This window comes from Weizmannia acidilactici (assembly GCF_008974225.1).
Classification (GTDB): Bacteria; Bacillota; Bacilli; order Bacillales; family Bacillaceae_C; genus Weizmannia; species Weizmannia acidilactici.
In genome coordinates this window covers 1-55485 of sequence record NZ_BKZR01000015.1, presented here as the reverse complement: position 1 = coordinate 55485, position 55485 = coordinate 1, and the positions used below count along the sequence as shown (strand labels likewise).

The 55485-nt window shown below is 42.8% G+C and carries 71 protein-coding genes, 1 tRNA gene and 1 pseudogene (1 of these 73 only partly in view); 11 read left to right on the top strand and 62 right to left on the bottom strand.

Going from position 1 to position 55485, the window contains the following annotated elements; translation table 11 throughout:
* The 58 genes and pseudogenes from GBH70_RS07595 to GBH70_RS07325 form a co-directional block, all read right to left on the bottom strand.
* Window positions 1-322, bottom strand: the beginning of a protein-coding gene (locus tag GBH70_RS07595; RefSeq protein ID WP_151680478.1) for a GH25 family lysozyme. 686 nt of this gene lie to the left of the window's left edge; 322 of the gene's 1008 nt are visible here — the first part of the coding sequence; its start codon is at window positions 320-322; its stop codon lies beyond the left edge, outside the window.
* Entirely contained in the window at window positions 319-603 is a 285-nt protein-coding gene (locus tag GBH70_RS07590) for a hypothetical protein (protein ID WP_151680477.1), read from the bottom strand. The genes GBH70_RS07595 and GBH70_RS07590 overlap by 4 nt, the downstream gene beginning before the upstream one ends.
* Before the next feature lie 51 nt (window positions 604-654).
* Window positions 655-900 carry a hypothetical protein gene (locus GBH70_RS07585; protein ID WP_151680476.1) on the bottom strand — a complete coding sequence of 82 codons (246 nt, stop codon included), beginning with the start codon at window positions 898-900 and terminating at the stop codon, window positions 655-657.
* The gene (locus GBH70_RS07580) at window positions 897-1319 is read right to left on the bottom strand and encodes a DUF1617 family protein (RefSeq protein ID WP_151680475.1); all 423 of its coding nucleotides are present in this window, start codon (window positions 1317-1319) and stop codon (window positions 897-899) included. Before GBH70_RS07580 ends, GBH70_RS07585 begins: the two co-directional genes overlap by 4 nt.
* A 1-nt stretch (window position 1320) precedes the next feature.
* A complete protein-coding gene (locus tag GBH70_RS07575) occupies window positions 1321-6774 on the bottom strand; it encodes a phage tail spike protein (RefSeq protein WP_151680474.1) in 5454 nt (1817 codons plus the stop codon).
* Window positions 6775-6797: 23 nt separating this feature from the next.
* On the bottom strand, window positions 6798-8462 hold the full coding sequence (locus GBH70_RS07570; protein WP_151680473.1) for a distal tail protein Dit: 1665 nt from the start codon (window positions 8460-8462) through the stop codon (window positions 6798-6800).
* Between the two features lies 1 nt (window position 8463).
* Entirely contained in the window at window positions 8464-12588 is a 4125-nt protein-coding gene (locus tag GBH70_RS07565) for a tape measure protein (protein ID WP_151680472.1), read from the bottom strand.
* Window positions 12589-12606: 18 nt separating this feature from the next.
* On the bottom strand, window positions 12607-13224 hold the full coding sequence (locus GBH70_RS07560) for a Gp15 family bacteriophage protein (RefSeq protein ID WP_151680471.1): 618 nt from the start codon (window positions 13222-13224) through the stop codon (window positions 12607-12609).
* 6 nt (window positions 13225-13230) lie between these two features.
* Window positions 13231-13659, bottom strand: coding sequence for a hypothetical protein (locus GBH70_RS07555; protein ID WP_151680470.1), 429 nt, complete (start codon window positions 13657-13659; stop codon window positions 13231-13233).
* A gap of 75 nt (window positions 13660-13734) precedes the next feature.
* Window positions 13735-14214: a phage tail tube protein gene (locus tag GBH70_RS07550; RefSeq protein WP_151680469.1), complete on the bottom strand. Its 480-nt coding sequence runs from the start codon at window positions 14212-14214 to the stop codon at window positions 13735-13737.
* 5 nt (window positions 14215-14219) lie between these two features.
* Complete coding sequence (locus GBH70_RS07545; protein ID WP_046721453.1) at window positions 14220-14648, bottom strand: hypothetical protein; 429 nt, start codon at window positions 14646-14648, stop codon at window positions 14220-14222.
* Complete coding sequence (locus tag GBH70_RS07540; RefSeq protein WP_046721454.1) at window positions 14635-14988, bottom strand: minor capsid protein; 354 nt, start codon at window positions 14986-14988, stop codon at window positions 14635-14637. The genes GBH70_RS07545 and GBH70_RS07540 overlap by 14 nt, the downstream gene beginning before the upstream one ends.
* A gap of 5 nt (window positions 14989-14993) precedes the next feature.
* Window positions 14994-15329: a putative minor capsid protein gene (locus GBH70_RS07535; protein ID WP_172968290.1), complete on the bottom strand. Its 336-nt coding sequence runs from the start codon at window positions 15327-15329 to the stop codon at window positions 14994-14996.
* Between the two features lie 19 nt (window positions 15330-15348).
* On the bottom strand, window positions 15349-15786 hold the full coding sequence (locus GBH70_RS07530; RefSeq protein ID WP_151680467.1) for a head-tail connector protein: 438 nt from the start codon (window positions 15784-15786) through the stop codon (window positions 15349-15351).
* A 2-nt stretch (window positions 15787-15788) separates the two neighbouring features.
* Window positions 15789-16016 carry a hypothetical protein gene (locus GBH70_RS07525; RefSeq protein ID WP_151680466.1) on the bottom strand — a complete coding sequence of 76 codons (228 nt, stop codon included), beginning with the start codon at window positions 16014-16016 and terminating at the stop codon, window positions 15789-15791.
* 53 nt (window positions 16017-16069) lie between these two features.
* A complete protein-coding gene (locus tag GBH70_RS07520; RefSeq protein ID WP_151680465.1) occupies window positions 16070-16978 on the bottom strand; it encodes a capsid protein in 909 nt (302 codons plus the stop codon).
* A gap of 22 nt (window positions 16979-17000) precedes the next feature.
* Window positions 17001-17666 carry a hypothetical protein gene (locus GBH70_RS07515; RefSeq protein WP_151680464.1) on the bottom strand — a complete coding sequence of 222 codons (666 nt, stop codon included), beginning with the start codon at window positions 17664-17666 and terminating at the stop codon, window positions 17001-17003.
* A 50-nt stretch (window positions 17667-17716) separates the two neighbouring features.
* Window positions 17717-17974, bottom strand: coding sequence for a hypothetical protein (locus GBH70_RS07510; RefSeq protein ID WP_151680463.1), 258 nt, complete (start codon window positions 17972-17974; stop codon window positions 17717-17719).
* Window positions 17975-18039: 65 nt separating this feature from the next.
* Window positions 18040-18288, bottom strand: coding sequence for a hypothetical protein (locus tag GBH70_RS07505; protein ID WP_151680462.1), 249 nt, complete (start codon window positions 18286-18288; stop codon window positions 18040-18042).
* Between the two features lie 6 nt (window positions 18289-18294).
* Complete coding sequence (locus GBH70_RS07500; RefSeq protein WP_151680461.1) at window positions 18295-19404, bottom strand: phage minor capsid protein; 1110 nt, start codon at window positions 19402-19404, stop codon at window positions 18295-18297.
* Between the two features lie 3 nt (window positions 19405-19407).
* Entirely contained in the window at window positions 19408-20949 is a 1542-nt protein-coding gene (locus GBH70_RS07495) for a phage portal protein (protein WP_151680460.1), read from the bottom strand.
* 19 nt (window positions 20950-20968) lie between these two features.
* Window positions 20969-22240 (bottom strand): PBSX family phage terminase large subunit, encoded by a 1272-nt coding sequence (locus GBH70_RS07490; RefSeq protein ID WP_151680459.1) that lies wholly within the window; start codon window positions 22238-22240, stop codon window positions 20969-20971.
* Window positions 22230-22985: a phage terminase small subunit gene (gene terS, locus GBH70_RS07485; protein WP_151680458.1), complete on the bottom strand. Its 756-nt coding sequence runs from the start codon at window positions 22983-22985 to the stop codon at window positions 22230-22232. Before terS ends, GBH70_RS07490 begins: the two co-directional genes overlap by 11 nt.
* A gap of 73 nt (window positions 22986-23058) precedes the next feature.
* Window positions 23059-23262, bottom strand: a complete 204-nt coding sequence (locus tag GBH70_RS07480) for a hypothetical protein (protein ID WP_046721464.1) — start codon at window positions 23260-23262, stop codon at window positions 23059-23061.
* A 262-nt stretch (window positions 23263-23524) separates the two neighbouring features.
* Window positions 23525-23968 carry a LuxR C-terminal-related transcriptional regulator gene (locus tag GBH70_RS07475; protein ID WP_151680457.1) on the bottom strand — a complete coding sequence of 148 codons (444 nt, stop codon included), beginning with the start codon at window positions 23966-23968 and terminating at the stop codon, window positions 23525-23527.
* Between the two features lie 579 nt (window positions 23969-24547).
* On the bottom strand, window positions 24548-25321 hold the full coding sequence (locus GBH70_RS07470) for a phosphoadenosine phosphosulfate reductase family protein (protein WP_253693604.1): 774 nt from the start codon (window positions 25319-25321) through the stop codon (window positions 24548-24550).
* On the bottom strand, window positions 25266-25982 hold the full coding sequence (gene cas6, locus GBH70_RS07465) for a CRISPR system precrRNA processing endoribonuclease RAMP protein Cas6 (protein ID WP_151680455.1): 717 nt from the start codon (window positions 25980-25982) through the stop codon (window positions 25266-25268). The genes GBH70_RS07470 and cas6 overlap by 56 nt, the downstream gene beginning before the upstream one ends.
* Window positions 25975-26658 carry a Csf3-related protein gene (locus GBH70_RS07460; RefSeq protein ID WP_151680454.1) on the bottom strand — a complete coding sequence of 228 codons (684 nt, stop codon included), beginning with the start codon at window positions 26656-26658 and terminating at the stop codon, window positions 25975-25977. Before GBH70_RS07460 ends, cas6 begins: the two co-directional genes overlap by 8 nt.
* Window positions 26655-27608, bottom strand: coding sequence for a hypothetical protein (locus GBH70_RS07455; RefSeq protein WP_151680453.1), 954 nt, complete (start codon window positions 27606-27608; stop codon window positions 26655-26657). The genes GBH70_RS07460 and GBH70_RS07455 overlap by 4 nt, the downstream gene beginning before the upstream one ends.
* A 1-nt stretch (window position 27609) precedes the next feature.
* Window positions 27610-27843, bottom strand: a complete 234-nt coding sequence (locus GBH70_RS07450) for a hypothetical protein (RefSeq protein WP_151680452.1) — start codon at window positions 27841-27843, stop codon at window positions 27610-27612.
* A 68-nt stretch (window positions 27844-27911) separates the two neighbouring features.
* Complete coding sequence (locus tag GBH70_RS07445; protein ID WP_151680451.1) at window positions 27912-28835, bottom strand: hypothetical protein; 924 nt, start codon at window positions 28833-28835, stop codon at window positions 27912-27914.
* A gap of 116 nt (window positions 28836-28951) precedes the next feature.
* A complete protein-coding gene (locus GBH70_RS07440; RefSeq protein WP_151680450.1) occupies window positions 28952-29350 on the bottom strand; it encodes a hypothetical protein in 399 nt (132 codons plus the stop codon).
* Between the two features lie 70 nt (window positions 29351-29420).
* A complete protein-coding gene (locus tag GBH70_RS07435) occupies window positions 29421-29666 on the bottom strand; it encodes a hypothetical protein (protein WP_151680449.1) in 246 nt (81 codons plus the stop codon).
* 49 nt (window positions 29667-29715) lie between these two features.
* Complete coding sequence (locus GBH70_RS07430) at window positions 29716-29991, bottom strand: hypothetical protein (protein ID WP_151680448.1); 276 nt, start codon at window positions 29989-29991, stop codon at window positions 29716-29718.
* Window positions 29992-30307: 316 nt separating this feature from the next.
* Window positions 30308-30496, bottom strand: a complete 189-nt coding sequence (locus GBH70_RS07425) for a DUF3954 domain-containing protein (RefSeq protein WP_253693595.1) — start codon at window positions 30494-30496, stop codon at window positions 30308-30310.
* 66 nt (window positions 30497-30562) lie between these two features.
* The gene (locus tag GBH70_RS07420; RefSeq protein ID WP_151680447.1) at window positions 30563-30934 is read right to left on the bottom strand and encodes a YopX family phage-derived protein; all 372 of its coding nucleotides are present in this window, start codon (window positions 30932-30934) and stop codon (window positions 30563-30565) included.
* 25 nt (window positions 30935-30959) lie between these two features.
* Window positions 30960-31268, bottom strand: a complete 309-nt coding sequence (locus tag GBH70_RS07415; RefSeq protein ID WP_151680446.1) for a hypothetical protein — start codon at window positions 31266-31268, stop codon at window positions 30960-30962.
* A complete protein-coding gene (locus tag GBH70_RS07410) occupies window positions 31265-31447 on the bottom strand; it encodes a DUF3954 domain-containing protein (protein ID WP_151680445.1) in 183 nt (60 codons plus the stop codon). The genes GBH70_RS07415 and GBH70_RS07410 overlap by 4 nt, the downstream gene beginning before the upstream one ends.
* A gap of 65 nt (window positions 31448-31512) precedes the next feature.
* Window positions 31513-31644 carry a BH0509 family protein gene (locus GBH70_RS07405; RefSeq protein WP_151680444.1) on the bottom strand — a complete coding sequence of 44 codons (132 nt, stop codon included), beginning with the start codon at window positions 31642-31644 and terminating at the stop codon, window positions 31513-31515.
* A gap of 386 nt (window positions 31645-32030) precedes the next feature.
* On the bottom strand, window positions 32031-32519 hold the full coding sequence (locus GBH70_RS07400; RefSeq protein WP_151680443.1) for a hypothetical protein: 489 nt from the start codon (window positions 32517-32519) through the stop codon (window positions 32031-32033).
* A gap of 7 nt (window positions 32520-32526) precedes the next feature.
* A pseudogene (locus GBH70_RS07395) lies at window positions 32527-32931 on the bottom strand (DUF1064 domain-containing protein); the annotation flags it as partial.
* On the bottom strand, window positions 32891-33337 hold the full coding sequence (locus GBH70_RS07390; RefSeq protein ID WP_151680442.1) for a hypothetical protein: 447 nt from the start codon (window positions 33335-33337) through the stop codon (window positions 32891-32893). The pseudogene GBH70_RS07395 and the gene GBH70_RS07390, both read right to left, overlap by 41 nt.
* 11 nt (window positions 33338-33348) lie before the next feature.
* A complete protein-coding gene (locus GBH70_RS07385) occupies window positions 33349-33957 on the bottom strand; it encodes a dUTP diphosphatase (protein WP_151680496.1) in 609 nt (202 codons plus the stop codon).
* Between the two features lie 431 nt (window positions 33958-34388).
* Window positions 34389-34544 carry a hypothetical protein gene (locus GBH70_RS16710; protein WP_172968287.1) on the bottom strand — a complete coding sequence of 52 codons (156 nt, stop codon included), beginning with the start codon at window positions 34542-34544 and terminating at the stop codon, window positions 34389-34391.
* A complete protein-coding gene (gene dnaB / locus GBH70_RS07380) occupies window positions 34541-35872 on the bottom strand; it encodes a replicative DNA helicase (protein WP_308696979.1) in 1332 nt (443 codons plus the stop codon). The genes GBH70_RS16710 and dnaB overlap by 4 nt, the downstream gene beginning before the upstream one ends.
* Window positions 35814-36131 carry a replicative helicase loader/inhibitor gene (locus tag GBH70_RS07375; protein ID WP_151680441.1) on the bottom strand — a complete coding sequence of 106 codons (318 nt, stop codon included), beginning with the start codon at window positions 36129-36131 and terminating at the stop codon, window positions 35814-35816. The genes dnaB and GBH70_RS07375 overlap by 59 nt, the downstream gene beginning before the upstream one ends.
* Window positions 36131-36964, bottom strand: coding sequence for a DUF4373 domain-containing protein (locus GBH70_RS07370; RefSeq protein WP_151680440.1), 834 nt, complete (start codon window positions 36962-36964; stop codon window positions 36131-36133). The genes GBH70_RS07375 and GBH70_RS07370 overlap by 1 nt, the downstream gene beginning before the upstream one ends.
* Before the next feature lie 60 nt (window positions 36965-37024).
* The gene (locus GBH70_RS07365; RefSeq protein WP_151680439.1) at window positions 37025-37861 is read right to left on the bottom strand and encodes an exodeoxyribonuclease X C-terminal domain-containing protein; all 837 of its coding nucleotides are present in this window, start codon (window positions 37859-37861) and stop codon (window positions 37025-37027) included.
* Window position 37862: 1 nt separating this feature from the next.
* Window positions 37863-38417: a host-nuclease inhibitor Gam family protein gene (locus GBH70_RS07360; RefSeq protein WP_151680438.1), complete on the bottom strand. Its 555-nt coding sequence runs from the start codon at window positions 38415-38417 to the stop codon at window positions 37863-37865.
* 93 nt (window positions 38418-38510) lie between these two features.
* Window positions 38511-38732, bottom strand: coding sequence for a YqaI family protein (locus tag GBH70_RS07355; protein ID WP_151680494.1), 222 nt, complete (start codon window positions 38730-38732; stop codon window positions 38511-38513).
* Entirely contained in the window at window positions 38732-39055 is a 324-nt protein-coding gene (locus GBH70_RS07350; protein WP_151680437.1) for a hypothetical protein, read from the bottom strand. The genes GBH70_RS07355 and GBH70_RS07350 overlap by 1 nt, the downstream gene beginning before the upstream one ends.
* Window positions 39056-39223: 168 nt before the next feature.
* Window positions 39224-39367, bottom strand: coding sequence for a hypothetical protein (locus GBH70_RS16705; protein WP_172968286.1), 144 nt, complete (start codon window positions 39365-39367; stop codon window positions 39224-39226).
* A gap of 76 nt (window positions 39368-39443) precedes the next feature.
* Entirely contained in the window at window positions 39444-39725 is a 282-nt protein-coding gene (locus GBH70_RS07345) for a hypothetical protein (RefSeq protein ID WP_151680436.1), read from the bottom strand.
* Window positions 39725-40243, bottom strand: a complete 519-nt coding sequence (locus tag GBH70_RS07340; protein ID WP_151680435.1) for a hypothetical protein — start codon at window positions 40241-40243, stop codon at window positions 39725-39727. The genes GBH70_RS07345 and GBH70_RS07340 overlap by 1 nt, the downstream gene beginning before the upstream one ends.
* Window positions 40244-40304: 61 nt before the next feature.
* Window positions 40305-40490, bottom strand: a complete 186-nt coding sequence (locus GBH70_RS07335; protein ID WP_046721488.1) for a helix-turn-helix domain-containing protein — start codon at window positions 40488-40490, stop codon at window positions 40305-40307.
* Complete coding sequence (locus GBH70_RS07330) at window positions 40491-41282, bottom strand: phage antirepressor KilAC domain-containing protein (protein ID WP_151680434.1); 792 nt, start codon at window positions 41280-41282, stop codon at window positions 40491-40493.
* The gene (locus GBH70_RS16700; RefSeq protein ID WP_172968285.1) at window positions 41282-41440 is read right to left on the bottom strand and encodes a hypothetical protein; all 159 of its coding nucleotides are present in this window, start codon (window positions 41438-41440) and stop codon (window positions 41282-41284) included. Before GBH70_RS16700 ends, GBH70_RS07330 begins: the two co-directional genes overlap by 1 nt.
* A gap of 193 nt (window positions 41441-41633) precedes the next feature.
* Window positions 41634-41864, bottom strand: coding sequence for a helix-turn-helix transcriptional regulator (locus tag GBH70_RS07325; RefSeq protein ID WP_151680433.1), 231 nt, complete (start codon window positions 41862-41864; stop codon window positions 41634-41636).
* Window positions 41865-42049: 185 nt separating this feature from the next.
* On the opposite strand from GBH70_RS07325, the gene GBH70_RS07320 reads away from it, so the two are divergent.
* The 5 genes from GBH70_RS07320 to GBH70_RS07300 all read left to right on the top strand — a co-directional run bounded on the left by GBH70_RS07320 (window position 42050) and on the right by GBH70_RS07300 (window position 46455).
* Window positions 42050-42502: a helix-turn-helix domain-containing protein gene (locus tag GBH70_RS07320; protein WP_308696990.1), complete on the top strand. Its 453-nt coding sequence runs from the start codon at window positions 42050-42052 to the stop codon at window positions 42500-42502.
* Window positions 42503-42520: 18 nt separating this feature from the next.
* Entirely contained in the window at window positions 42521-42937 is a 417-nt protein-coding gene (locus tag GBH70_RS07315) for an ImmA/IrrE family metallo-endopeptidase (protein WP_151680432.1), read from the top strand.
* Window positions 42938-42953: 16 nt separating this feature from the next.
* Window positions 42954-43892 (top strand): outer membrane protein assembly factor BamE, encoded by a 939-nt coding sequence (locus GBH70_RS07310; RefSeq protein ID WP_151680431.1) that lies wholly within the window; start codon window positions 42954-42956, stop codon window positions 43890-43892.
* Window positions 43893-44339: 447 nt separating this feature from the next.
* Window positions 44340-45119, top strand: a complete 780-nt coding sequence (locus GBH70_RS17585; RefSeq protein ID WP_443098251.1) for a thermonuclease family protein — start codon at window positions 44340-44342, stop codon at window positions 45117-45119.
* 103 nt (window positions 45120-45222) lie between these two features.
* The gene (locus GBH70_RS07300) at window positions 45223-46455 is read left to right on the top strand and encodes a tyrosine-type recombinase/integrase (protein ID WP_151680429.1); all 1233 of its coding nucleotides are present in this window, start codon (window positions 45223-45225) and stop codon (window positions 46453-46455) included.
* A 55-nt stretch (window positions 46456-46510) separates the two neighbouring features.
* Here GBH70_RS07300 and GBH70_RS07295 read toward each other — a convergent pair.
* A tRNA-Ala gene (locus GBH70_RS07295) sits at window positions 46511-46583 on the bottom strand.
* A 186-nt stretch (window positions 46584-46769) separates the two neighbouring features.
* Between GBH70_RS07295 and GBH70_RS07290 the strand changes: the two genes are divergently transcribed.
* A complete protein-coding gene (locus GBH70_RS07290; RefSeq protein WP_151680428.1) occupies window positions 46770-47771 on the top strand; it encodes a potassium channel family protein in 1002 nt (333 codons plus the stop codon).
* 338 nt (window positions 47772-48109) lie between these two features.
* On the opposite strand, the gene GBH70_RS07285 is transcribed toward GBH70_RS07290, so the two are convergent.
* The gene (locus tag GBH70_RS07285) at window positions 48110-49459 is read right to left on the bottom strand and encodes a glucose-6-phosphate isomerase (protein WP_151680427.1); all 1350 of its coding nucleotides are present in this window, start codon (window positions 49457-49459) and stop codon (window positions 48110-48112) included.
* A gap of 156 nt (window positions 49460-49615) precedes the next feature.
* Between GBH70_RS07285 and GBH70_RS07280 the strand changes: the two genes are divergently transcribed.
* Complete coding sequence (locus GBH70_RS07280; RefSeq protein ID WP_151680426.1) at window positions 49616-49846, top strand: DUF378 domain-containing protein; 231 nt, start codon at window positions 49616-49618, stop codon at window positions 49844-49846.
* A 151-nt stretch (window positions 49847-49997) separates the two neighbouring features.
* Entirely contained in the window at window positions 49998-50459 is a 462-nt protein-coding gene (locus GBH70_RS07275) for a GyrI-like domain-containing protein (RefSeq protein ID WP_253693599.1), read from the top strand.
* A 113-nt stretch (window positions 50460-50572) separates the two neighbouring features.
* On the opposite strand, the gene yugI is transcribed toward GBH70_RS07275, so the two are convergent.
* Window positions 50573-50959: a S1 domain-containing post-transcriptional regulator GSP13 gene (gene yugI, locus GBH70_RS07270; RefSeq protein WP_151680424.1), complete on the bottom strand. Its 387-nt coding sequence runs from the start codon at window positions 50957-50959 to the stop codon at window positions 50573-50575.
* Window positions 50960-51199: 240 nt separating this feature from the next.
* Here yugI and GBH70_RS07265 point away from each other — a divergent pair, with 240 nt between their 5' ends.
* Entirely contained in the window at window positions 51200-51409 is a 210-nt protein-coding gene (locus tag GBH70_RS07265) for a helix-turn-helix domain-containing protein (RefSeq protein ID WP_151680423.1), read from the top strand.
* A 231-nt stretch (window positions 51410-51640) separates the two neighbouring features.
* On the opposite strand, the gene GBH70_RS07260 is transcribed toward GBH70_RS07265, so the two are convergent.
* Window positions 51641-52672: an NADH:flavin oxidoreductase/NADH oxidase gene (locus tag GBH70_RS07260; RefSeq protein ID WP_151680422.1), complete on the bottom strand. Its 1032-nt coding sequence runs from the start codon at window positions 52670-52672 to the stop codon at window positions 51641-51643.
* A 207-nt stretch (window positions 52673-52879) separates the two neighbouring features.
* On the opposite strand from GBH70_RS07260, the gene GBH70_RS07255 reads away from it, so the two are divergent.
* Together GBH70_RS07255 and GBH70_RS07250 are read left to right on the top strand one after the other, a co-directional pair.
* Entirely contained in the window at window positions 52880-53737 is an 858-nt protein-coding gene (locus GBH70_RS07255; protein ID WP_151680421.1) for an aldo/keto reductase, read from the top strand.
* A 539-nt stretch (window positions 53738-54276) separates the two neighbouring features.
* Window positions 54277-55119: an aldo/keto reductase gene (locus GBH70_RS07250; protein ID WP_151680420.1), complete on the top strand. Its 843-nt coding sequence runs from the start codon at window positions 54277-54279 to the stop codon at window positions 55117-55119.
* Window positions 55120-55485 lie beyond the last annotated feature (366 nt).

The following is a 55485-nucleotide window of genomic DNA, read 5'->3' as shown; positions in this document are numbered from 1 at the left end:
TGCTGGCGACAAGCTGCTTCCCAGCGTGGTTAACTTCCAGGTCTAAGGCAATTCGTTCGTCCATATATTTTAGGTAACTCTTAATTACACTATAAAAATGCCTAGCTTCTGCCCGGGCAACCGCCGGGCTTGTAAACCGGGCGAAATGATAGGCGCCAACCTTAAAACCGGCTTTTTTGGCTGCCTTCACATTGCTTGTAAATTTCGGGTCTTTAAATGTCGTGCCCTCTGTCGCTTTTACCATCACAATCCGGTAGCCGGCAGCATATGCCTTTTTAAAATCGACATTGCCGTTACCGTGGTAAATGTCAAACCCTATCATGCATGTTCACCTCCTTCCAGCGAGTCGATGCGCTTGTGAGCCTGTTTAGCCGACTCTTCCACACGTGTAATGCGTTCACCGAGCGCCTGCATCTGTTTTTCATTTGACTTGATGTCGATTCGGATATCGTCCACACCCTTGCTGATGTATTCCAGTTTTGTTTTCAGTTCGGCGTTCTGCTGCCCGTCCTGTTTGATCTCTTTAGTTGAGTTAAGGCGGTACATCATAAAGCTGATAAGTAAACCGCCGGCTGCGATGAGTACCCCGATTTCTACTGTCAAATTTTGTCACTTCCTTTGATGGAATTAAAAAAGGCACTCGATTGAGTGCCATCATCCAGCTGCTTGTTCTGTTGTTTCTGGTTTCTCTGCGATTTTTTCCTGTACTTTGGACTTGATTAGGTCCGTGAGTTTGGACACATCGCCAGCCGCTGCCGTGTACTCGTCTTTTGTTACTGCCACATATCCAGAAATATTAAACGTTTCTCCTGACGTAGCAAAAGAAAGGTTAACTCCCGTGTAATCTGCGTTATACCCATTTGCATAAGTGAAATTGATTCCTGTTAGTGTAATTTTCATTCTTCATCGTCTCCTTTTTCAAATTGATCGCACAAGTAATCATAGATTTCAGCTTCTGCTCCGGCAAATTCTTTATCGCAATTAAGCAACACCTCCTTAACGGTTTTGAGCATTTCCTGAGCATCACCTCCATCAAAAACGCGTTCTTCCTCGAAAAGTTCATTCTTTGCCGTAGTAAAGGCGTCAAGGTCTTTTACGTCCCATTTTGTTCCGTTCTCGATGGTTTTCGGCTCCCCGTTTTCATCAAGGTTGCAATGTTCTTTCAACAATTCTCTTTCATCTTGGGCAAATTCCTGGTACTTTTCGCGCAGGGCGTTGATAAATTTTGTGCGGTGCCGGGACTGTTTCCCTTTTAAAGATAGGTTATACAAAAGATTAATAGATTGTGCGAGTTTTTGATTTTCGATTTTTACTTGCATGTTAATCAACCTCCAATTTTTGTTTTAAGTTTGCAATTTCTAGTTCCAAATTTGCTACTTTTAAAATTAAGTTTTGGTTTTGCTCTAGCAACGTAGACATTTTATCATTGTGATCTTTTACTATCGGGATTAATAATGTCCAAAGTCGATCATATTGGAGACCTTCTGTTTCTTTAATTCCATTTTCATCATAAGCATATGTGACATACTCACTAAGTCCGACCTGTTCAACATCTTCTGCTATCAATCCGTAAATTCTATCTAAATGAATATCTTCTCCTGAGTTATACCTCTCTAATTGTGCTTTGTCGTGCCATGATTTTGGTTTTAATTGTAATATTCTCTCTGCATAACCATTTGATAGGTCTACTTCTTCAACATCAGTTTTATATTTTAAAGCTGATGTGACACGTCCAAAATACCCGTTTGATGTCACATACATATTCGCAGAATATGAGTAGGTTCTGTTATACGTTGGGCGAGAATTAAGAGAGCCATCTGTACCGATTGTGAATAATCTATTTCCCCCACAAACAAATTGCATGTTACCTTCATCATTGCTTAAATCATTTGGAGATTCATAGATTTCCCATCCATTTCCACCATTCCATACCAGACCTTCATGGACACCTGGGTCATTAAATATGAGTTTGTTCACATTTTCAAGATTGTGATTTTGAAAATCAACATCTCCACTAAATTTTGGAGAACCAATAATGGTTGTTGCCGCTAATGAATTAGCGATTAAAGTATCATCAACAATGACATTTAAGCCATTTAAATGCACCTCATTATTTCCGACTTTAATAAAAAAAGAGTCTCCCCATTGATAGACTCCATCAGATACACGAACAGGATTTTTAAATTCGACTGCATTTACTCCATCTTCATACCAACCAAAGTTTGGAGAATCCTGCCCTATTATTAGATAACCCGTTGTTAAATCACCACTAAATGAACCTGTTGCACCACTTAACTCACCTTTAAATGTTACATTTCCGGAAGAATCTACAACGAATTTTCCATTTGCTAGATTCATGGTTACACCCGTGATCGTCCCCGCCGTCACGTTACCCAAGTTCGCACTAATTGCACTCAAACTTGACACGTTAAGTTTACTTGCATCAATTGACCCAGCCGCGATTATTGCGGCATTAAGTGTACCTGTGTTGATGTTGCTTGCGTCGATATTTGTAACAGTGGCTTTGCTTGCATCCAGCGTCCCCGTCACAATATTGCTGGCGTTTATGTTTTTTACTGTGATCACGTTTGCATCTATCGTGCCGGCTGTAAGTTTGTTGGCGGTCAGGCTCTCGATCATGCCGTCTTTTATAACGGCATTATCAATCGTGGTTTGACCTGTAATGTGTACCTTTTTACCATCAATCAGTATGCCTTCGGTACTAAGGTTAATCTGATTGATGATGTCGTCTTTAGACACACGTAAATTAATGTCATCTGCCAATTGAGTGATTTGTGATTGAGTAGCCAAATCCTCAGGTGCTGGCGTCCAGTCTGTAGCCTTAGTTCCCTTTTCTAATTTAATTTGTGAGAAATACACGCTTGAATTGCTTCCATTAGAACTTGCATTATTATCAATTCTTACATATCCACATATTTCATCATAATTGGTAGTAAATTCTGTAATATATTCTTGCCAATCATATTTATTTGTTGTTCCAGACGCCAATAAATGAATATAATCATAACTACCACCGATACCAGTTTTAGCAGTTTTTGAACCCAAAAAGTATACGTCCATTGTAGTAGAATTTGTACTGCCTTTTATTTTTGCTCTAAAAATATATGTCGTATTAGGTTCTACATTAAATACCGTACCCGAGCACATACTTTCTGATGTTCCTGAATTTATAACCTCTAATGAAGTCGTTCCATTTGCATTTTTATGAGATATTGTACCATCTTGCCAAAATTGTGCGGTTCTCCCGTCTGGATTAAGCAATAATCCTGTGCTATTTGGTACTAAATTCCTGCCACCAATTTGCAAGTTATCGAGATTTGTTTGTACAGCTGAAATATTGCTCGTAAGGCTGTTTGCCGTTTGCGTCAAGCTTGACTGTGTTGCGTATGTGCTGGCAGCATCTTGCACTGATAACTTGCTTTGTAACGCCGTGTTTGTTTGCGTGACAAAACTATTGTATGTTGTTGTATCTACTTTTCCAGATACAGCCGTTTGTAGTCCATTTGCTGTTTGTGTAAGTGTGCTAATATTGCCTTCTGCATTCGACATTCGACTTGCTAAGCTATTTGTCGTCTGTTGAATTGTAGATATATTCCCTTCCGCATCACTAATACGACTGGTTAAACTGTTAGTTGTTTGCGTTAGTGTGCTTATATCACCTGTATTAGTATCAACTTTTTGACTAAGAATATTTGTTGCATCAAGAGCACTGTTTGCTGTACTTAAAGCACTTTGTGCCTTATCGAAACTAACTTGGGCTGTATCAATAGCGCTTTGTGCGTTTTGAGTTGCCTGGTTGGCTATATTGACAGCATTGTTAGCCTGTGTAACGGCATCCGCCGCGTCAGTCTGTGCTGCATTTGCTGCCTGTTGCGCTGCCGCAGCTGTCTGTGCTGCGGAATCTCCGACTTGTGCCGCTTGTTGCGCTGCTTGCTGCGCAGCCTGCCCGACTGCGGCTGCATTATCTGCGGCTGCTTGTGCGGCACTAATCTGTTGCGCAAGTGCGGTGTTGTCAACGTCCGTTACCCACTGTGTGCCATCATAATGCTTAATTGCTGTCACATTGCCGCTACTATCCTCCACAAACCAAATATCACCGGATTGGGGACTGGTTGGCGTTGTTGCGCCATAATATGCTTTGTTTTTGCCATTGGCAGTCGTAATTGCTGTCTGTGCTGCTTGTGCCGCATCTGCAGCTGTAGCCGCCGCCTGCGTGGCCGTCTGGGATGCAGTCTGTGCCGTGGCTTGGGCTTGCCCGGCTGCATCTGCAGCTTGTGTGGCAGTTTGCTGTGCTTGTCCTGCGGTTTCTGCAGCTCCTGCAGCTGTGGCCGCTGCCTGCGTAGCTGTGCCCTGTGCATCGGTTGCAACTTGTGTAGCGTTTGTAAACACCACATCAGGGCTTGTCGCAACAATGGATCCGCTGTCTGTACCTGCGCTGTTGTTTTGCGTCTCTCTTATGCGGAACAGCTGGTTTGTTCGTTGGCTGTCCTCGGCGTCCTCGTTTCCCCACGAAAATCCTTGTACCAGCCATTTTGTGCCGTCTGTGTCGTAGTAAACGCTTATAGCTTCCGGCTCGTTGTAGGCGCCAATCTGGTTAACCGTGCCCTTATCAAACGTGTAAACAATTTTGTAAACAAGGCTCCGGCTCCGGATGTCTGCGCAATACATAACGCGCTGGTCGTGCCCGTCCATGTCGCCAGCGCAAAAATAGACGTACGGAAAATCCAAACATGACGATTGAAACGTTTGGTCGGAACCGTTAAATCCTGCCTCGCTTGCGTCCATGGTGTACAAAGGTTTGAAAACGCCGTTTTTAATGTCCGTTGTTTTGCAGACGTAAAAAGTCGCTTCTCCTTTAGACAGGTGGACGTAGTTGTTTTTCTCATCAAAGTTAACCCGGTAGTAGGTCGTGCTGCCGAACGAATAAAAACTTACCCCGGATGCGCCGTATTTTACGATTGCCCCCGGCGTATATTTAAACCGGGCGACGCCCCAATATGTCGTGCCGTTTAGCGTGGATTTGCTGGTGTTAATCATGGCCGACCATATGTAAACATCGGATCCGCTGTGCTCAATCCCAAAGTTGGATCCGTGCCCGCCGCCGATCACCCACATTTGGTCAACGAACTCCCCATCTAACGTGGTTCTTGTAATGCTGAATGATTGCCAACCTCCATTAGATGACTTTTTGCTACCGAAATACTCCTGCGACCAATAAATATAGCCATTCTTAGCATCTACTTGAGCATATTGGGCAACATGTGTATTTACATCATCGCTAGGATTGTCCATCGGTAACGTTGCAAAATAGGCTGCATCAGATTCCTCTGCAAACAGGACGGGCGCGCTTGTGGCGTCCCCGATGCTGCACCTGATAGTTGAGCCTGCCACTTCTATTCCGACGGTAATGATGTTCCCTATTCCGACATGTGCGGCTTCCCAATCTGTATCGTGCGTGCCATCCGCGTTTATTTTTTGCCAAACAAATGCCGCTTTGTCGAGGCTGTATGTCACATTTTCCGTGCCTTCGTAAACCCGGATGATAACGCGCTTTTGTTCGGTGTTTGTCGCAAAATCAAGACCGTCCGGCGTAAAGGCTTCGACTTTGTATTGCAAAGCCTTTTCGGCTGCCTGCTGTGCTTGGCTTGCCTTTGCCTGCAGCTCCCAGATATCCGCCGGCGTGACGGCAACGACTTCCACAAATTCACCGATTGTTACTTTCGTATTTTGTGGATTTGCTTCTGAAATATCGCGTTGCAAAACTCGTGCCGCGATCGTCAGTTCCGGTTGCATTGAAAAATCTACCACTTCTATGTGGTCGCCTAATCCCGGCAAATATCCCAAATAGGCGACATCCACCGTATATGTGAATTTTGGATGATTGTATTTCTGCAGCTGCTCTTTTCCCCAATCCAGAAGGGCTTGTTTTTGCTTTATGTTGTCACTTGCGACATAGCCTTCTAAATATGGTCCGCCGTGGTTATATACATCGTTTGCGTCGTCGTCCACCACATAGTCTTTTCCGCCGTTTATGCTCGAAATTGTGATTTTATTTCCGTCACTGTCTTCCGGCCCATATACATGCAAAAGCGTGTAAAATTCGGAATCGTCACCGGTTCTGGTTATGCCTTGCAGGTCACGGCTATATTCCAATCTACGGCCCTGAGAAACCCCTAATTCCTGTAAAATATCAATCTTTTTGTTTACTACTTGACCGGCGTATATTTCCACATATGCCCTTACCTCGACGCCATATTCATTTATACAATTATCCAATCCGGCTTGTGCTTTTTGGTCTGCTGTAAATTTTAGCGAGTCGGCTGTACCAACGAAATTTTCTGTACCTATTTGCCAGCCGCTTCCGCGCAATACGAAATTAAATGCATCTGTACTTTTAATATTCGTGAATGTTTTATCTGATAGGGTTCTATGGTTTAGATCCCAAATACACAAATTTATGGCCTGTACGCTTTTTACGTGTACCGGTCCGACCGCTGAATCGGTGTAATTATAGATACGATAGCAATAAAAACGGCCATCATCGCCCTGTACTGCCAAATGATAGCCGTTTTTCATTAATTCCGTTTCTCGATGCCCATATGGTACGGAAATTTGTAGGGTATCGTTCCAAACTTTGCCTTGATCGTCTGCAATCATGGTTGTTCTTAAATCATCATAAAATTTGCAGCCTTGGGATCCGTCAAGGCTTAGAAATCCGCATACCTTCAAATCTGGATCTAAAATAGTATACATTTTCTAATATTCACCCCCTGTTTTTATGGCTTTGTCGGTCTGTACTCCATGTACCATTCGGCGTCTCTTATGTCCGGGCTGAATGCGAATGTTTTCATAATTCCACCCTGCATCGTCAGGAAATTACTTCCAATGTATACATTTTCCATAAAAATATCACCGTTTTTATAAACGGTGTGATCTTCACAATTTATTTTGATTTCATCACCGGCACGTACAATCACCGTCGGTTCGGTGCTGCCGCTGTTTCCGCCATCAATTATGTTCCAAACTTGCAAATCGGTTAATGCCAAATCATTATTTTTATAGCTTGTAACCGGGTCGGTCGTATCTTCTGTGATGTCATACTTCGCCATATATACGGCAACTCCGGCCAGTGCTTTGTTGTATGTGCCGTTTGTATCTGTCCATGTTGCTGTAATAGGCTTTGACCACAATGGTTTTATCGTGTCAATGTCTAGCTTCATAATTTCGATGCTGTATTTGTTACCGATTTTCTGCAATTGAATGGATCCGAAAAAATTTGTAAAAGTGTCAGTCGTCAGGTCTTCGTCTAATTTAATAGTTTTCCATTTTTGTACGGTCTTTGTTTTGCCGTTTACTTTTGTTTTATATGTGCCGTTTTTGGTTTTTATCGTTTTGGTGTCCTTTTTTCCTTTTTTGACCGTTCCTTCTCCGTAATAGATTTCGTGGTGTGTGGTATGGGATCCAATTTCCACCTGGGCATATACGGTTTTGCTGTTGCTGTTATCTTTTAACATTAATTTCCCAATTCGGGCCGCGTTTGCATCCAAGAGATATACTTCGATTTTTCCATGCGCCCTGGCATAATATTGGTTATTTAACATCCGTACTTTTATACGATAATCCGGGCAGCTTTCCGTTAGCATTTGTTGTAAAACTGGGCCATGCCATTTACCGCTAACATGGCTGCCGAAACTGTTTACTCGGAGCGTGTTTGCTGTTGATTTTGCGGATCCGCTGACGACACCATTTTCCAGCTCAAATGTAATATTACTACTGGTGATATTATCCCAATTGGCAAGCGTATTGCAGTTGTCGTGTAAAATTCGCGGTTCTTTGTCAATCGGTGCTGCACCAGTGTCCGGGTCTACGTCCTCACCTATATATACATAGTTTCCTTCTTCGTCGCTTACTGCGATTATGCTTTCGTCTTTTTGCGGAATGCATGTAAAAATCGGATAGCATTCGTCTATGCCATCCGGCATGATTGTTGCTGGGTTTTCGGTTATTTCCTGGCTGATATATTCGCCATATGCTTTTGGATCCGAGCAAGTGAATGTTATCGTTGTACGCCCTTTGTATAGGCTGCGCGTAATCTCTGCTATGTTGGAAACGTGGGCGTAATATACAAAATCCTGTTCATCATCAAATATTAATTCAAATTCATTATCTTCCACCGGTTTTAGCCATTCCGCGATTTGGTGGACCAGTTCGTTCCGCTGCTCATGGGAATCGGCTACAATTTCTATGTCCACTGGGATCGGCTTGCTTCTTTCGTCTACTCCGAGATACAAATCACCCCTCATGCCGGGTATGTCCTGTGTTTCCTCTGTCATGGTTCCAGTTGCATTCCGGTGGATTTCAATTACTCGGATATTGAATTCGCGTGAATGGACCCCGGCATAGTGGAATCCGAATTCATTTTCCGGTACGGTTGCTGTCATTTTATAAGTTCACCCCTGTCTGCCCTTTAGCGAAATTGCGTACCTTTGTATCGTAATCGTTCCATGTTTTCACGGTCTTTTGAATGGTCCTTCCGTCTACTTGCGTGTATATCGTTTGTGGCTTGATTGTGATTTCAATTTGTGGCTGGCTTGCTGCCGTTCCACTTGTTGTCGCTGGCGTATAAGCTGTAATCGGCATCATCACGTTTGGCTGGCCTACGCTTCCGATAAAATCATTGATTTTACTTACTGTTCCGGATGCATATCGTTTTAATTTTGAGATTGGCGTCACTTTGCTTCCGGCCATAAAGTCGTCGAAACTGGTAGGTCTGGTTGCAATCGCAATTCTTCCATCTTTTGTTTCTATGATTTCCGGCTCTTTTTCAGCTACATATACATGGCCGCCGACCGAGTTTTCCGTTCCGTCTGCATATCCGTGGCCCTCGCCCAATCCAGAAAGATTTTTTCCATATCTATGCTTCGCATAGTTTAATGCGGCGAGTAGGTTATCGAACCCATTAAAAATGTTGGAATGGCCCGGAAATTTATATGCGTTAAATGTTGCAGAAATCGTCTGCATTAATCCTTTTGCAAGGTCGCCTGTAATGGTGTTTATGTCTGTATATCCATGCTGCACAGCCAACGGATTTCCGCCGGATTCCGTTGCGATTTGCCTTAAAACTTTATTTACCATTTCAGCGCTTGTAGATAGCCCGTTCATGGCCAGCGCTCTTACAACCGCCGGTTTCCATCGCTGCACCCCGGATCCGCTTGGATTTACGATAAATGCATCTTTCAATTTGTTTTTAATGCCCTTGAATAGTTCATTAGGAAGCCCTGTCGCTAGTTCCTTTATTGCTCCTGTATAGCTGTTTTGGAATTCGCTCAGGCCCACCTTGTCTTTGATGTACGAAATCAATTTTGCCGGATCTGAAATCGTATCGACCGCCGTTTTTGCGCCGCTTTCTACCTTGTGCCATAATCCGGTGAAAAAGTCGCCGATTCCGCTTGCATATCCTTTTATGCCCATTTTATTTAATAGTTGCATGGACGGTCCGTGTGGCAAAATGGAAGTTCCTTTTGGCAAATATCGCAATTCCGGACCAGATTTACCGACGATATATATGCCGATTCCTGGGCTGTGTGCCAATTCGAATCCTTCTTCACCGGTCAATGCGATTTCGTCTTTTGTTGTGCCGCTTGTGCCACGTGCATATCCGGCCGGTTTCCATTGTGGAATATTGATTTTTCCAAGACCGATTTTATCGAAAATTTTATTAAAAAAGCCGGTAATGCTGTTTATTACATGTGCAAAGCTGGCCCGGAATTTATCATACTTACTTAATACTTTTCCAGTTTCCCAATCGACTGCGTCCCTGTGTCCTTCCGCTTGTTTCTTGGCTGCGTCGACGGTTTCTCTTTGCTGTGTTTTGGCGTGTGCGATTACGGCGTCACGCTGGTCTTTTGCGTGCTGAATGCTTTGGTCCTTTTGCCGCTTTGCGTTTTTCACTATGTCTTCGTATTCCTTTTTAGAAATCGATCCATTCACATAATACTGCTCGTCAGCCCAATTTTTTGTTCCTTTGTATTTCTTTTCTGCCTGGTCAACTGCTTCTTTATACTCATTTTTTGCGTGTTTGATTGTTTGCTCTTCTTGCTTTTTGGCATTTGCGACGATTTTTGCGGCTTGTTGTGCGCTAAGTTTCCCGGCATGATCTCTCAATTTGCCCAGAATTTCTGTTTGCTCTTTCGCAGATTTTGAAACGCTTTTTGCGGCATATGTGTTCATTTTGTTTTGCAGTTTGTTCACCTTTTCCTGCTCTTCTTCCGTCAGGCTTCGGTGGTGTTTGGCTGCATTTTCGTATATGTCTTTTATTTCGTTTGTGATCTTTTGAACTTGTTTTTTGTTTTGATTGTTGGCTTTAGTGGTCTTTTTCAGAATGTCGTTATATTCATCTTTGTTTAGACCATCTAAATATTTAAGGTTCTTCTTTGCGCTCTTTGTTGCGTCGTCGAAATGCTTTGTGATCTGCTTCGCCATTTGTTCATAAGGCTTTACCAGGTCGGAAACGTCTTGCTTTCCGATCTTTTTACCTGTTATAACCAGTTCCTCTAGCTTGTTTTGTGCTTTATCGACTAGCTTTGTATAACTGTCGATTGCTTTCTGATCCGATTTGCTGACGCTCGAATCCCATTTGATTTTCAAATCCAATGGGTTTGCAAAAAATTCTTTTACCTTGTTCATGGCGTGGGTAAAATTGCCCTTTAAATCGTCGCCCAGGTCATTCATGCTTTCACGGAATGGTTTTATATATTTATAGGCATAATAAAAGCCGGTTCCTACGGCTGCAATCGCCGTTATGATCCATCCAATTGGGTTGCTTAATCCAAATATCGCAGCGCCGGTATCGCCAAAAGCCCCGGCTAAAAAGCGCATATTTTTTACGGCCCCGAGCGCTTGTCCGCCAAATTTTAGAATGCCGCTTCCTGCTTTTAAAATTTCCGGGATAAAGTTGGCTGCTATGCCAGCAATCATGCCCCATTTGCCGCCGAATGCGATTAATCCTGCGCCTGCAATGTTCAAAACGCCTCGGAATTTATTCAGCGAAGTTCCGGCTCTACTTGTTGCGGACCCTGCTGCTGCTGCTTTTTCGGATGCCGCCACTTCCGCGTCGCCCATTGCCGTTGCTGCTGATGCCGTCAGCGCATAATCCCGGCGTAAATTACCCAGGCCGCCCCTTAATGTGTTTATCACTTCGACTACGCTGGCCACCTTTTTGATGGTCCAAATTTCCGCCGTCAAAATTCCAAATGCCTTCGCAAATCCCAGTACCATGTCTTTGTTATCTTTCACAAACTCAATCATATCTGTTAATTTGCTTACGACTGCTGCAACTTTTTCACCCATATTGGTGAAAAATTCATCGGCTTTGCTACTTGCCAACCAATCTTCTAAATCCTTGAATCCGCTCTTTTTTAGATTAAAAATTGGCTGTACAAATTTCCCGGCCAATCGGCTCCAATTTGATTCTATGGACCTCCACAATCCTTGGGTTGTACTGTTTGCATTTTCTGTTGCATCTGAATACTTGTGCGACATTTCAATTAATGTATCCTCTACTGTTTTTGCCGAAAGTTTGCCCTCACTTGCCAATTTCCGCAACTCGCCCATGCTCTTCCCAGTCGTTTCCTGCAGGGCTTCGCCAAATGCCGGGAATGCGTTGGTCATTATGTTTAAATCTCCGGTGTAGGCTTTTCCGGTTGCCATCATTTGCGAAAATTGCTCTGTTACGCCGAGCAGTCGTTCGTTTGAAAGGCCCATGGCATCACCTAATGTTGTAAATGCCTTTGTCATGGTTTCTGTTTCGGATGCGCTTGATTTTATGTGGTAAATTTTTTGTTCCATTTCGTCCAGTGTTTCCGTTGCATAGCCGGTCTGTCTTTGAAATTTGTTTACCATGTCTACCATTTGTTTCCCAAGCGTCGCGCTTCCTGTCAGTGTTTTCCAGGTTGCCAACATTTTATCTTGCGTTGCGTTGTATTCAATCCCGGCTTCTATCATGCTTTTAAATCCTTCTTTTGCATGTTCAAGAGCCCCGGTTACAATGTTCGCAGCAAACGTACCGGCAAATGCTCCTTTGAAAACAGAAACATGCTGCGCGGCTTCGTCGGCTTCTTTGTCCACGGTATCAAACGCTTTTTTTATGCTACTGATGGTGTCTTTATCAATTTCCAATTTAAAATTAAATGGATTGTCGGCTTTATTTTTTATGTTCCGCTCCACCTGCGCCGCTTTTTTGGTGGCATCGTCTTTTACATCAATTTTTTGCTCGATTTTTTTATCGAATTCGTCTTTTATGTCGTTTTCTACTTTTTTTGCCTTTGTGGTGGCATTGTCTCGTACTTCGACTTTTTGTTCTATTTTTTCGTTGAATGCTTTTTCAAGATTACTTCTGGCCTTTTCCGCTTCTTGCACCATTTTTTTGGCATTGCTGGCAAAATTTTTGTCCATGTTATCGCCGGCCTTTTCGCCTAAATGCTGCAGCAGCCGTTCTATAATGTCGACGTCGGATTTTACTTTTGTATCGTCTAGCACTACGTCTATTACAACTTTCCCATCGCTCATTTTTCTATTTCACCCCCTTCATTTCTTGTTTTGCTGTGCGCTTTTTACTAGTCGTTCAAACATATCGTCCATTGCTTTTTCCTGCAATGATACAGATGCTTCTTTATCTAGTGCATAAAGGTCTTTTAATTCAATTAGTCGGTTGCGCTCGGCAATTTCTGCCGGGCTGTTACCGGTTGGCAAATCTGCGGCCCGGATCCCGATTATTTGATTAATTTTCGTTTCGGATCTCATACCGTTAAAAAGTGCAATAAATTTTTCCCACCGTAGCTTTCCCTGCTGCTCTATTAGGTCAATCCCATATTCTTGCATGAATGATGCAAAGATATAATCTGCATCTTTTTCAAAGCTCAAATACTCTTTTGTATTGTTTGAATCGTCGTTTTCTCCGGTTTCTTCATCACCTTGGATATATTCTGAAATGGCCTTTACGGTTGCAATTTTTGTGTCTATGTCTACGTCTGGACAATCAATGACAAACATCATGTATGCAAAATTTATTTTTCCAATTTCGTTTACTTCGTCGTCATTCATCAAATCGTACCACCGCAAAACATTGTCAAAAGATAAATCTAGTTGATATCTTTTTCCATTTATTTCTATTTCGCTTTCTAACGGCTGTTTTAGGCTCAACATGGTTATCTATCGCCTTTGAATGTTTTTATTCTTGATGTATTTCTTGGCCGTGGTCTCTCCTTTCGTTTCAATTCCCGCCATGTGTTTTAAAATCTCGTTCCATACTGCATCAAATACTTTTTTCATGTTTGGCGTACTTTCTCCACAAATCTCGTAAATTTCGGCCCCGGATCCTTCGCCAAAGGTTTCATCAAAAAATTCTTGGTAGGATTCCGCCCGGACTGGCAATGCTTCAATAACGGCCTGTGCTACTTTTCCAAAATCTCGTTCATTCTCAATGTCTGGAAATTTTTCTTCAAAATCCTTATCCAATTTGTCTATTTCCTTGCCAATCTCGAAATAATGGCGCAACGTGTCATCCGAAAAGTTGGCGGTGAATGTTTTATCTTTTATTCTGAAATCTTTTTTTGTTTCGTTTAGGTCAATTTTAATCATGATTATTTCTCCCCTTTATGCTCCTTTATGCTAAAAAATAGGATGGCGAAATATCGCCATCCATGGTGTTATTCATTAAGCCCCTGTCGTTTCTGTTGTTCCGCTGCCTGTTGGCGCGGTTACTATTGGCAGGCCATTAATGTTTGCCGTGAACGAAAATGTTTGTTTTGCGTTTGCATTACCACCTGATGTGGTGATTGCGCTCATCGTAATTTGCGCCACTAAAACTGTGCCGTCTGATTTGGTCCAGCGAAGTAATGTTTTTACGTCGTCGCCGATTGCGAATTCTTTGCTTGCAACGTAATCCTGGGCTGCATCCCCTTCTACGCGGTTGCCGCTGAATGCGATTGAAAAGTTTTTCCCGGTGACATCTGTGTTGGCAAAGCCATCGCCATCGTAATAGGCCGTATTGTCCGTAGTGTCACCCGGTGATGGTGTTACACTTGAAATTCCGGCGGCCAATGGTTCAAAAGTTGCGCCGTCGATTTGGTTCGGATCCAGGTTGCCTTTGGTATCAATCTCGAACTTGTTCTTATAGTTCAGATTAAAAGCCATTTAGATCACTCCTTCAATAAAAGTTCAGCTTCGAAATTTGAGACATATAAAAAACCGTGAGTGTCGGCCTGCACCAAATTCGGCACGCTTCGCACCACGGCATTAATAAACTCAAATGTTCCATTTTTGCTTTGGATATCTCCGCTTTTTAGCCCATCTATGAACCTATTGATACTGAATAATGTGTTTAAAACTTGTAGCTGGTCAGGGCTGCGAGCACTAATTTGAAAAGCGTACATCCTGTCACGGCCACCATCCATGTATCTTGTTTCCTCGCCAATCGGTGTTAACATGAAGGCGATACCACTGCCTGTGCCGTCCTCGTTGATCCTGATGATTGGAACATCGATAGGTGCAAACAGATTGCAATTTGCTTCAATTGCGTCAATCATACAGTCCTGAAAATCGAGTTCGTTTGCGTTATTCTCTGTCAAGTCCCCGTTTCACTCCTTCCTGTGCAACGGTTCTCCATTGACTACCACGTGTTGCCTTTGCTTCTTCAAACCACAAGCCACGAGCATGCGGGTTTTTGTCTTTAGAAAAATTGTATTCTGGATGGTAATAAAGTCGTCGCGCATAGGGCGTATCCCAAACAATTTCACCACGCTGCAAATCCGATGCCTGAAAAGATGACCGTTCCAACGTTCCTTGATCTTTTGGGATATAGTAATTACAATCTTTCCGCACTTGTTCGCTTGTGACGTATAGCCCGTATGCTATCGCTTTATCGATTTTTTTAGGGATATTCCCGATATCGACTTGTACGCTAATCATTCTGTTCACATCCCGTTCAGTTCGCACTCATAATGATGGACTTCATTTCCGGCCAGTAGCTCATTCGCGTTACTGATGATGTAATCCTTGCCGTCATACGTCACCTTGTCTTTTTCTTTCGGGACAATTTTCAAATCCTGTTCTATGCCATTCACGACTTGATTTGACGTGTTTACATCGATATACAGCATAGATATAAAGTCGATTGTTTCAGCGTTGGCTCCGAATTTTAGCTGAGACTTTGGCACAACACGAACATGTGTGATCGTGACCGGATCCGCGTATGAATCACCATATCGGCTGCTACCTGTGTAAGAATGTAGCTGTACGGTGTGCGGCATCATAATAGGTGGAATCGGTCTAATAAAGATAGTAATCACCCCTGAACGGTCCCACAAAGGGAATAAACGACGTTTCACGCACGTCCACGCCGTTGTACATCAGCCCTGTTTGCGCAAGATATTCCATTGCAACATCGGACCGCAATAAGTTTTTCTTATTGTCCTTCTGCGGATTCGTAAAGCTAAACCCGCCGATTGATGCACTTTGTACCGTCTGCATGCCCGCTTCCGTGTGGCTGCCTAGTTCATAAAAATACTCCATCTGCGCGGATATTGCCATTTTTACAAGCCATTGAATCCGCGGAACGAACTTTGCGAAATCCTTTTCGCTCAGGCGGAAAAAGGTTGCTTGGTCGATCGCACGTTCCGCCGCGTTTGCTATCTGCTCAAATTTATCGTCTTGGATTGGCGTACCGCCGTATTCGTTCGTGTAAAAGTCCTTGTCGATGTATTTCATCGTCATTCACTCTTTTTGGACTTTGAGCCCTTTTGATTTGCTTCCAATTCTGCAATACGGTCCAGTAGCTTGTTGTATTCAGCAAGTGATACCATGCGTCCGCCGGTCGCCCGCTTAATGATATTTCCTGCTTCATCTATTTGGTCATAACCTTGCTGTAGAAATCTATCCAGCCGTGTATCTGGCACGTTTAGGACTCGATTCCCTTTTCTCACTTTCACTTCAGCCATTGCTAAACCTCCTTTACAGTAAAAGAGGAGCCATTAAGCCCCTCTTATTAATATCATGCCTGTTGTGTTTGTGCTGGCGTGACGGCAAATTTAACGCCCGGCGCTTTTTGCTCCAAGATGAATACATCCCAGTAAGCACGTTCGTAGTACAGGTATTTGCCGCCTGTTACTGCGCTCGGCTCACTCAAGCTTACGAATTCATATTTCATCGGCGTGATGACCGATAACGGATGCACCAAAATCATATTAATTTGCAGGGCCGACGAATCCGCAACCGCGCCATCCGTGAAGTTGTAAACAGTTTTCATCCGGGAAGACGGAACCGTTACAATTTTAACTTCATCCAAACTACGAACATTACGGTTAACAGCACCGGAACCATCCGTAACCTGCGTAAAACGTGTAATTTTTTCTGCATTTTTAAGCAGTTTGCTAATAGTAGGCGTTACATACAGAATACGCCCGTTTTGTGGTACTTCTGCTTCGTCCATTTCATACATCAGTTCATCATACATTTGCAAAACGTTTTCTTCCGTAATTGCGTCTGTTAATGCAGTGCCACCATAGTTTGTGAATTCCGTATAAAGCTTGGATGCCATATACTTATCAAGTTCAGGTATTTTCTGTTCATCGTTGAAAACTCTGGTAATATTGGCAATGCTAAGCGCCAGATTCGCTTCGTCGATATCTGATGGATCAACGAGAGTGCGGAATTCACGGTCATGTTCCAGTGTTTTATTTTCCCATGCATTGTCGGCCCGGCGCGTGAAGTTTCCGACCACTTCCCGGTCAACATCCGTGTAGCCGCCAACTACGATATGAGGGATTTGGACGGTTTTCGCATTAATCCATTTGATATTGTCATTGTTTGGCGTATTGTAAAGGTCATTAAACATAAGGGCATTAACGAATCTTTGTTGAAGTGCCTGTAAATACAGTTCGGCATAGTTTACTGATGCCATTCTCTATCACTCTCCTAAAATTTTATTTTTTAAATGCCGCAAGCCACTTTTCCAGCTCAGTTTGCTGTGGGCTGGGATTGTGCTGGCCTTGTGTAAACTGTGGCTTAGGTTGTTGTGTTTCTTGCGGCTGTGCCGGTGCTTCTTGCCCAAATTGCGGGTATTTTTCGAGCACCTGCTTTATGGCGGCATCCATGTCCACATCATCAGAAATAAGCTGTTTGGCGAGTACGACAACATCCTCCACGGCATCCGCCTTCACCCCTGCTTTCATGGCGCTGATCTGGGCTTTCAAAGTGGCATTTTCTTCCGAGACGGACGAAAAATTCGTTTCCAATTCCTGCAGCTTTTCAGCTTGCTTTTGAAACTCGGTCTTCTGCGAATCCTCAATCTCTTTGTACTTAGTCAGCACTTCCTGCAGGGCATCCACATTTTCAAAGCCAAGCTTTTTCAAAAGGTCTGCCTGAGCCTTGTTGCGGATCTCCTTTGTGTCCACTTTTGGTGGCTCAGGCTGCGGTGGCTGTGCAGGCGGCGTTTGTGTTTGCTGTGGTTGAGCCGATGGTGTCTGCTGGGTTTGCTGCGTCTGTGTTTGTTGATCACCCCCTTGCCCGGTATCACCCGGTGCACTGCCGCCGTCTGCTCCGGTGTCCGCAGCATGAAATTGCAAGTCTAATCGCAAAAGGTTAAACATGTATTTCGCTCCTTTCTAGGCAATAAAAAAGCCGCCTATTGGCGATTTAATTAATTCATCTGGCTATTCATTGTGACCAAATTGCCCATATTTTTTACAGGTTCTAGTTCATCTTCACAGAACCATTTACACGGTCCTTTACCGTCTCCAAAATCAAGGATATAAAAGCAACCATTGCAGCAGGCTAAAACCTGTGCCGGTTTTCCTATTCTACCCGGGACATTATTGCTGTTTGGTACGACATAGCTTCCGTCCGGGTATTTTCCTTCACATTGTTCACAACAATCCGGAATTAGTGCATTCATCATACGATTCCCTCCTAGATTAAAATGCCACATAACGGCGTGGCTCCGAGATGTTGGATCACCTCCTTCTATTCGGTTGTCTCGTAGGATTGCTCGAAAATATCCGGCTTGCATGGGTAGAACTCACCTTGCACGCCCTTAATGATATAATCTCCAACATTAGCTATATGTGTTCCTTCTAAAGTATCGATCATAATTACACCATCTTTTGGATAGGTTTCATGATAAGTGGTGATGAATTCGTCAATTTCTTTCCAGTTTTCACCTGCCCACTTCACTGCTTCAATCACAACTGACTTCTTACGATATTTAGACATTATTTGTCATCCTTTCGCTATTTGTTCCCGGTCATACCGCCGCGTCATGCCGGTTTCGTTAATAAACGCCCGCATGTTTGCCTGCTTTTCGCGTACTTTCTTTCTGGCCGCTGCAATATCATCTTCTCTACCAAGTTTCTTCATGACATTGAGTTTGTTCTTCGCTTTTCGGATATCCCGTTCCAGCTTCCGTTGTTGCTGACTTTGCTCATAGGCTTTGTCGTTTTCCTCTTTTGGGTACGGTTCGTACCGCTTCACGCTTACACCGGGGATGTACGGGTATGGGTGATGATGGCAGTTAATTCCAAATATGCCGGCCGGCTGTCCGTATGTCGTACTCTCCAATGATGGATACTTTTTGCTTTTACCGTTACGGTCGAATATCCGGCCTTGATATGGAGCACATCCCGGACGAGCTCCGATATGGCTACTGATTTCGATTAAGTCCACACCGTAGCTGTCCATACGGTCGAATTGCGTTTGATTTGCCACATTATTCGCCACGGATTTAATCACCATTGGGATATAGCCCTCAATTGACCATTGTCTCCCTTTTCTATCGACAAGCGCTGGAATGCCTTTCTCCGCCCATTTAGCCGCTGTATCTGCCACCGCCTGTTGGTGCGTTTTCATCCCGGCCATAACACTTGCCGTCGCCTGTGAGATGATATCCCGATAAACTTGATGGCTGTTCGCTAGGATAGTAGAATTTGTTAAGTTCAGCGTTTGTTTCGCTTGATTTTGAAACGTCAGTAGCGTATTGAAAATGCGCGTGTCCTGGTCAAGCGGCGGTGCCTGGTCAACCTTCCCGTCTGCCGCCAGTCCGCTCAACCAATCATCCATCGGCTGCACGCTTTGTTTCATGCTCTCTTTTATCAGTGTATCAAGTTCCTTTTCCGTTTTCCCGGACATCATGGCAATAAGTTTGATTACATCTTTATTCAAGTCACCAAGCTGCCGTAGCTTCTCGAACTGCCATTGCAGTACATTGTCTTTTTTCACGTCCTGTTTTGTCTCCAGACGCTTCACGATGGCTTTGATGATGTCTGATTCCAGTTGACCGTAAATGTCAATCAGGGGCTTTGCCAGCTGTTCCAGTTGGTTTGGGGTTAGCATAGATTATCTCCCCGTCCTGTTTACGTTTCGGATACTTGTTTCAGCCGTGCTCAAAAAGCTATCCATCATCTGTGGCACCGGCTGACTATTTTCCTGTTTGATTCTGTCCAGCCACTCTTGTGCCTGCTCCTCTGTTAAATCAAATATGCGTTGAATGGCTTCAACTTTTGGCATGAGTTCGGCTGCGACTAGTGTCATGTAGAAATTCGCGTTCTGGATGCGGTCCTCAGCAATGGAGTCGTCAAAGTCAACCGTCACATCGATTTCTGGTATGCTGTCTAACTCGCCGTAAAGTACCAACATTTCGGCCATGACATGAATTAGTTCTTTCAGACCAGCCTCAATAACGGTTTCATGAGAGTTCTTTGTTCGAAATGTTTGGCTGTTCTCGCTGATGACTTGCGTTGCGGTTTGAACGCTTGCGCCGCCTGTAAAAGCAAACGTGCCGGCCGAAAAGCCGATCTGTGAAGCTAGAATGTTTAGCAGTGCGTTAATGGCGTCAATGTGTTCTTGTACACGCAATTCAACGGAAATGTCCTGAATTTTGTCCTCATTGTCTGTGTCGGCGTAAGCCTTGAACACTTCGTCCTCTACATCAAAGTAGCGCCGAACTTCACCTGTGGACGGATCGACAACCGTACGCAAAGCCTGTTGTGGTACCATGATGCGCTTTTTGCCAAGGATAAATTCACGTTGGAAGCTGTCAAAGGCCACGTCAATGGATTTCAGCGTGTCTATCGCATTGGCAAAAATGGAAATGCCGAGTGGCGAATCCAGTTCAAAGTTGTTTGCTAGATTCGGCTTGATATACACGAACAACGGATGCGTAAGCCCGTCAATTCGTGTTTCCGGCTCAATATCCGGGTAGAGGATTGTCAATGGCACCTTATGGCCGAGCGCGCCTTCTGTGTCGCTTTCATACAGTTCATTCGTGATCACGTACGTTCCGTCGTCATCCCACGTATGCCATTCCAGCAGCGTGTAGAATTTCTTTCCGCGGCGTGTCACGTTGAGGAATACTCCAGCCTCGATGTGGTCATTGGTGCTTTGGACAGGCAAGAAACAGTCGGCTGTCACAAAAGAAAAGTGCAGACCATCGTCTTTGTAATAAGGCTTGATTACGAGTCCACCCATCGCGAACATGGCCTCGAGCTTGTCCTGAAACAGCTTGTGGAAATGGCTGCGTTTCAAGATATCCTGCAGCATTTCCTCAACTGCCTCATTGCCTTCGCACGAAATGTTAATCACGCATTTCTCATTAAAAACCAGTTTTGCCATTTCCTGACTGACAACCTTCGGCATACCCATCGTTGCCCGGCGCCGTTTATGCCTAACACCGTCCACACTTGTCCAATGGGTTTCATGAAACGGAACGCCATAGTATTGCGCCAAATGGCCGTGATAAAGGTATCTCCATATCTCTATTCGGTTGTATTGCCGCTCTGATTCCTGGACGGCAGCCAGTTGTGAAACATTGCTGATTTCTTTGATCAGGCCCATTTTTGCAAACAGTCCTTTCAGGCGTGCTAAGATGTTTTGAAACATGGCATCACCGCCTTAGTATTTAAAGTCCTTTGTATCGCTTATAAAAATAGTTGACGCCATAGCGCAGTTCGTCCATGGCGTGGTTAAAATCATCTATCGGCTTTCCGTTTGCATCTCTCGAATACATGCCGATCTCTTTTATGAAATTGTAGTGATCGTATTTTTCGTTTTCAACAAGGAAAAACTGACCGTTTGACATAGCGTTTTGCGTTCTCTCAATGCCTACTTCGATTCCTTTGCTGCTACCTTTGATATCATGAGCATTATTATCTGCGCCCCGTGTATAAATACCGAGCAGATGCAATTCTTCCCGTAAAGACTTACAGGCCGGGTCCACAAAGCACTCGGTATATCGCATTTGATATTTATCTACGCACCATTGGATAAACTCTTTAATTTCCTTAGCATAAACGGACATGGCCTTCACCTGGCCGGTTTCTTTTCCGGAATGGTAGTAATGGGCCACACGGTTCAGCCGAAATGTTCCGTTATACCGCGTGACAATATTGCAGCTGCAAGATGTTGCGTCACTCTGCCCACCGTCAGCAACAAAATACATTTCATATGGTTTGCCCAGCAATGTTTGTGTGACGTTCTTCTCCATGTCGAACATGCTGTATATGACGCCTTCCGGCAATACACGTTTCCCATACCAGTCACGGTCCAGCAGATACGGACTGTTTTTCAGCGTGTCGTAAATCTCCCGTTTCCGCGCTTCGGTGAATATCGGATTGTCATTTATCGTCCAATGTGTCCATCGTGTTTTTTGTACATCAAACACTTCTTTGATCACCGGATGATTTGGCGCCGGTGGGTTTAAGTCTGCCAGATGATAACGCATCTTTGCCGCGAACGTCCGGCGGAAACATTCCTGTATCATGTCCATGTGGAGCAAATTGATTTCACAAAAAACAACTGATCCCAGTGACATACCGGTAATGGCTCCGACACTATTTGCTTTGCCACCGCCTTTGTAGTAAACCTTTTTCACTCCTGTTGGCGTATGGATAAGCAAATGATCGCCTAATTCGTCATGCTTAATTTCAGCCAAATTGCCAAAAATGTGCATCAGGCCTGTTCCATCTCCGTCAATGAACAGACGAAATGCTTGTTCCTGATTATAAGCAGTAATCAGATGGTTTTGGTCAGGCGTATTCGCAAGATAGTAGGCATAGCGAAAATGGCCTGCAGTCGTCTTCCCCGATCTCGGAGTCCCTTCATTTACCTCGAGTGTCACATCAAATGGAGCCCGAATGATTTTCTTTTGCTTCTCGGAAAACCTAATCTCCATCTTCGTTCACCACTTGAATAAGCGCATCCAACAACGAAGTATCTTTCTTTTCTCCTTTAAGCAGCTTGACCCGTTCCTGTGCCAGTTCGGTTTCAGCTTTCGTTTTCTCAATGGCATTCTGCATTTGTTTTAGTTTCAACCTACGCTCGTCATCTTCGTGTGCCAGTTCATTAAACTGCTTGATCAAGCTTCGCAGTTCTGACATGGCCCGAGATTGGGCGTTAAGAAAAGTCGCCTGGCGATCCCAAGCGAATTGAAATTCCCACTCTTCTTCGTTCGTCTCGTAATTCTCCCCGATATCTGACTTGGTTTTCTTAATCTCCTTGATCATTTCATCTTTTGATTCAACGAACATTATTTTCTGCGCTCGTATAATAGCAGCATACTGAATCATTATCTGATCCCAGAGCATGTCGACGGGAGAACGCTCTTGAATCTCTTCCAGAATGTCCAGTGATTCCTGTGGCAGATATTTGGAGAAGAAACCGTGAGTGACAGCGTTTTGGTTTCCTTTTGGAGCCGCACCGCCTTTATTTCCTTTTGCATTTATATTCCCGACAGGTGCGCCCCTTTTATTTTTTGTGTGCACACTTTTTTCTTTGTGTGCACCCTTTTCACGCGTCCAACCATAACGCTTTTTCCATGACTTGACCGTATTTAAAGACACGCCATATTTTTCAGCAATGTCCTTGTATTTCATGCCTTTGACATAATCTTTTTCAGCTTGAATGTATTTGTCCGTCACCTGCTACATCACCTGCCACCTCCGACTATTTGTGTTTGTTTTGGAGCAAAATAAAAAGCACCCCGAAGGATGCTTAAATGTTTTCTCTGATTTCTTCTGTGTCTAATAATACCGTCGTATTATCATTTTTGTTTAAAGGTTTCAAGATGCCGTTTACTTTAGTGATATTGGAAATTATTTTATCAGATTGTGTTAATGTTATTTGGAAATTCACGCCAATCTCTGCATCTTGATGTGGATAGTTTTCTAATTCCTTGATTAGTTCATAAACCTTCATTTCATTTGCCTCCCTTCGTCAATAACTTCGACAAAAGAAGGCAAATTCCTGCAATAAAATAAGCCTCAAAATCGACAAGGTTTTCACCCGGGCCCGTATTTCTGCTACCCCGTCTCGAATTAAGAAGCTCGTCCTGGATAACCCCTAACCCTGAATTAATCACCGCAAGGTGAATTGTGGTTTTTGTGAAATTTCTCACGCCCCGGATTTTTCCTCTCCGGTCCTGCCTTCCATTTTACACATATTTTTTATTACGGCGCATCTATCCGGCAAAACCGGCATTTCCGGCAAAACCGGCATTTCCGGCATTTTCGTACATAGCATCAACAATATTTTCCCGTATAAGGCGGATATTTCGTTCGGACAGTCCCATATGCCGGCTGATGGCAATGACACTCATACCGTCCAGCAGGCACTCCAGCACGGCACGTTCGCGTTCTCCTCGCACACAGTCTACATGTTCTTGAATAAATAGCACTTTCTTCTGAAGCCGGTTAATCCATTGATGTGTTTTCTCACGGCGTAGGATTTCTCGATAAACTGGGTCGCTATTTGTTCCTTTTGGTTTTGGCATGGCAGCTTCTTCACCATATTGAGATGTCATACTGCTTCTAACCTCATTTTCCAGCATTTTGCGCTGCCGTTTGATTTCATTTATCATCCAGTGATAGTCACGTAAGATACTAGCAATCTCTTTTTTGTTCATATCAATCACCCCGAACTAATTTTTTCGTTTGATTGCCCCTCTACGGCGCTCATATACAGGTCGATTAATCCCCATAAGCTCTTCTATCTCACGTCTTGTAAAGTGCTCTGATTTGCCCTTTCTCGCCTTCATACGGTGGTCTTTTTTCGATGTTTTAGTCATTTCATCATCTCCTTTCTGACAAATAAAAAAGGACACCAAACAACGCTTATGCATCATTTAGTGTCCGTCGGTTCTTCCGTAAGGACTTATTTATTTAATTGTTTCTACGGAATGCGAACTAAGCAAAATCATAAAAATCTTTTTTACATTCACCACATAGATATATATTTTTGCTCATACCGTTACAGAAAACTTATAAAAAGTTATAATTTTTTTACAACTTTTATGTTTCCTTACTTCTTCATCGTGTCTGCTTTCACGTCTATCTATTAAACAGAACGCTACTTACATTTGGTGTAACACTCCAAAGTCGTAAATTCCCGACTAACGAATAGGTTTCTACTATCAAATAACCTCCTGTCCTTCAATCCTCAATCGCTGGCTTCTATCTATGTCCAGCACCTTGCCGTTCTTCCCTCAGACATATTCATCTATTTTCGGTAGCATCCACCGCAACTCATCGTAATAGTTTGGATAGAATTCCCGCAACCAGATAATACGGCCACGTTCAGCCCCGTCTGTCGTCGCCCAACCAGTGTTACGGATCCAGTCGCGTGTTTGGTATTTTTGATAATCATATAATTTAGGATAATCCAAATTTCGAGATACGATATAAGCCCATACGTCTTTTGCATCCCAGTAGGCAAGGGGCGCACATCGGTAAAATCCCTGCTTGTTCTCAAATGTCACACCAAAAGATGTGACCATCCATTTCCTTTGAGCTGATTCTTGTTTGCGGATACCCCAAAAGATTCCGTTATAGCCATGTTCTTTTGCCCAACGGTCTGAAACATCTTTCTTCAATACTTTCAAGGCCTTATTTTGCATGTTCGTAGTCCTGTTAATGCCAGGTATTCCAAACTTGTCCCAGACTTCTTTCATCGGCCTTCGGTCCGCAAAAAATGACCTACTTATATTTATTTTATATTTTTCATGTGCTTTTTCAATAGTTTCATATATTTCTGGGAGTTTATAATCGCTGTCCATGAAATAAACGGGTATTTCGTCCATCACTTGACTTATCAAATCGAGCATTACAAGGCTATCTTTACCAAAACTAACGGACGCGGACCACTTAACGCCTTCTATTGCAAGCGCTTGTCTAATAATTTCTAAACTTTTCGACACTTTTCTTTTAAATCCCGGTAGCATTGCATGCAGCATGTAAGTTTCCCGTTCTGCTTCCGTCATCTCCAATTTTCATGTCCCCCTCTGCTAAAATTTTCGTGACACCCATACCCATTTGCCGTTTTATTCCCACCCCGGAAAATTCTGCAAACCGGAAAAGGACGTTTGCTTTCTGTACATAGTCAGCATCACCGTAAAATTTAAATCTTACCTTTCCGTAAAATGCCGTGTAAGGACGATAATCACTAACACGAACCGTGGTAGAATGGATATTAATAAACTTGATCACCGTATATTCCCTGGTATTTTCGCCGTGAAAAGGGATTTTAATATCGATTTTATCTGGAAAAAGCTGGTTCCACCTGTCTTTCAAACTCTGTAAAATATGATTTGGATCTGGGATCGGTGTATCATATCCTTTTCGGGAAAACGTCGTATTGTTAAACTGTACGAAAATTGTCATATTGTCATATTTCTTATTTAACAAATCTTTATATGAAACATCACGCAAAATTTCGATACCATTCAGATTTCTAAAAAATGGTTCAATTTCTAATCCAAGCACGTTAACCATGTTTGGAAGCTCAACGCTGAACGGATTGTATTCACGATTATCATGGATCATTTTCGCAAGCACCGGCGACTGTTTATGTATGATCGCCAGCACAGCATCATACATAGCTTTCCCATCATCAAATTCTATAGGCAGTCTGACTTTAAGCAAGATGATCTCTCCTTACATTCGGGATTATGCATGGTACACGATCGACGTGTAAATGATATGGCGGTTTTAAACGCATTTTCTTAATCTGATAGGATTGCCCATCATCCGGAAATTCGCCTGTAAATGGACGTACCCGCATGATTCCATAGGGCCCAATATCTGTATAGTCATTTTCTACTTCTTCAATCTCCCATTCTCGCACATATCCATATCCCTGCGATGCTTTCTTGCCAATATTCGTAACATATCTAAGCAGCCGCTTGATTTCATCAGGATCTCCGACTGCGTAAAATTCAATATCGCTTATGATACGTATCAGCTGTGGCATCCGATAGGCTTTAAACTCCCCGGATGTTCCGTTTATCTTGCCTCGTTTTCCTCCAAAATCAACATAATAAGCCGCATCAAAGTCATTTATTTTTTTATGCCAATGCTCCACTATTTCAGCATGTTGTACATAAAAGCCAACAGACGTCTTCCACCGGCCGTTTTCATCTTTTGCCAGTGGCAATTCAGGTTCAATCAGGTTATCTGGCCGCAAATTGTTATTCTGCAGGTCATCCGGGTAGTTTTCGAGCATCCACGCATAAGCAAGGATACTGTCCAAATTAAAAATGCCATCGTTAGAGTTCACGCGCCCGTCCAAAAGACGGGCCGTGATCTTCAGGTTTTTCATTTCACCTCACCTGCCAAAAGTTTGGTGAATTCCTCCTTGTTATCAATCAGATAACTGTCATACATTTCTTTCAGATGTTCATCATATGCTTTTTTCGCCTGCTCTGCGGTCGTTCCCAGTTTGATAAACTCTTGTCCGATTTGCGCGAATGATTCGCGTCCATCCTCTTTTACCAGGTCCATCTCAGCAGCGACCAATCCAAAGCCCTTACCGCTCATCCCGCCGAGATAAGGCTGCTTTTGCCATTCATGCAGACAGGAAACAAACGCCCCGAGTTCCAGTTCATTACAGATGATATCCCAACGGTGCCAGAGTTTCGTACCGGCCGCTAAATATTCAACTCCGTATCGCATTTGAGTTGCCGGTCCGTCTTTTTCTTTCTTCTTTTTGTTTTCGCCTTCGATCAGCTGTATTTCCTCATTATTGATCAAAAATTGTTCTGCAAGGTTCACGTTCTTTTCATCATCTTTCCTCGAAAACTCAATCACATTTGTAAAATGCCTCCAACTATAGTCAGACTTTTCAATATAGCTCGGAATGATATTATTTGTCTCTCTGCATATTGGATAAACAAAAGTTTGTTTCAGCTTTCCATCTAAAATTTGATTTCCAACACCGCCGCCAAATAGTGATACAAATGGCAGTGCTTTACGAATCACCCTTGCTTGGTCAATATCTAACGACTGTGCTCCGCCGATTGAGCCTCCACTGAATAACAAGTGGAATGCTTTTAACGGCACTCGAATATCCAGCTTATTGAGCAGGTAACGCGCCCCACAATCGCGTAACATGCCACGCAGGGCGTTTCCCGTATAAACGAACACTTCTTCCGGGACGCCGTCATTCACGACCGTAGTTGTGTTCAAAAAACTTTGCGTCGATTCGCTTTCTCCGATATGGCTTAACGGTTGCAGTAGTGTATAAATGGTTTCAATTCTGTAATGGTTCATCTTAGTTTTCCCCCTCGTTTTCGATAATTTCTTCTAATTTGTGTTCAATTGGTTTCTCCCTTTCAAGTCGATCACGCACCAGCATGATCACTCGGGCCGTTTCTTTGTACAATTCATACAGGATATCCTGATCTTTCCCACTTTCCATGACCTCAGTCAAAAACTGCCGGTTCGTTCCGTTTGCTTCATTTCCAGTTACGATGATGTTCCCAAGCTCGTCCTGTATGGCAGTCATGACCTTGCTGCCACTGTCACACCATTTCGGGTTAATCGTTTCACACGCCATTTTGCGCTTAAATGTTTCTAAAAAAGATCCAATGCTAATTGCTCGCTTCGCGGAAACTTTGGTGAAGCGTTCGATTTGCCCCCACATGTCGACCCCACTTGGCCCTCTTTTCCGGTTCCGGCTACGATAGACGGCATAGACGAGTAAGGCTGCAGCTCCTGCATTTTCATCTTTAGTTCTGAAACCATAAAACATTGTAATTCCTCCTCGCTTTCAACTTTTTGTGCAACAAACATAACCACATCTAGTAGTGGATTACCCCGATACGGTTTCACCCTTTCCTCAAATGCTTCCCATGCTTCTATACCAAAATCCAAAATTCTTTTTTGATTGTAGTCACCAGTTATAATTTCAGTTTTCGTGAATCCATATAAGAAATGTTCTACAAGTTCTAATAACCTTGTAAACTCTTTTCTATCAATCAGTACAGGCATTTCTTCATACATCACAGTGAATATATCTCTTGAATAGTTCACCTCCCCTTTAAATGCAATATGCTTCTTTTGCGACACCGCCAGGTTAATCACAAATGGCGGGTCAGGCGGGTGCATCAGGAATTCACGCATTTCCATCCTGTTTGGTAACCAGAGCCGTTCTTCATTGGCCACATTCGAGAAAGTCCGTAATCCATACCTGCCTTTTGTAGTCAGAATAGAAAAGCAGCATGCCGGGCATACATGTGTTTCACCCCGGCATTTGGCAATATTCCAGTCTGTAAATACGTTTGAAAATATCTTTTTCAGCTTTATGCCGTGTGTCATCGGTTCACCACACAAAAAGCAGTGCCCTTCATGCGGTTCCATATCCTTTTGCTTCATTGGATCTTCAAACTTGATTTGCCTTACGATTTCATTGCCCTTCGCATCCTTTGTATTTTGCATAATCACGCCGTTTTCATCTTTTGTATTCTGCCATGCCTTATATATCAAGTGTGTCGGCATATTTGCATCTCCTTCTCATTTCTTCCAAAGCACCGCGCCGAGTGATAAACCAAAACAGACTCCAAGTAAAATCAATCCAACCTCAATCATTATCAGAAACGCTCCTATACTCACCATTAGAAAAATGATAGTTGTTCATAGATTTCATGAGTTTTCAATGCTGCCAAAGGAACAATGCTTTTGTCATCAAGCTTTGCCGTTCTACCATCCAAATCTATTTGAATGATTGTATGAACTTTTCCACAAAACTCGATTTGATCGCCATTTTTAAACTGATATTCCATTGATCTTTCTATCGTCCGCCATGCCGCTGCATAGCAATTCCATTCGTCTATGTCATCCAGTGGTTTACGACTCAAAAACAACATCGTTGTCTGTTTGTCCAGGTTTGCCAGCTTCTTAACTTCATTTATTGCACTCGTCAATGCTTTCGGAGAATTCCGACCATGCCAGCAATTTTTCATACTGGCGATGACATCTTCCATTATTTCGTTAATGTTCTTGCCTCCTTTCAAGTTTGTTCGGGCACCGAATAACCGCCTTGTAAAAGCGATTAATCAGTGCCCCGGTTGTTCCGGTAGCATATTAAAGTTTCAGTTCTGTCTTAATTTCAATCAACGACTTTATGATCAACTCGTATGTTTCCCGCTGTCTGGCCGGATCTTTATTTATCTCAGCAACCAATATTTCCTTTATTTCATTTCCACGTTTACGAGATTTCATAATACTGTCCATAACATCCTTATCTAATTGCATTGGGTCCCCATATCCATATTTGCTATCTGGATTTCTCCAATGTCTTTTTCCAAATGTATATTTCATTTTTTCCATATCACTCGGCCAAGTGACAGGCCGAATAGTGCTCCTCCGAAATAACAGTTCATTCATCCCAACTCGCTTTATAGACTTCTCCTGTCTTAATATTTTGCAGTCTTCTTTTCCCCTTATAATCAATCAATCTAAGACCATATGGTTCAAGCATCAGGGAATTTCCCTCATCATCTTCCTGACCGCTAAAAATTAGCTTTTTGTCATCTGCTCTGAAAACATCAAATTCATAATTCCAAGCCATGTAGATTGCTTCAACGGGATCGTTTGAAGGGATTTTTTTAAACACTCCACCATCCCAATCCCAAGCTAGAAATCTTGGTTCCATAGTCTTGCTCCTCTCGATTTTTTGTGGATCATGCCCGTACTACGTATTAAATTTTTCTTTGCACTTCTCACAAGCAACTCTATTTAATAGCACGTTTTCACCCACAATTATTTTCCAATCTCTAGGGAAGTATTTTGCTGGTTCTAATATGCATTTTTTTTGTACTAAATATGCTTTTTGCTGGCATCAGCAAAATTGTTGCCCGCTCACCATAATTTTTGTTGGCAGACCTCGCTTTACCTTCAGTACTGTTACAATCGGGCGAAATTTTTCGCCCTTTTGCCGCACCTTTGGTTTCACGTGTTTCACCCCCACCCTATATGACATCCTGCCCAATCAGCCTCTTACGGTCGATCCGTTCTATATCAAAAACCTTGCCGTTCTGCCAGATCAAGATATCCTGGCCATACGGTTTTGGGGTCACTTTGGTCAGATGCCCATCCTGGACGATATACACGGCCGTCTCCATTAAATCTATTTCAGCTGTCATGATTTTATCTTCCAATGGGTTCACCCCCTATGGTAAAATATAGGTAACCAACCTTTACCACGCAGGGGGAACCCGGTTTTTTTATTTCACTAGTTCCGGATTTTCGTATATGTTTCCGATAACTTCTACTGTTTCTTGATCGTAATCTTTGCCACCACCTGACAAGTTCCAACATATTCCTGGAGCGTGGAGAAAGAATCCTACTCTCCCTTGTCCCCATTTGACGGTGCATACTGCATGTGAACCTTGACTTACAGCCTTAACGACATCTCCCTCATAAATTTCACGTCCGTTCTTGTCACGCAGGCCTGTATATTGCATATAGACCGGATCATCAGTCTCAAAATGTTTAAATCGAAATGACAAAGAATCATCGAATTGTTCAGTAGTGCTATAAAACATTCTTTCTAATTCCTCATCCCATGCCCGAAACTTAAATCGCAAATTTTCCATCTCGACCCCTCCTTAATCTCTCTCATTACAACCACGCTCCACATATTAAGCATTCATCATGGTCGGGCTCATATCTCCATTCTTCGCCGGAAATAGGTGTCCAAACTGTATTTATAATTGGATGATGGCAATGTGGTTTGAATCGTTCAAATCTGCGAAAATGTTCTTCGAGTTTGTATTTACATTTAGCGCAGTAGGTATATTCATCAGCAAAAACGCCATCTAAATACGCAAAAACTTTACGATCAATGTAATAAACATCACCTTTTTTGAAGTTACATCCGCAACTGAGGCATTTCCTCTTTAATTTTCTTGAAGCTACTTTTCGCTTCATTCCCTCACCCTCTCACTCTTTATCACGTCTAAAACCTTCCCATCTTTCCAAACCGCTGTATATTCTCCAAAGCCCGTTTGATGGGCTTCAATTTTTGTGATTTGACCGTCTTTGACGACATACAATGAGTTCTCCATCAGATCGACTTCCGCTGTCATTTTTTCGACATTCACTGCCATCAGGATTCCCCCTATGGTAAAATATAGGTGTCCACTAATTTACCAGCCGGGGGAACCCGGTTTTTTTATTTCCAGCTCATATGATCTTCATATTCTTTCGCTAGTTGCTCGTCCGAACATTTTTCCCAATACTCCCTGCTATAGCCCGTCACCAACCACAGCCATTCGATCATCATTTCACGATCAGATTGGTTCATTGCATTCACTTCCAGTCATATTTGCCGTTCTTGCCAACAAGGACACCGTGTCTCTTGCTAAAGATACTTTCCTTACGCACCTGTTCCTTGTTTAGGCCTTCTTCAAAAACCGTGATGACCATTAATTCTTCCCGGTCATGAGATATGGCCCGATGTTCAGTGACCCTTCTTGTCATTTCCAATCACATCGGTCGTGCGCTCACCGCGTCTTACTCGTTCCAGCTGTTCCGGAGTTAGATACCAGATTGTAACCTTGCCGGGGCGTTTGGCTCTCCATCCGGTGCTGGTTCGGAGATTGTATCTGTCCTCAGGATCATGTACGTATGTTGCAGTCATTTATATCACTCCCAGAGCTCATATTTTTTCTATGTTACGTTTCTCGTGCTTTAAATTGTTTTCCTTAAAAACAACCTTTGGATTGATACCTTTGCTTTTAATGCCCTTTCGTGCGGCGTCATTGTCGGCTTGGTTGCCGCTTCTATCAAGTCCATTCCATTGTAAACGCGCTTCACAAAGCAGGTATAAGAAATGCCGTTTTTCCTTGCCATCTCCACTACATCTTTAGGATATTTTCTTTTAGACTCTGAAGCATGAGCAGCAAGCTTTTTCTTATCTACAAGTGGTGCAGAAACTGCGCGTTCTATTTCCCATCCATTTCTGATACGATAATGGAATGTATGGTAATTTATCCCATTTTTTTTAGCGATTTCAGCCAGTTTCTTAATCGACGACTTCTTTCGTGGCTTTTCTGAAATAGCTCTTTCTTTATCCCATCCAAGCTCGCGAATCCTTTTTTCTAAAGTTTTGCGGCAAATCCCATTCTTCGCCGCGATCTCGTATTCTTCCGGCGTGATGTAGTAGTCGTATACGTTCACTGTATCACTCCTTTAGTTCTACAAACTGTCCATTTTCGTATTTTAGAAGCCTGATGGAGACATCATACTTATACTCAAATAGCTTGCGTTTAAGCTTAAATACAGCCGTCAACGGAGCACCTTTAATGTCGATCACTTCCACCGTTCCATCGTTCTTAATGACCTCAAAGTCAGCCACATATTCTATCTTTCGGTATGTCTTTCCGTTCTTTATGAATTGTTCTTGAAGTAAGTATCTTGGTTGTATCTTAAAGTCCTTGATCTGCTTCGCTTGTTTAAGCCATTTCAGCTGTCTGTAGTAAGTAGCTTCGGCAAGTGAATCGAACCATACGCCATCAACTTTTGTTTTCTTATTGCGGTACTTATTTGGCTTACGCTTGCGGTTTAGCCGTCGAAATTCCGCTGCTGTCATCCGTTCCATTAGCTTCATCCTTTGCCTTCTGTTTCCTGTTGTATTTCTTAATAACGCCGTCAGCAAACAGCTTGTCCAATTCCTGCTTATGCTGAAGTTTCCACATTCTCAATGTCCAAAGAGATAATCCAACTTCCGTGGCTATTTCAAAATCCCTTAATCCTAGATTTCGGTAATAAACATATATTGGGATGCTAAGGCCTTTGAAATCAAACTGTTTTCTTGCTGGCTTGTGGTTTTTAGCTGTTGGGTCCAGCCTATTCCCAAGCTCACGGAGTTCCGCATATACCTTACAGTCAGTGCAGGCAACAGCGTGATCCAAATTATTGTTTGGACATTTCCGGCATTGCATATCTAGCAATCTACCAATCTGCTGATTGATGATGTGTTTTTCGGTGCGTGTCACATGACATCACCTCAATATCCAGTTTCCTGCCGTTCGTGATTTTCCGCATTCTTTTTCATGTACGCTTCTTCGATTTGGTCCCAGGTGAATCCAAGACGTTCACCCAAATTGAAAAAGATATAGCATACCGTTCTAAACGCTGCTCTTCTCTTAAATTTATCGTTAGAACTAATTCGGCTAGTCCAATACATCAGTTCTATAAAAACATCCACTGTTTCGCCTTCCAATTCCCCATCCCAGACGTATAAATCCTCGGCTTTATACCCTAATTCAATGGCGATGGATAAGATGAAATGCAGGCAATCCACGTATTCTTCTAAAACCCGATTAGGCAAAGTTCCCTCACCTTCACATTGTGGACATAACTTTTGTCCAACTTCTCCATGGCCCAAATAAATATCTACATAGCCATCATCACAACCACAATAACCGCCAAATCTCGGCTCTTGGTCATGTCTCCAATACTTAAACCCGCGCCATTCCTGTGCTAATTCGCCTAATTCCACTTGCAGCGCCAATATCTTCTTCGCCAGCCGATCTTCTCCCTCTTGTCTTGGATGCTCTTTTTCAATGTGTTCATCTAGTTTCTTTTGTGCTTCAAATAATTTTTGTAGGTTCATTTCCTCCAATGCTTCTTTTGCTATTTCACCAGAATCTCCATCTTTACGAAAGTTAATTACATAATCCTCATGGACTGGATATTCATCACAATTATTTTCATCCGCATAAAGTTTCAGAGCTTTTTCATAACGGTTAACTTTTTCCTCAAGTTCTAAAATACGCGCCAAAATATACTGATCTTTATTTTCACTGGACATCTTCAAAAGGTCCTTGATTGTTTCGTTCATTTCTGGATAGGTATTTATTCCATTCACCAACATTTCCATCACCTCATTGATTTTGTATTTTTTGCATGGTCAAAGCGTACACTAGGTCGTGATATGATAATTCTTGAATTGATTTACCTGCGAATTCACGAATATTTGCTTTTTCGAGTTGGCGGAGTAGGTGGCTCCGCTTTAACTCGGATATTGTGGCATTTGTCATGGTTTCATCCTACTTCCTTTCTGTGATCATCAAGGTATTGATTAAACATCAGCAGTCCGTAAATTACGGAATCAACATCATATTTCGAAACGATTTCCCGCTTGTATATTTCCTTAAGGTAATAAGCCTTCATCTGTTCAAAAACGGCTTGTCCGCTCATTCTTCATATCTCCTTTCTAGTGGCAAGAACTTGCTATATTCTTTCACGAATGCCAGCTGTACCGTGCCGACAGGGCCGTTTCGTTGCTTCGCAATATTGATTTCAACAATGTTCTTTGCGTCTGTATCGCGTTCATAGTAATCTTCGCGATACAAGAACATAATCATGTCTGCATCCTGCTCAATGCTCCCAGAATCGCGTAAATCACTCATCATAGGGTGTTTGTCCTGCCTTTGCTCAACGCCCCGGGAGAGCTGCGATAAGAGCACCACAGGCACATCAAATTGCCGAGCCATTTGCTTTAACTCTCGAGTAATGCTTCCAATCGCCAGGTCGTGTCGGTCGAATTTTCCAAGTGTCGTAATTAGCTGTAGGTAGTCAATTACAACAATGTGTTTTTGATCCGGATGTTTTCGCTGCGTTTTTCTGACGGCCGCCCTTATCTCTGCGACGGTTTGTGTGGATTCGTCATGGATGTTCATGAGCCACTTATCATATATCCCGATCGCTTTTATGGCCCTATCACGATCATCGTCAGAAAATGTCCGATACGGGTTTCTCCATTTGGCGCCATGGATATTTCCGATGGCGCTTAACATGCGCTGTGTCAGTTGCTTTTCCGGCATCTCCAGAGAAAATACATCGGCAACTCCGCCGGTCGCGCAGCATTTCATCGCCAAATTTAAGGCAAAGGCTGTCTTCCCCATGGAAGGCCTGGCCGCCACAATGATTAAGTCACCACCATTCAGTCCACCAGTCATGTCGTTTAAATCTTTAAACCCCGTATCAATTCCGGTTAGTTCGCCATGGTCTTCATTCATCTCGTTGTAGATTTCTATCAGCGTTTCCCGTTTGCTTCGTTCTTTTTTCAGACCGACTTCCTGCATCTCAACATAAACGCGGTACATGTCGTCTGCAGCCTGGTCGGTTTTGTTATTCAGGAAATTTGCTGCCGCTTCCACCAGTTTCCGTGTCTTGTATTGCTCCAACACGATATTTTGATAGGACGCTATATTTGCAGTAGACGGGCACGACACTGCTAAACTGGTTATGTAGGAAATGCCACCGGCGTTTTCTAAGTTGCTTCCAAGCTTGTTGGCAACAGTTGCGGTATCAATTCCCACATTTTCGCTTTGCAACTCTTTCATTGCTTTCAAAATGAGCCGGTTTTTCATATGGTTCATGTGTTCCGGTTCCAGAATGATTTCATCAATCAGTTCCGGTTCCAGAAACACGGCCCCGAGCACCATATTTTCAGCTTCGAGCGTTTCACTTGTCGGCGCGAGGCTGTTCAGACTGTCCACGTTCATCTCTTCGTTGTTTTGCAATGCGTTCAGCCCCCTCGAGTTGCCAGCTTCTGTATTTCTCTAAAAATTCGTTTTTAGGTGTTTCATAGACCGATATTTCGGATATGGAAGGTGGGAAAGGTTTATCTTTGATATGGACTTTTAGCCGGTGCATTACCTTGTTAAAGTCCATATCCTTTAGCATGTCTCCCCATAGCGCAATCCGATCGTCAGTCACTTCAAACCTTGAATAAGCCGCGTTAATTGTTTTTAAGATTTCTAAAATTTGATTTTCATCCATTAGCTTCCCTCCTTCAGAAAAGGCAACTTCCCTTCACGCTTGAGGCGTTCCCATCGTTCCTCAAGCGTTTCTTCTTTTTTCGGCCTGTACTCCGAAAAAGGAACAACGTTGTTTCTTAACTTCTGGTACATATCCATGATGTAAGGCTCATAGTATTTGATAGACGATATTTTGCCGTTAGGATTTCTCTTGTAGTAATCGTCATGTTTGGCTTGCATCCATGTGACGATTTGTTCAACTTCTACATCCAGTTCAGCCATTCGGTTTATACAAGCAATATCATCAGGATTAAGAATGAGTCCTCCCCCAAGATTTAAAAATGCAGACTCTATAGCAGCATACTTACTTTCCTTTTCTTTTCTTTGCTTTACTTTACTTTGTGTACTTTCTGCGGCGTTTCTGTCTGGTTTCTGCGGCAGAAACTCATCAGAAACTGGGGAAGAAACATCATTTTTTGATAATTGATACCGCTGTTGCATCTTTTTTCGCTTTTCAACCACTACACCTGCCCTGTTTTTTATCCCGGGCGATGTTAAAACCTTCCTGCTTTCGTATGCCTCACGGTCAAAACATTTCCTTTTGAGTGCCGACTCCAGCATCTGCTCGAATTTCTCCACAGAAACCCCTACTTTTCTGCTGAGTATCTGAATAGTTTCTGCGTCAGAAATGTCGAGTTCAAATTCTGCGGTGCGGTAAATTCTTTCCAGTAAGATGAAATAAAAAGCATATCCATCATTTCCGTAAAGCAATCGCAAGGCCTCAATTTTTTCGTCATTTACTGCGTCTGTATCATGCGGGAAATAGTCCATGCCTTCTTTTTTTGGCCGAGCCAAAGTTTTTCACCACCTTGTTTTTTGTTGGTTGCCTCCTCAAAAAGAGGAGGCACCTTTTTATCAGAATGGAAATTCATCATCATTGATCTCAACCGGTTCAGCATCATCAAAAGGATTTTGTTCCTCTTGCTTATCAGTTTTATTCGCTTCATTTTGGACCGGCGTTGACTGTTCCTTTGGTTGCTGTGCTCTTTCTTGTTTTTGATGTTCGACTGCTTCAAACATGATATTGATAGCTTTCTTGATTACTGGTTTCGTACGATCTTGCTTAACCAGCCATTGGAGATAAGACTTGTCCGACAAATAGATTTCTTTCAATGTTTTCCCTTTGAACTTTCCGAAAGTAAGTTTTGTTGCTCCTGCTTCTTCCGGCGTCATCGTTTCAATCTGTTCTGTTTGGAGATAGTCCTGTAAATCTTCCATATCCTGTGTAAATACTTCTGATAAACTGGCAATAGTTAAAGTTGCATCAATCTGTGCGCGCTTCTTCGCCATTTTCAAGCATGTATTGGCGAGCGTGTACGGATCCTGATTAACATATTTTTTCTCGCGTGTGTTGCAGTGGCCGACACCTTCCGTGATTTTCATTCCATTTTTAAAGATTGTGCAGCGAACAGTGAAAGCAAAAAATCCTTTATCATAGTCCTGGATGCGTTCCGTCACCTCATATTCGCTTGTAACGCCAAACAACATCTGAATTTTTTCAGCACCCGGTTTCAAGAGTGTCGGCTTGTCGGTTCCCGGGATAATGCCGTAGTCATGATTTTCCTTTAAAGTGTTTTGGACAACCTTTTGGAACTGCTCGATCTTTGCCAATGTGGTTTGTACTGCGCCAATATCAACCGTGTCGATTAGTGATAAAGAAGCATTTTGCTGTGCTAATGCATGTTCAGCCATTTCAGTCCACCTCCACTGAAAATTTGATTTGTTCAGGCTTGATTTCAACGCCGTCAACAATCACTCCATTTTCGTCCACGGCTACTTTCTTTCCATCTGCTTCAACGATCCGCAGTGACTTTTTAAAGTCAGCCCATTTTAGTGAAGGCTTGATGTAGGCATCCATTCCATTTTCAACCACATGCCGTAAAACAGCCTTCTCGTTGGCTTTTTCCGGCTGTTCCTTAACTTTTCTTGCTTTGGCTTTACCATATGGAGTAGAAAGTGTCTTTGCTTTCGGGTCTTGCATCAAAACCTTTGCGTGGTAGGCACTGATCAGATCCTCGAAAAATTCTTTGCTATCTGCAATTGATTTCTTTTCAGCCGTTTCCCACTCATCTATACGTTGCTTTTCAGCTGCTGCAATGGCTTCAATTTCGGCTTCTTTCGCTTTTAAAGCGGAAAGCTTCCGGAAAGCCCATGTCAAGCTTTCCAGGCTCGTAATTTCAAAGTGTTTACGTTTTTCCGTACCGGCTTCTTCCCATGCCAACAATTCTTCAGATTGTAAAGGGTTCATTCATTGTCACCTCTTGATTTAATTTTCAAAGACCAGTACAATAGATTAAAAGCAATGTTCGTAATTACCAGACTTCTGTTAGCGCAGGAGTTTTTATTGTGCCGTAATGAATCTGGCCTGCAGTACTTCCTCAACATATCGATCCCAATTTTCCAGCAGGACCGTTTCACCATCAATCTCAACTACATCATCACCAACAAGGATTTCATCGCCGAAGTAGTCATCTCCCCAGTGTTCCGGATGTGCCACCATGTTTGGATAGCCTGTCCGTAGCGTTCGTGTGATTTCCGGATGTTCCAATCCATAGTTGATCATCAAGATACACACTCCTTCCTGCTTTTATTTTGCAGTTCCGCGTCTGTTTCAAATAAGGTTAGCGTTCCTTCCCTGTTCAAATCTGCAGTTAGAATAACGTTTCCATCCTTGTGCAAATCAGCTTCTAAAATTGCGATTCCAGTAATGTTTCGGTCGATTTCCTGGTAAAATTCCGGGTCCTGGTCAGAATCTGTTTGCCAGATGACTTTCATGATCCCGTTCACATGAATCGTTATATTGTCAATTGTGTCAGGACCACGCCATTCCATTTGGTCAACCGGATAGCATCTGCCGTGAACATTGAATATTGGTTGCCTGAACACTTTTTTCCCTCCCTTCCGATGGATAGCGTCCATCATCACGGTCAGGATCCGGAGGGGGAAAGAGTGGGCAGTTAAGGATCCTGACCATGATGACAGGCACTAGGCCTATCATTTGCGATGTGGTAAAATAGAGGTAATTCCAACATCTGCAGTGAATTAAGTGCTCGCTTAGTTCGCTGCTTTTTCTTTTTGAGCGATTTCAACCAGTCCATTGACGATCGCTTTGATGTAAATCTCCCGGAAAGCCTCGTCAATAACAATGTATTTTTCAAGTTCCTTCAGGATGATTTCAGCCTTTTCATAGGCGTTCATTTCAACCATTCCTCCAGCAACCATCTTCCAATTAAAACGGACGGCAGAAATATTGCAGCAAAGAGTAGCTCACCCATTACTCGTCCTCCTTATAGATTTTCAGCACCATTTCCACCGTTATGCCACGTTTCGTAAGGTCCTGAATGAGTTGATTTCTACGGTCGATCAATACTTTTCTTTCGGCTAATCTTTTTAATTCCCGGATGCTCCGAAGTACATCTTCCGCACGTTTTTCTGCCAGTTCCAAATCGTTTTCCACAACAGCAGCTAACATCCTTTCATTACAATTCCAAATGCACCTTATATGCTCCATAACCTTCTGGTGATCCTGCTTTAAATAAGCTCCATCTAAGTTCATCAAATTCGCCTCTCACTTCGTAGTTTTCTAAGTACTTTCTTTGTTTCTTCCATTACAGTAAAACCATAATCTCGTTCCAATATCATGAGCAGGTTGTCGATCGTTACCCGAGCCTCGATGAGCTCATGCATCATCCGTCTAACATCCTCCCGTTCGCCCTTTGAGCATACGTTCGGAGGCTTGGCCAAGGAAACTTCGTCGATGATACGGAGTGCATCCTTTATCTCTGCTTCTGCGATTTCTTCCAACACCATACGGTGCCGTTCAACGTACGGTCCTCCCATAACCGGGCTTGCCAGTCCTTCCGAAAACTCATGCAGGATTGATTGCTCGAATTCATAATTTTGATAGGTCTGTATGGCATGACGTGCGACATCTTTACTCATGGTACGCGTTCCTTTCGTTTGCTTGTTTACCAGTTCATATGACTGGTAAGTGTCTTGTGCGATTTGTTTCTGTGTTAGTCCTTCTTGTTGCAGAATCGCCAAGGCTTCTTGCACCTTTGCAGATTCTTTCATCAGTTTCCCTCCTGTACAAAGTTCTTGTTTATTCTGGACATCAGAAAACAGTAAGATAAAACTAGAACGATGCAACACTGTTTTCCTGGGCAGCAATCCATTTATCGATTGATTCCCGCGAAAAGAAGATGCGTTTCCTAACTCGGAAAAATGGGATCTGCTTTTCACGGACCATGGTATAAATTGTGTCTGGGTGAACACCTAAATAAGTTGCAACTTCTTGGACTGTTAGGGTACTGTTACGCATTTAGACCACCGCCTCAAATTCTTTTATTAGGAGTTCGGCAATTTTGATTTGGCCTTTCCCGGTAATTAAGGTCGTGAGCTTCTCGACGTCACCTTCCGTACGGCTTACAATGGTCGACTTCACTTCAAACAATCCTTGTTCCAGGTAAATTTGTTTCGGATTGTTGTGCTCCCGACCGCCGGAGATAAGATAACCATGTGATCGCAGCCACTCAAACAATTTATTACGTCCGATGTTGATACCGTGTTTGTCATACAACATTTTGGCAAAGGCTCCAATGCTAATTGCGCCGGTTGAATTGGAAACGACTTTTCCAAAGCTTGTATACGGTAGGTCAGCTTTTTGCTGTTCGATCAATTGATTTCGTTCCTGCTCGGCCTTAACTCGTTTTGCTTTTTCTTCTTTGAGATTGGTAAGTAGTCCGATCAGGAAGTCAGGATCACTGATTGTTTTTTCGAGCGTTTCTGGTGTCATGTATGCGCCATGTTTTCGGATGGTTGGGATAACTTCAATTGCGAGCCAATCTTGAAATTTTTCAGCAAGTTCATTTGATGCCTTAAAAGCTAATTTATAAACAAGTGGTTCTGGGATTAAATCTCCTTTTGCCACTTGTGGCAAATCTTTAGGTAAGTAACTATTTACACGTTTCCATCTAACGTAGGTTTTTCCGCCTACTTCGGTTGTAATCCCTAAACAAATAGCAACTTGTTCAGCGTCAAATAAAATTTGACCATTCTCAATTTTTGCAGATACCTCAAATAGTTCGTTTTTAAAGGTTTGCAATTGGTTCATCAAGAAGCCTCCTTAGTTGGGTTTTTAGGGTTCGAGGTTCTAACTTTAGACAAGAAACTTATCCAAAGTTTCAAAGTGTGTTCTTTACTCGTTTTATAGATGAACTTGCACCCATCTACCTCTTCTTGTTTGATTGGTTGTTGCATTAGTTGTTTCATTCCGTGCACCTCCTTCTGGTGTACTCGCCTTCCCTCCACCAACCGCATACAGCGTCGAGTCGTCGCAGTGACCATCACATGTATTCTGGCGCGGCTCCCCTGAAAAAAGGATCGTGGCTCGCTCCCGCTCTTCGGCGCTCTATGCGGCTGTGGAAGGAAAACTTTAGTTTTCCATATGTGGAGAATTATTTAATCAACTAACTTCTTTCACTCCAGAATGTTCTTTTAAGGAACATTCATTTTCAAAAAAAAGTGTCCAATCGAAATGGAGAGTTTTAGCAACTTTTTTGGCAACTAATACGCTTGGCGTTTTCGTACCATTCTCAATATGTGTATAGAAGCTCCTTGAAATTCCTGATTTTTTGGCTACTGCGGCTTGTGTTAGTTTTTGAGCAATACGCTTTTGTTTTAGCCAAGTTCTCAAACGCCTCACCTCCTATTTTATGTTCCTTTAAGGAACATCTTGTGATTTTATTATATGTTCCTTTAAGGAACATGTCAACACTAAATTTATACTTTTAGGAACTTTTCTTTGAAGTTTCTTTCGGTAACATTATAATATCCTTAAAAAGTAAGAAAAGATGTGATGCTATGAGTGAGGAAATGGATATTTTCGCCAAAAGACTAAGATATTTAAGAGAACGAAAGAAAAACGAGGATAGCAAGTATACCCAAGGCTACGTTGCCGATTTAATTGGAGTTGCACGAAGCACATATACAGCTTATGAAAATGGAACTAAACAACCACCCATTGAAACTGTTACAAAAATTGCTGATTTATTTAATGTTTCAACTGATTACTTGGTCGGTCGAAGCAATAAACCGAATACTATTCCGAATGATCTGCACCCATTGACAGAGAAGGACGAGAAAGACATCGCCAAACGTATGGCTAAAATTAAAGAAGATCTTAAAAGGGCTGATGGTTTGAACTTTGCTGGAGAACCAATGAGTGAAGAAGCGATCGAATCATTATTAGAAGCGATCGAATATGCAGAGCGAACCACTGTCAGGGTAAACAAAAAATACACCCCGAAAAAATATAGAAAAGATAATGAATAATTTTTGGGGGTGCTCTAATTGGATTGGATCGAAAGAACAGTAAAAAAGTTAGTAAAATCTTGTAAAACCAACGATCCTTATGAAATAGCTGCTCAAAAAAATATCAATGTCATTCAATGGAATTTGCACCATGAGATTATGGGGTTTTACAAATACATTAGAAGGAATAAATTTATTTTTATAAATTCCAATTTGGATGAGGATATTCAAAGATTTGTTTGCGCCCATGAATTAGGTCACTCTCAATTACATCATCGAGTGAATACGCCATTTTTAAAACAGTCTACTTATTTTTCAGTTGATAAAATTGAAGTTGAGGCGAATTTTTTCGCCGTACGCCTTTTATTATCCGACGAAGATTTAAAAAGTTACGAAACTAAATATCAAGTTTTAAGGGAACATGGAATTCCACTAGAAATGGAAAGGTTTTTATAGTTCGAGGAGAATATATATGAGAAAATTAATTATTTCATTAATGATATTATCTGTAATTTTATCAGTGATGGGTTGCGGTAATCCTCAAGCTCAAGCGACTAAACACCATGTAAACTATATTACGCCAACTGAGTATAAAAATTTGAAAATAGGAATGACAAAAAAACAAGTGATTAAGGAAATAGGAAAGCCAACGAAGAAAGACCCTAATAATAGCAATATGTGGTATTACAGCATTAAACATAAATTAGCAAAAGATTCTTATGTAATTCTTACATTTGACATGGGGGATGATATTAACTCAAACGCTTATGTGTTGATAAGGAAAGAACAACAGGGACTTTTGACAGCTTATGACACTTCTGTCGATCAATTTACTGGCAAAGATGCAAACGACGACGAATCGAATACAGCTTCTTCCGATTCCAACTCGGATACAGTCGGATCAGAAACCATGAAAGGTGCATCCAGCAGTGCCGAGTTAAAATCAACCGCTAAAAAAGCAGATAAAGACAATGTAAAAACAGCTTATATAAAAGATAAAATTGCGGTGATCGAATTCAAAGATGAATTTGAAACGAGTGAGAAAACCATGCTCCAGAATTTCGCTTTATACAGTACTCGACTCATGGAAAAAGAAAAAAATAATTCGAATGTAAACGGATTTGCTTTTATCCGGGACACGAAATTCGAAGATAACAAGGGGAATGAAAACAAGGCAACAGCGATCATTGCTTATTTCACAAAGAAAAACGCTAACTCAATCTCATATGGGAACTTCCAGCAGCTTGTCGATCTCGACCCATATAAATTTTATAATGCTGCAAATGGATATTTCATCAATCCATCAATCTATAAAGATGTGAAATCTTACATGCATGGATTGTCTGCTTATAAAAATTCAAGCGACAATAAATTGTCAGATGATTTTTCAAAAGAATTAGCATCTTATTAGTTTCCAATTTATGGGCTATAAAAGCATACTAACTTTTTTGAATTTATAGGGGGGGATTAAGAAATGAAAAAAGGTTTATCTGGATTCTTAGGAATATTGGTTGTGATTTTCATCATTGGGGTAATTATCGAGGCAATTAAGGCGCTTTTTACTCATATCTATGGCGTCTTTTTGATTTTAGCATTTGCTTCTTTCGTTCTAATCTTTGTTGGGATATTTAAACCTACTGTTGCTTTTTGGTCGAAGAGAAAGACAAGGAAGATAGCTAGTATTGGTTACCTTATCTTGACAATTGTTTTTTTACTCCTGACCGGTATCTCGGCGCCTAATCAAGATACGGCTTTCAAAAAGAATGATACATCTACCCAAACAGCATCTACTGAAACGCATAATGCTAAATCTAATGATTCGATAAATAAGGATAAGGATAGTTCGGATGATAGTAAAATTAGCAAAACAGTTGCTTCTCCTTCTGCTCATTCAAGCGATAAAAAAGAAACTGCTAAACAAGCATCTAAGACTGATACAAAAAAATCATCTCCCTCAAATCAACATATTGTAACGCTTGTTGAAACGGTTGACGGAGATACAATAAAGGTTAATTATAACGGAAAAGTTAAAACAGTTCGTTACTTGCTCATTGATACGCCTGAGGAAAAGAAACCGGGTACCTGCGTCCAGCCATATGCCGTGAGTGCCTATAACAAAAATAAACAATTGGTCAACAGTGGCAAGTTGACACTGGAATTCGAAACAAACGGAGATAAATATGACAAATACGGGCGGCTGCTTGCCTATGTGTATGTAAATGGAAAATCGGTGCAGGAAGAATTGCTGAAAGACGGTTATGCCCGGGTAGCTTACATTTATAACCCGCCATACAAGTATCTATCAAAATATGAAAGAGATGAAAACGTCGCGAAAAGCAGGCATCTAAACATATGGTCGCAAAATGGATTTGTAACTGATTCTGGATTTAATGGATGCGCAAAATCATCAACAAACAAATCTTCAGGCACATCTGGTTCTGGAACGACAAAACATTCAACAAGTTCTCGAACTTCCGGCAGCTCTGCAGACACGAGCACACCATCTTCAGGTGGCACAGAAACATTTGCTAACTGTACAGAATTAAGAGAAAAATATCCAAATGGCGTCTCATCTTCAAGTCCGGCATATTCAGATAAACTCGATCGTGACAAAGACGGTTATGCATGCGAGAGATAATAAAGGCCCTGAGGGGCTTTTCTTTAGAGCCTTAAACAGAACATATGTGCTTAATTTTGTACAATTTCAAGAAGCTTTTTGGACAAAATGGAGGTAATTTGATATGTCACATTGGCGGAAACGTGGTGATAATTCATTCTTACTTGTCCTTGAACTTGGACGCGATGCAAAAGGAAAAAAGATTAGAAAACATAAAACAATCCGGATTGAAGACCCTAAACTTTTAAGGACTACAAAACGATTAAACGACTATTTGAATGAACAATTGGTTATTTTTAAAACGCAAGTAGAAGCTGGAGAGTACATTAAGCCGCAAAAAATGTACTTTAAAAATTTTGCTGAAGACTGGTACGAAAAATACGTTGTTCCAGAACTTGGGATCACAACTGCTAAAAAATATCGATCTCATTTAGACAATCACATTATTCCTTTTTTTGGCGAAATGAATTTCGAACAAATTAAGCCGATTGATATCGTAAACTTTAAAAATCACTTGAGGGATCCGAGCGCGAGAAAAGATGGAAAGAAAATACCATTATCTGACCGTACCATTGCGGACATTTATGCAGTATTGGAATCACTATTTTCGAAAGCGGTAGCTTGGAAAGTTATAGAAGAAAGCCCACTTGCCAGTGAAGAGAGGCCAAAATTTGAACAGAAGGAAATGAAATTTTATGAAGGAAACGAAATCATCCAAGTTATTTCAGCAATGTATAATGAGTTATCTGATATGTGGAGGTTGTTTTTTCTCGGTGCAATTATTGGCGGCCTTAGGCGCGGTGAATTAATTGGTCTGGAATGGTCTGCTGTGGATTTTGTACATAATGGACTAGAAGTTAGGCAAAATATCCCGATGACAAAAAATAGAGATCCGGTAATTAAAGGTACCAAAAATAATAAAAAAAGATTTGTACCAATGCCAGATTGGTATATGGAAGAACTAGCAAAGTATAAAATGACCTGGGATCATGAAAAAGATAAACTTGGGGATGCTTGGAAAGGCGGTGAGCATGAATTTGTTTTCCATGGGGGGGTTGGCAAACCGCTTTATCATACAAGTCCAACAACACAGTGGAGAAGATTCGCAAAAAACAGAGAGGATTTTAAATATGTGCGTCTTCATGATCTCCGCCATACGATGGTTACTTATCTGTTAGAATCTCATGTTAGCCCGAAACTCATTCAAAAACGGGCTGGACATTCTTCTGAAAAAGTAACGAATGATATTTATGGACATGTGACCAGCAAAATGAATAAGGAAGGTGTAATCCAATTTGAAAAATTGAATCCGAAGAAATTTGGGCAACAAATGGGCGACAACAAGAAAAATGGGTGACCGTAACGGTCACCCGAAAATAATAAAAACCCTTGATTATCAAGGGTTTTAAGCATGGAGCATAGCGGATTCGAACCGCCGACCTCTACAATGCGAATGTAGCGCTCTCCCAACTGAGCTAATGCCCCGTATGTAAAAGCTTTTTGTTTTTTTCGCTTTTCATCAGCGACAATGTTATTATACAACGTATTAAATGATCATGCAACTATTTTTTTAAAAAAATATTTTTCACCCGCGTTTTGCTTTTTCAAACTGTTTTTCCCCGTCCTTTCCAGGGAATACTACCTTAAATACTGGATAAGGAAGTGGGACGGATGTTTCACCTCTTTTATGATCGTTTTCTCCGCTGGCCAATGATTGTACGGATTTTAATGTTCGCACTCACATTGATTTTCGCATTTGGGCTGACCATTCATTTTGTCGAGCCGAAAACATTTCCAACCATATTTGACGGTGTCTGGTGGGCGGTGATTACAACCGCGACTGTCGGTTACGGGGATTTGTACCCGGTTACCTTTGCAGGCCGCCTGATCGGCATTATCCTTATTTTATCAGGTGCCGGTGTGTTATCTGCTTATTTTGTGGCGCTCGCCGGTGTAACGGCTACAAGGCAAAATGCTTTCTTGGAAGGAAAAGCGGCTTTTACGGGAGAGAAACAAATGGTGATCATCGGATGGAATGAACGTGCGCGGAAAGTGATCCAGCAGCTGCTGGAATTGAAACAGCGGCAGCCCATTGTTTTGGTGGATGAAACACTTGAAGCCAATCCCTACCCTTATGACAATGTGTATTTTATTAAAGGCAAACCGTACCAGGATGAAATATTGAAAAAAACGAATATCGAAGCTGCAGAGGCTGTGCTGATTACGTCTGATCAGCACAAAACCGAAACCGAAGCGGATATGGGGGCAATTTTGACGCTCATTGCCGTAAAAGGGTTAAGCCCGGATGCTTATTGCATCGTTGAAATTCAAACTGCGGACCAGGTTGTGAATGCAAAGCGGGCCGGCGCGGATGAAGTGATCCAGGCGAATACACAGGCGAGCTTTGTCATGCTGAACAGCTTAATTTCAAACGGCATGTCGGACACGCTTCTGTCGTTATTAAATCAGCAGCAAAAGAATCATTTGGACTTTATTCCGGTTAAACCGAAGTGGCGAAATATGACAGTAAAAGATTTAAGCCGAAAGCTCCAGAAAGAACGAAAAATTTTAATCGGCGTCCAGTCGGAAGACGAAACGATTATTAACCCACCGCTTGATTATACGATTACCAATGAAAAGCAATTGTTTGTAGTGCTGGAGAAAGAGAAATAAAAGGGTTTCCTGAAAGCCACAAGGACAGGCTTTCAGGAAGCTTCGTTTTTTGGGAGCAACGTATTATGCCTCTGCCCATTTGTAACCTTCTTGGCGGACGCTGATACGAATTGTCTTTTACACTGCTGAAAAAGAATACTTTTACATACCGGCATAGCGCCTTTGTAAAGACCATCTCGATTCCTATCCGAAACGGTCCTTAGTACTTTTCTAAAGTCCGTTTTGCTCCCTTTTTACCTGCAAATGGGCTTGATCAGAGCATTTTGCCCTTCTTCAAACCTTTTTAAAGAAAAAGGACCGTCCCACGTCCATGGGACAGCCCAGCTGCACAACATGCATTATTTCAAACGTTTTTCCAGTTCGGCTTTCATGTCTTCGTAACCCGGTTTGCCAAGCAAAGCGAACATGTTTTTCTTGTAGGCTTCTACCCCCGGCTGATCGAACGGGTTGACGCCGTTTAAATAGCCGCTCACTGCACATGCTTTTTCGAAGAAGTAAACGAGATAACCGAATGTGTAAGCATCCATTTTCGGAATCGAAACGACAAGGTTCGGTACGCCCCCGTCCGTGTGTGCGAGCAACGTGCCTTCGAACGCTTTGTTATTCACGAAGTCAACTGTGCGGCCGGCCAGGTAGTTCAACCCATCGAGATCGTTTTCTTCTTTATAGATCGTCAGTTCTTCACGCGCCTGTTCAACTTTTACGACCGTTTCAAACAAGTCACGGCGGCCTTCCTGTACGTATTGGCCGAGCGAGTGCAGGTCGGTTGAGAAGTTTGCGGAAGATGGATAAATGCCTTTTTGGTCTTTCCCTTCGCTTTCGCCGAATAATTGTTTCCACCATTCAGCAAAGTATTGCAGACCTGGTTCGTAGTTGATCAGCATTTCAATCGTTTTGCCTTTACGGTAAAGGATATTGCGGACAGCCGCATATTGGTATGCAATGTTTTCGGATACTTCCGGATTTGAGAAATCATCGACTGCTTTTGCCGCGCCGTCCATCATCGCTTGGATGTCCACACCGCTTACTGCAATTGGAAGCAAACCGACAGGCGTTAAAACGGAGTAACGTCCGCCGACATCATCCGGAATGACGAATGTTTCGTAGCCTTCTGCATCCGCCAATGTTTTCAAAGCACCTTTTGCACGGTCCGTTGTTGCATAAACACGGTGTTTTGCTTCCTGTTCTCCGTATTTTTCAACCAACAGTTTGTTGAAGATGCGGAAAGCAATTGCCGGTTCGGTGGTTGTCCCTGATTTCGAAATGACGTTGATGGAGAAATCTTTGCCTTCCAGAACATCCATTAAATCTTTCATGTAAGTGGAGCTGATGCTGTTTCCGACGAAGAAAATTTGCGGCGTTTTCCGTTTTTCTTTCGGAAGAACATTCATGAAACTGTGGTTCAGCATTTCAATCGCAGCGCGGGCGCCAAGGTATGAGCCGCCGATCCCGATCACAAGCAGCACATCCGAATCATTTTGAATTTTTTCCGCCGCTTTTTGGATGCGGGCAAATTCTTCTTTATCATAGTCTTTCGGCAGGTTGAGCCAGCCGAGAAAGTCATTGCCGACGCCGGTTTTTTCATGTAAAAGCTGATGGGCCAATTTAATCGGTTCACTTAAGTATGTAATTTCATGTTCGCTGAAAAAAGCGAGCGCTTTTGAATAATCAAATTGAATATGCGTCATGTCCATATCCTCCTGTAATCAATTTACCAACTTCCACTTTATCGAATCTTTACCCTTTTATCAAGGAATGTAACGAATTTCTCACATTTCTTGCATGCATAATGTTCACCAGTTTGCGCCATCCTATTCCTGTACATTGAACAAGGAGGTAAATACATGAGCATTGTACAAAGGGTTGCTTTAATTTTCACGATCATCGGCGCGATCAACTGGGGCCTTATCGGTTTTTTCAATTTTGATCTGGTGGCGACCATTTTCGGCGACAACTCCGCTTTATCCAGGATCATTTACGGCATTGTCGGCATTTGCGGCCTGATCAATCTCGGCCTTCTTTTCAAACCGGATGCCGAAATTGAACGCTCCACCCAGGCGAAACCGACACGTTGACAACAAATCACTTTTTAAAAGGCAGTGCGGAAAGCCTGCCTTTTTTCATTTGCAAAAAAGTGAATTTTTTACGTTTTTTTCCTTTACGTCCGCTTCTTTTTTCATATAAAATATGGCTATACAATGTAGTGGGGAAGTGTGCGCCTTGGAAGTGCAGATTGTTCAGAAACACGCATTTAACGCTATCGGCGGCAAATGGACCGGTACGTTTGAGCAGGCGGCAAGGGGAGAGATTAGGAAATTTTTCCATGCGTTCAAACAAAAAATGGGAAAAATCCGCCATGTCCTCCATCCGGACGTGATCATCGGGTTGTCTTACCATACGGACGAAGACGGTGTTTTCTCATTTTATCTTGTCCAGGAAGTAGCATACATAGAAGCGGTTCCTGAAGGCATGACATCCCTGACCGTACCCGCTTATACGTTTGCGGCCGCAAAATATAAAGGAAGCGCAGTACAGGAAGCGTATGCCGATTTGTATAAATGGATCAAGCAAAACGGCTATACAGTGTACCAGGGACAGCTGGAACACCGGGAAGATTACCCGGCATCATACCAGCCTTTAAGCGATGAACCAAACCTTACCATCCATATACCCCTATATGTGGAATAGTCCGCGGCATGCCGGGGCTTATTTCCGTGAAACGCTCCGGCACAGAGCAATCCGCTTCCGTTTTCAGGCATAAACAATCCAATCCGGACACGTATATGCCCGGACCTGTCCGATTATTTTTTAATTAAATCTTCTCGCTGCGATTTTTCGATCCACTCTTTCAGTTTATCGCGCAATGTATTGAATCCTTCTCCTTCTTCGGCAGCTTTTACAGCACCTTGGCGGCGGCGCGATTTTCTCGCTTCAGTTTTCGGAGGTTCTTCCGTTGCTTTAATAGAAAGGCCGATTTTACCGTTCTCTTCGTCCACCGACAGCACTTTGACTTTGACTTCATCCCCCACATGGACATAATCATGAATATCTTTTACATAACCGTGCTTGATTTCAGAAATATGAACGAGACCCTGCGTTTCTTCATCCAGCGCCACAAACGCACCGAACGGTTTAATTCCTGTCACTTTCCCTGTATATACATTTCCAGCTTCATAATTTGTTGACATGCAAACACTCCTAATACTAATTTTCTCCTGTTATACGCAATAAGACATTATACCACAGTTGGAAAGAAATGAAAACCAAAGTTCAATTCTGTTTTTAACATTCTTATCATGACCATGTTTAAAAAATGTTCAAAAAATTACTTCCGCCCGTTGTTCTTTCATATGCTACAATAAAAGAAAAAAGATAGATTTTTCACGAAAAATGTTTCAATATTGATTTCAACAAAGGGAGGGAGTCTTTTGAATACCTTTGGCGAGAAATTAAAATTTTACCGTGAACAAAGCGGGATGAGCATCGAAGAATTGGCCGTGAAAGCCCGGATCGGGAAAAATACACTCGAGCAATATGAAAAAGGAGAACAAATCCCGACGACGCAAACGATATTAAAACTCTCCACTGTCCTGGATGTAGCCGCTTCCGTTTTTTTGGAAGCCCTCGGAAAAAAATAATTTTCAAAAAGAGGTTTAAACCCCTTCCTTTCCGGTTATGCTAATACTACAATGCTTTCTATTTAGTGAGGGTGACTTTTGGAATCCGCACTATCATAAGTATTCCCCCTTTTTTATTTTGGCGGGCCTTTTGATAAGGGCCCTTTTTTATGTTGATGGCTGCGAGCTGTAGATGCAAACGAATAGCAGAAAAAAACAGCGCCCTTAGATTGTCTAAAGGCGCCGTTTCCATTATCTTTTTGGGAAACCCCTGTCATACTGGACCGGCACGCCAGGATCTTTACCGAGCGCGATCCCGGCTTCTAATGCCCAGTAAGGATTGCGCAGCATGCCTCTGCCGACAGCGACAAGGTCTGCTTCTTCGTTTCCGATTACCGCATTGGCAAGTACCGGGTCATCCAAACGGCCTACCGCAATAACAGGCACATCCAAAGCCTCTTTAATCTGCCTTGCAAGCGGCACCTGGTAGGCAGCATGCGTACCCGGGCGCCCGGCTGCCGCAATCTGTCCTTCCCCGCCCGCGCTGATATGGAAAATATCAACGCCGGCCGCTTTATATTCTTTCGAGAAAGCAATGCTTTCCTCAATGCCGTAACCGCCTTCGACATATTCACGTGCGGAAATGCGCATGATGAGCGGCATTTCTTCCGGCATTTCTTTTTTCGCCGCGGCAATGACTTCTTTTCCGAACAAAGCGAGATCCTGGCCGTATTCATCCGTTCTTTTATTTGTGTAACGTGACTGGAACTCGTGGATCAAGTAGCCATGTGCGCCGTGCAGTTCGATCGTATCAAACCCGGCTTCTACGGCGCGCCTTACTGCAGCACCGAACTTGCCTATGATTTCCTTAATCTCTTCTTTCGGCAATTCCTTCGGTGTTTTGAAATTTTTATCAAACGGAATCGGCGACGGCGCAACCGGCTGTTCTGCATCCTGTGCTTTCCTGCCGGCGTGCCCGATTTGGATGGCGACTTTAGCACCGTACTGGTGGCACGCATCCACAATTTTTTTTAGAGCAGGAATCTGTTCATCAGACCACAGGCCGAGATCGTTATCGGTAATTCTGCCATCCGGTTCCACATCGGTCATTTCAATGATGATCAGGCCGGCACCGCCGATCGCGCGGCTTACATAGTGGACGTAATGCCAATCGGTCGCAATCCCGTCCTTCTTTTCAACGGAATATTGGCACATTGGCGGCATGACGATGCGGTTTTTTAAGTCAAGCGATTTCAGCTTGTATGGGGTAAATAAATGTTTCATTCCAAACAGCTCCTTATGTCTGTTATTTTTACACACGGTTGCATATGAAACGGACAAATCACGGGAAAATTCCGACCCCACTATATCAAACAAAAGTTTGAAACGTCAAAAAATGCGCTCAAGATGCTTGCGCTTTCACTATTTCCGCCAATTGTGTTAAAATGATCATACGCTTACATTAATTTTGAATGGAAGAAGGAATGATGTATGGCCCAAACGATTCCAAACTTAACATTCCATAACGGCGCGAAAATCCCACAGCTCGGTCTTGGCGTTTTTCTTGTGAAAGACGAAGCTGAATTGAAGACTTCTGTGAAAACTGCCCTGGAAGTCGGCTACCGCCATATTGACACCGCGATGATCTACGGCAATGAAACATATGTCGGAGAAGCAATCCGGGAAAGCGGTGTGGACCGGAAAGATATTTTTATCACTTCCAAATTGTGGAACTACGACCACGGCTATGAGGAAGCGAAAGCGGCATTCCAGGCGAGCTTGGACCGTCTCGGCACAGATTATTTGGATTTATATTTGATCCACTGGCCGTCCGCAAAATACATCGAATCTTGGAAAGCAATGGAAGAGCTTTACCATGAAGGCAAAATCAAAGCGATCGGGGTTTCGAACTTCCAAATCCACCATTTGGAAGATTTGATGGCCCATACCGACATTGTGCCGATGATCAACCAGATTGAAACACATCCGGAATTCCCGCAAAATGAACTACATGAATTTATGAAACAGCACAATATTTTGCACGAAGCTTGGGGCCCGCTCGGCCAAGGTAAGCATCATCTGCTCGAGCAGCCGGTTTTGGTTGAACTGGCAGAAAAATACGGGAAAACCCCGGCGCAAATTGTGCTGCGCTGGCATGTGGAACGCGGCATTGTTGTCATTCCGAAATCAGTCACCCCGAGCCGGATAAAAGAAAACAGCGAGATTTTCGATTTCTCCCTGACACAGGAAGATATGGAAAAAATTGCGGCATTAAATAGCGGAAGGCGTTATGGAAGGAGCCCTGATGACCAGAAATTTTTGGAGGAAACTTCGGTGCGCCCGGAATAAGCGGATCAGCAGCTGTCATGGGACAGCTGCTTTTTATTTTTTGTAGTACTTTTTGGCTTGCGATACAGTTTCAAGCTTCGCCGCCATTAACTTTGCAATGGTGCCCCTGCCTTTCTCCCTTTCGCTGATTTCTTGCGCCTTTCCGCCGATTTTTTGGTGGTATCGATGATTTTTCCGAGCAATCCGCTGATTTTTTCGTAGTTTCCGCCGATTCTCCGGAACAAGATGGGCAATCGGTTTAAACTTTCAAGATCAACGCGGTCTTTTTATTATTTTACAAAAAAAGCTGCTTCTCTTCCCGCTGCTTTTTCTTTTCTTCGCTGATTTCTTGCGCCTTTCCGCCGATTTTTTGGTGGTATCGCTGATTCTTCCGGGCAATCCGCTGATTTTCAATTAGTTACAGCTGATTCCGGAGAAAAAGGCAGGCAGCCGATTATTTTTCCAAAGACTTTGCATCCAACTATTCTTAAAAATCATCAGAATAGACGCATATTTCAGAGGTTGCTATACTGGTTATGAAAATGAAAGGGGCGAAAGAAATGCTAAATACCATTCCTGAAATCAAGCTGAATGATGGAATGACGGTACCGGTCATTGGATTCGGCACGTACAAACTGAACGGGGCGGCCGGCGTCAATGCCATCATCAGCGCGATTGAAGCGGGTTACCGCCTGATTGACTCAGCTTTTAATTATGAAAATGAAGGTGCGGTTGGTGAGGCAATCCGCCGCTGCTCCGTGCCGCGCGAACAACTGCGGGTCACCTCGAAACTCCCCGGGCGGCACCATGCGTATAATGAAGCCGTTGTGACCATCCAGGAATCGCTGTACAGATCAGGATTGGACTATTTTGATCTTTATCTCATCCATTGGCCAAACCCGAGTAAAGATTTATATGTTGAAGCTTGGCAGGCTTTGGTGGATGCGCAAAAATGGGGGCTCGTCCGCTCTATCGGCGTTTCCAATTTTTTACCGGAACATTTGGAACGGATCATCAAAGAGACCGGGGTGGCGCCGAGCATCAACCAGATCGAGCTGCACCCTTATTTTGCGCAGGAGGAACAGCGCGCCTGGCATAAGGAACACGGTATTGTCACTGAATCTTGGAGTCCGCTTGGGAGGGCGAACCGCCTTCTGGAGGACCCGACCATCAAAAAAATCGCCGATGCCCACCAAAAATCGGTTCCGCAAATTATTTTGCGCTGGCATATCCAGCTTGGCGCCCTGCCGCTCCCGAAATCGGCATCGCCGGAACGCCAAATTGAAAACTTGTCCATCTTCGATTTCTCGTTATCTGACGAAGAAATGCGGACCATTACCGGCTTAAGCCGCCCGGATGGCAGAACTTTCGGGCAGGATCCCGCTGTATATGAAGAATTTTAGATTTCGCTGAAAAATGCCTGGCTGGGGCCCAAACCACTAAAAGAACCATTCCAAAATAAAAATCGGCGAGCTTATTCGAATTGTTCTTTTTAACATCCTGGCCGGGGCCTTGCTCTATTTTAAAGTTAAGATCTTCACGGCGGTGCAGAACAGACCGGAAATCCGCCGTATAATCGAGTAGGAGGAGGTGACTAGCCCCCGTCCTCTCACACCACCGTACGTACGGTTCCGTATACGGCGGTTCAACCAAATAAATGGCGCTTGTCACAATACTTTTCATACAGGCTTTTCAGCCCTTGGTGATTCCATTAGGAGTTACCAAGGGTTTTGTGTAATATTGGACTTTTAGAAATTCGCCAATATGCT

Coding starts and splice junctions, on each gene's coding strand:
- GBH70_RS07585 (WP_151680476.1), bottom strand. CDS start 900: ATGAAAATTACACTAACAGGAATCAATTTCACTTATGCAAATGGGTAT.
- GBH70_RS07580 (WP_151680475.1), bottom strand. CDS start 1,319: ATGCAAGTAAAAATCGAAAATCAAAAACTCGCACAATCTATTAATCTT.
- GBH70_RS07575 (WP_151680474.1), bottom strand. CDS start 6,774: ATGTATACTATTTTAGATCCAGATTTGAAGGTATGCGGATTTCTAAGC.
- GBH70_RS07570 (WP_151680473.1), bottom strand. CDS start 8,462: ATGACAGCAACCGTACCGGAAAATGAATTCGGATTCCACTATGCCGGG.
- GBH70_RS07565 (WP_151680472.1), bottom strand. CDS start 12,588: ATGAGCGATGGGAAAGTTGTAATAGACGTAGTGCTAGACGATACAAAA.
- GBH70_RS07560 (WP_151680471.1), bottom strand. CDS start 13,224: ATGTTGAGCCTAAAACAGCCGTTAGAAAGCGAAATAGAAATAAATGGA.
- GBH70_RS07555 (WP_151680470.1), bottom strand. CDS start 13,659: ATGATTAAAATTGACCTAAACGAAACAAAAAAAGATTTCAGAATAAAA.
- GBH70_RS07550 (WP_151680469.1), bottom strand. CDS start 14,214: ATGGCTTTTAATCTGAACTATAAGAACAAGTTCGAGATTGATACCAAA.
- GBH70_RS07540 (WP_046721454.1), bottom strand. CDS start 14,988: ATGATTAGCGTACAAGTCGATATCGGGAATATCCCTAAAAAAATCGAT.
- GBH70_RS07535 (WP_172968290.1), bottom strand. CDS start 15,329: ATGCCGCACACCGTACAGCTACATTCTTACACAGGTAGCAGCCGATAT.
- GBH70_RS07530 (WP_151680467.1), bottom strand. CDS start 15,786: ATGAAATACATCGACAAGGACTTTTACACGAACGAATACGGCGGTACG.
- GBH70_RS07525 (WP_151680466.1), bottom strand. CDS start 16,016: ATGGCTGAAGTGAAAGTGAGAAAAGGGAATCGAGTCCTAAACGTGCCA.
- GBH70_RS07520 (WP_151680465.1), bottom strand. CDS start 16,978: ATGGCATCAGTAAACTATGCCGAACTGTATTTACAGGCACTTCAACAA.
- GBH70_RS07515 (WP_151680464.1), bottom strand. CDS start 17,666: ATGTTTAACCTTTTGCGATTAGACTTGCAATTTCATGCTGCGGACACC.
- GBH70_RS07510 (WP_151680463.1), bottom strand. CDS start 17,974: ATGATGAATGCACTAATTCCGGATTGTTGTGAACAATGTGAAGGAAAA.
- GBH70_RS07505 (WP_151680462.1), bottom strand. CDS start 18,288: ATGTCTAAATATCGTAAGAAGTCAGTTGTGATTGAAGCAGTGAAGTGG.
- GBH70_RS07500 (WP_151680461.1), bottom strand. CDS start 19,404: ATGCTAACCCCAAACCAACTGGAACAGCTGGCAAAGCCCCTGATTGAC.
- GBH70_RS07495 (WP_151680460.1), bottom strand. CDS start 20,949: ATGTTTCAAAACATCTTAGCACGCCTGAAAGGACTGTTTGCAAAAATG.
- GBH70_RS07490 (WP_151680459.1), bottom strand. CDS start 22,240: ATGGAGATTAGGTTTTCCGAGAAGCAAAAGAAAATCATTCGGGCTCCA.
- GBH70_RS07480 (WP_046721464.1), bottom strand. CDS start 23,262: ATGAAGGTTTATGAACTAATCAAGGAATTAGAAAACTATCCACATCAA.
- GBH70_RS07475 (WP_151680457.1), bottom strand. CDS start 23,968: ATGAACAAAAAAGAGATTGCTAGTATCTTACGTGACTATCACTGGATG.
- GBH70_RS07470 (WP_253693604.1), bottom strand. CDS start 25,321: ATGACGGAAGCAGAACGGGAAACTTACATGCTGCATGCAATGCTACCG.
- GBH70_RS07460 (WP_151680454.1), bottom strand. CDS start 26,658: ATGAAAAACCTGAAGATCACGGCCCGTCTTTTGGACGGGCGCGTGAAC.
- GBH70_RS07455 (WP_151680453.1), bottom strand. CDS start 27,608: ATGAACCATTACAGAATTGAAACCATTTATACACTACTGCAACCGTTA.
- GBH70_RS07450 (WP_151680452.1), bottom strand. CDS start 27,843: ATGACTGCCATACAGGACGAGCTTGGGAACATCATCGTAACTGGAAAT.
- GBH70_RS07445 (WP_151680451.1), bottom strand. CDS start 28,835: ATGCCGACACACTTGATATATAAGGCATGGCAGAATACAAAAGATGAA.
- GBH70_RS07435 (WP_151680449.1), bottom strand. CDS start 29,666: ATGGAAAAAATGAAATATACATTTGGAAAAAGACATTGGAGAAATCCA.
- GBH70_RS07430 (WP_151680448.1), bottom strand. CDS start 29,991: ATGGAACCAAGATTTCTAGCTTGGGATTGGGATGGTGGAGTGTTTAAA.
- GBH70_RS07420 (WP_151680447.1), bottom strand. CDS start 30,934: ATGGAAAATTTGCGATTTAAGTTTCGGGCATGGGATGAGGAATTAGAA.
- GBH70_RS07415 (WP_151680446.1), bottom strand. CDS start 31,268: ATGAAGCGAAAAGTAGCTTCAAGAAAATTAAAGAGGAAATGCCTCAGT.
- GBH70_RS07410 (WP_151680445.1), bottom strand. CDS start 31,447: ATGGCAGTGAATGTCGAAAAAATGACAGCGGAAGTCGATCTGATGGAG.
- GBH70_RS07405 (WP_151680444.1), bottom strand. CDS start 31,644: ATGAACCAATCTGATCGTGAAATGATGATCGAATGGCTGTGGTTGGTG.
- GBH70_RS07385 (WP_151680496.1), bottom strand. CDS start 33,957: ATGAACCTACAAAAATTATTTGAAGCACAAAAGAAACTAGATGAACAC.
- GBH70_RS16710 (WP_172968287.1), bottom strand. CDS start 34,544: ATGAGCGGACAAGCCGTTTTTGAACAGATGAAGGCTTATTACCTTAAG.
- GBH70_RS07375 (WP_151680441.1), bottom strand. CDS start 36,131: ATGGATGAAAATCAAATTTTAGAAATCTTAAAAACAATTAACGCGGCT.
- GBH70_RS07365 (WP_151680439.1), bottom strand. CDS start 37,861: ATGGCTGAACATGCATTAGCACAGCAAAATGCTTCTTTATCACTAATC.
- GBH70_RS07360 (WP_151680438.1), bottom strand. CDS start 38,417: ATGAACCCTTTACAATCTGAAGAATTGTTGGCATGGGAAGAAGCCGGT.
- GBH70_RS07355 (WP_151680494.1), bottom strand. CDS start 38,732: ATGATCAACTATGGATTGGAACATCCGGAAATCACACGAACGCTACGG.
- GBH70_RS16705 (WP_172968286.1), bottom strand. CDS start 39,367: ATGAACGCCTATGAAAAGGCTGAAATCATCCTGAAGGAACTTGAAAAA.
- GBH70_RS07345 (WP_151680436.1), bottom strand. CDS start 39,725: ATGAACTTAGATGGAGCTTATTTAAAGCAGGATCACCAGAAGGTTATG.
- GBH70_RS07340 (WP_151680435.1), bottom strand. CDS start 40,243: ATGAAAGAATCTGCAAAGGTGCAAGAAGCCTTGGCGATTCTGCAACAA.
- GBH70_RS07335 (WP_046721488.1), bottom strand. CDS start 40,490: ATGCGTAACAGTACCCTAACAGTCCAAGAAGTTGCAACTTATTTAGGT.
- GBH70_RS07330 (WP_151680434.1), bottom strand. CDS start 41,282: ATGAACCAATTGCAAACCTTTAAAAACGAACTATTTGAGGTATCTGCA.
- GBH70_RS16700 (WP_172968285.1), bottom strand. CDS start 41,440: ATGAAACAACTAATGCAACAACCAATCAAACAAGAAGAGGTAGATGGG.
- GBH70_RS07310 (WP_151680431.1), top strand. CDS start 42,954: ATGAGAAAATTAATTATTTCATTAATGATATTATCTGTAATTTTATCA.
- GBH70_RS07300 (WP_151680429.1), top strand. CDS start 45,223: ATGTCACATTGGCGGAAACGTGGTGATAATTCATTCTTACTTGTCCTT.
- GBH70_RS07290 (WP_151680428.1), top strand. CDS start 46,770: ATGTTTCACCTCTTTTATGATCGTTTTCTCCGCTGGCCAATGATTGTA.
- GBH70_RS07285 (WP_151680427.1), bottom strand. CDS start 49,459: ATGACGCATATTCAATTTGATTATTCAAAAGCGCTCGCTTTTTTCAGC.
- GBH70_RS07280 (WP_151680426.1), top strand. CDS start 49,616: ATGAGCATTGTACAAAGGGTTGCTTTAATTTTCACGATCATCGGCGCG.
- yugI (WP_151680424.1), bottom strand. CDS start 50,959: ATGTCAACAAATTATGAAGCTGGAAATGTATATACAGGGAAAGTGACA.
- GBH70_RS07260 (WP_151680422.1), bottom strand. CDS start 52,672: ATGAAACATTTATTTACCCCATACAAGCTGAAATCGCTTGACTTAAAA.
- GBH70_RS07255 (WP_151680421.1), top strand. CDS start 52,880: ATGGCCCAAACGATTCCAAACTTAACATTCCATAACGGCGCGAAAATC.
- GBH70_RS07250 (WP_151680420.1), top strand. CDS start 54,277: ATGCTAAATACCATTCCTGAAATCAAGCTGAATGATGGAATGACGGTA.